A 57,671-nucleotide genomic window follows, 5' to 3' on the forward strand; every position below is an offset into this window, starting at 1 on the left:
TGGTCAAGCAAGCAGTAGCTATTATTCCATAATAGCTACTAGAGAAAGCGTAAATCTGAGCATTTAGTGATAAGGACTGAGCGAATTTTGCCCGGTTTTTCTTAGTCTATATTAAAACTGTTTTCGTTTTTTTAATCTTTTAATTTTTATTTTTATTTTCCTTTAATCCGTTCTCGCTTGATTTTCAGCCTCATTATTTGGCTTTTTACGTTTGACGTGTTTGTCTACGATATGCTTCCAGTTATTTTTCACGTTCCATCTATCCATTCATTGTGGTTCTACTATCAATTGCATCCGTTAACTGTAAGATAAAATTTTCTATTTACTCATTAAATAATATTGTAAATCAATTACCTTTTGTGTATTATGTATATAAAGTATATATACAATATATCTAAAAAGAGGTATTTGCATGCAAATTATAATTTCAAATAATGTAAAAGGACCTATTTATGAGCAGATTTATACGCAAATAAAGAAGCATATTTTGACCAATGAATTGCAAGCCGGGCAGTCTTTACCTTCCATGCGTCAATTAGCTAAGGAATTAGACATAAGTGTCATTACAACTAAACGAGCATACGAAGAACTAGAAAAAAATGGTTTTATCTTTTCGATAGTTGGAAAAGGCTCCTTCGTATCTGAGCAAAATAATGAGATGATTCGAGAACGAAAAATGAAAGTGATAGAAGAGCAATTAATGGACGCCATTCAAAATAGTAAAGAAATAGGTCTAGAGTTAACAGAATTAGAAGAACTGCTTAGAATGCTCTTTAAGGAGGAAGCGTAATGGAAAGTGTAATTGAGCTAAATCAGGTAAATAAGTCGTTTAACGGATTTCAACTAAAAGACTTATCTATATCGGTTAAGAAAGGCTTTATTACTGGTTTTATAGGTGGTAATGGGGTTGGTAAATCCACGACAATCAAGTTGATTATGAATTTATTACAACCCGATAGTGGAACTGTTTCCCTTTTCGGCTTGAATTACAAAACACATGAAAAGGAAATAAAACAACGAATCGGCTTTGTGTTCGATGGTAATATCTTTTATGAAAATAGTACATTGGTCGACATGAAGCAAATGATTAGCCCCGCTTATAATAATTGGGATGATTCCATTTTTGATCAGTATGTAGATATGTTTGAGCTGCCACTAAAGAAAAAAATAAAAACATTTTCAAAAGGGATGATGATGAAGGCTTCTTTAACCTTTGCATTATCACACCATGCTGAGCTAATTATTATGGATGAACCAACATCTGGTTTAGATCCAATTTTTCGCCGAGAGCTGCTGGATATTCTTCATAATCTGATGCAGGATGGTGAAAAGACGATATTCTTTTCAACACATATTACGACAGATTTGGATCGGATAGCGGATTATATCACCTTTATTCATAATGGACAGCATCAATTTACAAAAGCGTATTACAAAATCGAAGAAAACTATGCAATTGTGAAAGGTGAGACAAACCTATTAGATCGGGATACAGAACAGGAATTTCTAGGGATTCGCAAGACAAATTATGGCTTTGAGGCATTGACGTCGAATAGACAACGTACAGAAAATATTTTTGGCGATACGGTTGTTATCGAAAAGCCGACACTTGAAGATATTATGCTATATACAAAGAAGGGAAAAGAAAGTTATGCTAAATCTTATTCGTAAAGATATTTTATTACAGAAAAATGAATTCTTAATTCTATTACCTGCCTTATTTATCTATTTATTTTTTGGTACCTCTATTACCTCTATTACATGGATAAGTATTGTATTTTGTATTGGAATTATTATGGTTGTTTTTTCAAAGGACGAAAAATCGTCAATAAATTTACTGTTGAACGCTTTGCCGTATACACGAAATGAAATAGTTAGTTCGAAATATATTGGTGCCATTATATGGATGGCTTTCGTTCTCCTAACTATTTCTGTTGGAAATTGGATTATGCATAGCGAAATGGTGCAATGGAAGCAATTGCTTTTGATTACAAGTATTGTCGTCATCTTTATTTCATTTGCTTTTCCTTTCTGTTATCTTTTTAAAAGTCGTTATTTAATGAATGCGTCCATTGTTTTGTTTTGTCTTTATCTTGTTATCGTTAATACATTTATCGTAGATTTGAATGATCGAATTAGAAATATCGTGCATACAATCTTGTCATTAGAAAATACGCAGCTGTATTTATTCGTGACCTTATCAGTCGTTCTGCTTTACGTTATCTCATGGATACTTTCTATTCGTATTTATAGAAGAAAAGTATTTTAATGGTGTTGAAAAAGGGGTGTTTAACTTGTTTTCAACAGAACTTTAATCTTCCATACTGTAAGTCAGTTAACGGTGATAATGGAGTAACAAAAGAGTAGTATGTCATTTCAGGTTTTTAATACCCTACGAACAGTGCAAAAAAGGAGTGAATTCAATTTGGGCTCACTCCTTTTTCTAATCAATAGATTTCCATTTCCCTGTTTTATCCCGCATATAACTGACAGTAAGACCCTCACTGATTGAAAGCTTACTTTATTTACTCATAATGAAAACTTGACAAATAGCTTATGATGCATTAGGATAAGAAAAAAATAATGTTAGTTGTTAATAACTATCACGAGAGGAGTAGTTGTTAGTTGAATGAAAAAACTAAAAGTACCGCAGATAGAATCCTATCAGCGACAATCCAATTAATGTCTGAAAAAGGGTATAAAGCCGTAACGATTAAAGAAATTGCAGCAAATGCGGGTATGAGTGAAATGACTGTTTTTCGAACCTTTGGAACAAAAAAAGCAATATTAGAAGCCATAATCGATAACTACCTATACACAGGGCCTATAGAACAACAGATCCAAAAAAATATCACATTTAATTTAGAAGAGGATCTACTAATGATAAGTATGTTGTATCATGAACTATTGGCAAAAAATAGACAAATTTTCTTAATTTCCATTATGGAACGTAAAACAATGCCCGATATTCATGTGAATGTCCACAAGAATGCAGCTAAATTTCTAAAAGTAGTTATCGACTACTTAAAAGTGATGCAGGAAAAGGGCAAGGTAGTTGATGGAGACCCAGAAATTCAAGCGTTAACATTAATGCAATTTAACTATGGGAAGTTTGTTGCTGAAACACTACTGGAGGGCTCGTCCTCTACATTACCACAGGAGGATTATCTTCGAGAGGCGATAACTATAATTGCTAAGGGATTAAAGCCTTAATTTTTTTTACGATTCATTGTTAGTTATCACTATCTAACATTGAAGTGTTTTCGTTTCTCTCCCTCATTACTTAAACTTAATGTTAGTTGCTAATAACTAACTAACAATGTTTAACATAAATTAAATATATATAAGGAGTGTGTTGAATGAAAAGAATGGAAGATAAAGTTATTTCGGAGATTAGTGGGCAGCGCCGTTCATATCCTACTGTCACGCTCATCGTTGTTCTTGCTGGAGTGCTTGTCATAGCAATGTCAATTGCTGGAACAGCAGTAGCAGTTCCACAAATAGGTGTTGATTTGAGCGTATCCGGTGCCCCTTTGCACTGGGTGGTTGCAGCTTACAATCTAACATTTGCTGCTTTTACGCTAGTATTTGGATCGCTGGCGGATTTATTCGGCCGTCGGCGTACATTTATCATTGGATCGGCTCTTTTTGTCATTGGATCGCTTATTAGCGCAATCTCGAATAATATTTTTCTGATGGACGCTGCTCGTGCACTAGCTGGCATCGGTGGTGCAGGAGTGATGGCAAGTGGTGGTGCAATCCTTGCCACTACATTCAATGGTCCAGCTCGTATGAGAGCATTCGCTGCGTTAGGAACGATGGCAGGTGTAGGTATTGCCATTGGTCCATTTTTGTCTGGTTGGTTAGTTGGCGAGTTTGGGTGGCGTTCCATCTTTCTTATTTATTTAGCCATTGGCGTACTGATTCTGATTGGTACTTTGTTCATATCTGAGTCGCGAGGAGCTCAGAGCGTCAAAGTAGATTGGCCAGGGATGCTTACTTTTATCGTAGGGTTCACGCTAATAATGTTTGGCATCATGCAAGGGCCAGAGATTGGGTGGGGAAGCCCGGTAATTCTTACAGTGTTTGTGGTTGGAATAATATTACTTTCAATTTTCGTTTTCGTTGAGCGACGAAGTACACATCCTGTTCTTAACTTAAAGCTGATTAAAAATACAAGATTTATGGCTTGGTGTATTAGTACACTTATAACATCAGTTGGTTTTCTCGGTGTACTGGTCTTCCTTCCAGTCTACTTACAAGGGGTGAATCAGATCTCTGCTGAAGAGGTTGGTGTTATTATGCTGATACTAACGGCACCAGTATTAGTGATTCCCCAGCTTGGTGGCTGGTTAGTAAATCGGGGCGTTTCCACTCCGGCTCTTATTGGGCTAAGCCTTTTGTTAATAGCTGCTGGTAATGCCTGGTTAACGGTGATTCATCCAGGTGTAAGTACAAGTGATTTATTTGGTCCCTTGCTAATGATTGGAGTCGGAATGGGAATTTCATTTGGTATTACCGATGGCCAGGCTATGAGCCTCGTAGACCAAGAGCAAGTTGGAATGGCGGCAGGTTTCCTTAATACTATTCGAGGTGGTTCTGAAGCATTAGTTATTGCTGTGTTTGGTGCAGTATTAGTCACATTGCTTCAGGTACGGGTGAAATCAGCTGAGCTTGCAGAGCAAGTAGCAGCAGGGGTTATTACTAGTTCAGACTCAGGATTTCTCTCTGAACAGTTCACCGAAGCATGGCAAGTTACACTATGGGGCGTAGCTGCAATTTGTGCTACGATGGCAGTTGTCGTTTATGTAATGCTTGTAGTGCCTAAGCGCTATTCATAGGAATAGTAGTTATTCAAGATTTTAGTATACAAACTTGTAAATGATAAATCTAAAGGAATTTAACTATCGAGTCAATAAAATGTCGAAGATCTATAAATGTTACTATTTAATTTCCACTATAGGCGGAGGCTTTTCACATACTGCCTAAAAGCCTCCTTGTCACTTCTTACCTAGTCATGCTCTCCTGCGTATTTGGTTCCCATTTATAGTAACATTACAAAACTAATGTACTTCATTGTATGTTACAGTGATGATATTTGGTTTACTAAGAACGGTGGAATAAATAAATTAGCTACGGTTATACAAAAACTCTAAAAAATGTACGATTTGACTTATACCTATTTTTTAATAGTTTTCATGTACGTCATTCATTTTTCTTTTTTGTAGGCTTTTCATCCAGAATGGACCTTAACTCCTTAATATCATCTTCTGATAAAGAATCTTCCTGGATAAACTGTACTAGCATTGATTTTAATGTTCCACCATAAATTCGCTGAATAAAGGACTTTGCCTCTGCATGTTGACAATCATCCTGGGTGTAAAGCGGAAAAAAGGTGTATACTCTTTGGTTTTTATTTACTCCGACAACCTTTTTATGAGCAAGACGATCCAAAAGTGTGCGTACTGTTTTCGCCTTCCAGTCCTTCTGTTCCTGCAAGGATGAAATGACTTCGTTGGCTGTCTGTGGGGACTTTTCCCAAAGCACATTCATGACTTCCCATTCTGCTTCCGATATACTAGGTACTTTATTTGTCACACTAATCTCCTCCTGCTTAAAATGCGCCCGTTTAATGTACAAAAATTTTTAGTATGTGTATACTAGGCTTTTTCAATTAGCATTAACCTTAAAAGCTAATATATATCCTTATCTCTTAAAATGGATAATGTTATTTCAGCTGCCTTACTTCCGTAGGAGCTTGCTTCATTTTGTATGTTCGTTGCAAAGAAGAAAGTATCCGCTTCGGTCTCGACATATCCTATGAACCAACCACTAATATTTTTGCCATTGACACTACCTGTGCCAGTTTTTCCTGAGAGTATCATACCATCTTTTTCCTCTAATTTAATTGCATCTTTTACCGTTTGGATATTCTTATCTTTAAATCCATATTTGTTTGTATAAAAGTCTTTCAGTGCATTTACTTGTTCGATTGGAGATACTTTCAAGGAAGACTCCAGCCAATAGTTGGATAATCCAGCAGAAATATCTTTATTACCATAGTTTATTGTCTTTAGATAAGCTTGGATGTTGTCTTTAGAAACATGTTGATCCAATCTTTGAAAATACCAAGAAACAGAATTTTTCATTGCTGTAGTTAAATTTTGATCCTGATTCCAAGAATCATATGGATATTGCATCCCATTCCACTTTAACGTGGAATTTTCGTTTGTTATGACATTTGATTCTAGTCCAAATAATGCGCTATAAATCTTATACGTAGAATTAGGAGAAACTCTTAATGTGCTTTTCTCTTCATTATAAATACGATATGTCTCATCTTGTATACTATATAATACAAAGCTTCCTTCATAACCCACAAAATAGTTGCTTAAATCCTCGTAGATTGTTCGTTCATGCTTAAATTTATGATGATTATCTTCAGCTGTCGTAGCAGAAATGATCGGAATTTGACTCGTTACAAATAACCCTACAAGCATAAAGATAGCTAGACTTTTCAGCTTCAACAGCTTTGATTCGGTTGTATACGATGCAATACTTTCAATACGCCTTTTAATCTGCCTTTTTGACCCGTTTAGCTGATTTGTCAAAATAAAATGCTCTCTGCTCTGGGAGTTTTTATCAACAAAATTAATAATTGTATTTCCATAGACCCTATATTTCTGCTTATCTAATAACTTCAATACAGCAATATCGCAGGCAATTTCACGATCTAATCTCATTTCTTTAAAAGCAAACCAAACGAATGGATTAAACCAGTAAACAATTTGATACATGACAACAAGGTAATTTATTGCAATATCTTTATATTTATAATGATTCAGTTCATGTAGCAAAATGTATTTAATTTCCTCCATCGATAGCCATTTTTCAAAATGGCTTGGCAATACAATATAAGTTTTAAATAGACCAAATGTCATAGGGGATTTGACAAGCGGGGATATTCCTATATTTATTTGTTTTGTTACATTTAACCGTTGTTTACATTGTTCAAACAAACTTAGAATTTCATTATTCCCAATGCTATACGTAGCGCGCTTTATTTTTTTAAGTTTTAACCACGAATGGATTGTTAGCGCAGTGAAAAGCAGCATGCCTAGTATCCAAATTACGACTAGTATTTCATTTAGGGCTGTAAGATCCATTCGATTAACAGAGACTGAAAAGTCCTGCATCCAGTTTACCTCCGCTTGAGGTTCTTCAGCCAAAGTTGTAGATGATGGTGTTTGATTTGCTTGCTTACCATCCATCGACAAATAGTTTCCAACATGAAGGTAATGAGTTGGTATGAAAGGAAGCGTCAACGCAAATAGCAATAAAAACCATAAATGATATCTCCATTTGGCGGAGAGTTGGTTTTTAAACAATTTTCTAATTAACGTAATAACTACAACAGTAAAAGAAGACACCATAAAACTTATCATAAAGTGGATAAAATCCATGCTATTCTCTCCAATTCTTGACCATCTTAACTTTCGTAGCAATGATTACTAAAAGATAGAATCACATAATGAATATATAAAAATAGTAGCACTTCATGATTGGTTAAGCAATCTACCAAATTTATGTAAACAGTGCAATTACAAGAAGTAAACGTACAACCTATATAGTAGATCGCCCCTTCTAGATGATTGTCACAACCATATTTCAAGGGATCTTGTTTAATGATCTTTGTCCATTTGACAAAAATAGATTACGACTGTAGTATTAGACTACGGTTGTAATCTGTATGTAGTTACTTAGGTGAGAGATTGTACAAGAAGAATCTAAGCAAGCTAAGTAAAGACAAGAGCTCTTTTGTGTTGATGCTTCGGTACTTCTTCATACTTTTTCCCATAATATTCGCTATACTCAGGAATCAGCCTTCTTACCGAGTTAGCGACTTCAACTAGATAATATCGGAGATACTGATTTCCATTCGTCTTGAGACCCCACAGCGAACGTTTTTTGTGAGCAAAAGGCTCAAGCCATGCCCACGGAAAGCGCCCGTCAGGAATGAAAAGCAATGAAATGGTTTGGGAAGGATATCAGCAAAATGGACACAAAAAATCCTAAATTGCTTTTAGTAATGATGATTAAAGATGTCAAGCAGAGAGGAGGCACGGCTATGTTATCCCAAAATGGAGAAAATCCTTAAATCGCTTCAATAGGTGCCTATTAATAGAGTGATTTTTAAAGGGAGTTTGTTGAAACAATGGAAAAAAGAGATAAAAGAAAACATCCGTTTACCTTACGAGTTAGCATTTTATTTCTTCTTATATTCTTCTTATTTACAATATTAATTTTTCGGCTTGGGGTTGTACAAATTTTAAATGGAGACAGCTTCCAAGCAGAAATAGACCGAACAACTCAAGATACGACGAAAATGCCGGTACCACGTGGGAGAATATATGATCGTTACCATCGCGTTATTGTAGATAATCAACCACTATATGCGATCACTTATATGCCGGCAAAAGGGGTACAAGCACAAGAAAGATTAGAGGTCGCGGAAAAATTATCAACCTTTATTTCGATGTATCATGGCAAAAATAAGCAAGCTCAATTAGATACGCTAACCTTACGAGATAAAAAAGAATACTGGTATTTAAAGCATATAGATGAAGCAAAAAAACGATTAATGGAAAAAGAAGTAGCTAGCATGGACCCATCAGAACAATATAGTACGATTTTGAAGAGAATAAATAAAGAGGAAGTTAACGACATAACAGAAGAACAGTTAAACATTATCCTTATAAAAAAAGAATTAGATAAGGCGATGACCTTAACACCACACATTGTAAAGAATGAGGGGGTAACACCAAGTGAATTTGCCAAGGTTTCGGAACATTTACATGAGTTACCTGGAATTAATGCAACGACAGATTGGAAACGAGCATATCCTTATGGTGATACGATTAAAAAATTGTTAGGGTCCATTACATCTCATAAAGAAGGGATTTTAAAGGATAAAAAAGACTTTTATTTGACACGTGGCTATAGTCCGAATGACAGAGTTGGAAAAAGCGGATTAGAAGAGCAGTATGAGGCTGTTCTAAGAGGAAGAAAGGAGCAGATGAAGTATACGATCAATAAAAGGGGGGAAATAGTTGATTCCAATATTGTGGTTGAAGGTCAGCAAGGGAAGGATTTAGTTTTAACGATCGACATAGCACTCCAGGAAAAAGTTGATCAGATTGTACGTGATGAATTGAAAGCAATTATTAAAAAATATCCATATGAAAATCGTCATATGGAAGACGCGCTAGCCGTTGTTTTAAATCCAAAAACCGGTGAGTTGCTTGCCGTTTCTGGACAGCATTATGATCGCAAGCAAAATGCATTTCGTAATACTGCGTACAAAGCATTGTATGATCAACATATACCAGGTTCTGCTGTGAAAGGGGCAACAGTATTAGCCGGTTATCAATCGGCTGTAATAGCTCCGGGAGATACGTTTTATGATAAACCATTAAAAATTAAAGGAACACCAGAAAAAAGTTCGTATACTGATTCAAGCCTTGGCTTGCTTAATGATCAGGATGCTTTAAAAAGATCATCTAACGTGTATATGTTTTACATCGCCTTACGTATGGGTGGAGAATATCATTATCAGTATAATCAACCTGTTACATTTCAAAAAGAGGCGTTTCAAGAAATGCGGAATTATTTTTCTCAATTTGGACTTGGTGTACAGACTGGAGTTGACTATCCTTATGAGGGTACAGGATATAAAGGTCCTAATCCCGTAGCAGGTAATCTCCTGGACTTTGCTATTGGACAGTATGATACATACACCACTATGCAATTAGCTCAATATGTTTCTACGATTGCAAATGATGGATTACGTGTTCGGCCTCATTTTTTGAAAGAAATTCGGCTCCCTAATCCTTCTGAAAAACAGCTCGGTTCTTTGTTTAAGAGCGTAAATACAGATGTACTGAATCGGGTTGAAATGAGTCAAAGTCAGATTAAACGTGTCCAAGAGGGCTTTCGACGTGTATATCAGGAGCCCGGTGGAACCGCATATCGCGAATTTGGTGATAAATCGTATAATCCTGCAGGAAAAACAGGAACAGCAGAAAATGAGATTAATGGCAATTATACGGAGAATCTCACTCTCATCGGATATGCACCATTTGATCATCCAGAGGTAGCTTTTGCAATTGTCGTACCACACACTGGTAAAGGCGAACATGTAAACAATAAAATAGGCGAACGAATAATGGATGCTTATTTTGAATTGAAAGAAGAACGTCGTGAACCAAAAGATAAAGAACAAACCGAATAAATGTCGATATGCTTTTGCATTAGCTAATAGTTACCCAATTATATATACACGCTTTTGCTACGATAGGTAATACTAAGACCCATATGTTGCATCTAATAATCTTGCCAATCACCTTCATGTCACGCTGTGAACGATGTAGGAGTAATCGACGAGAAGGAGTTATTAGGAATAAAAAACATATAGAAAGAAGGAAGATTTTTCATGAAAGTATGTACGCAGCTTTGCCGATCAAATAAATATAAGTGGACAGGAATTTTATTACTGTTAGCATTTATTGCTTTAGTAGGTTGCTCGAAAAATGAGGTAAGTAATCATAGTAACCAAAAGAAGCAAGAAACTGACATCAAGGCCACTTTTAGCAAACTTGAGAAAGAATTTGATGCCAGACTTGGTGTGTTTGCTCTAGATACTGGAACAAATAAAACGATAGCTTATCGCTCAGAAGAACGTTTTGCATATGCTTCAACGCATAAAGCCTTAGCGGTGGGAGCGCTGTTACAACAAAAATCAATGGAAGATTTAGAACAAAGAATTACCTATACTAAAGATGACCTTGTAAATTATAACCCAATCACAGAAAAGCATGTGGATACAGGGATGACGCTAAAGGAGCTATCCGATGCTTCTATTCGTTTTAGTGATAATACAGCAGCTAATCTTATATTCAATCAAATAGGTGGCCCTAGTGGATTGAAAGATACACTGAGGGGTTTAGGGGATGAGGTTACTAATCCCCAGCGAAAGGAACCAGCATTAAATGAATTTACACCAGGAGAAACAGCTGATACTAGCACACCAAAGGCACTTGTTACTAGCCTCCAAGCTTTCACACTTGGAGATGTACTTCCAGAGGAAAAACGAACGATATTAGTAGATTGGCTTAAGCGAAATACGACGGGAGATAATTTGATTCGTGCAGGTGTTCCAAGTAATTGGGAGGTTGCAGATAAAACGGGAGCTGCTTCATATGGTACGCGAAACGATATTGCTATCATTTGGCCAACAAAAGTTGATCCGATTGTTCTTGCCATACTTTCTGATCGGGATAAAGAGGATGCTGATTATAATGATAAGCTTATTGCACAGGCAACAAAGAAAGTAATAGAACTTCTCTATTTAGATAAAGAGTAGGTTGGAGCAATCTAAATATAACAGTAAATTTCTTTTAGACTAGAATCGGGACGTACTATTCGTATGTCTTCTCGATTCTTTTTTTGTTAGGTATGTTATAGTTTTATATTTCTTTATTTACGTATTAGAGATTTAAGCGTTGCATATAAAGGTAGTGAAAGATCTAATACTTGGTTATATCGCCTTGTGCCTATGAACAAGGGAAACGCTAAATCTTTGATCACGAACTACTTATGATAGGTATCCCATTTACCCCACATATAACTAGCAGTAAGCCCCTGACTTCAAGCAAAAAAGTGAACCCAATATTGGTAAGAGGGGGTTCGACTGCTAGCAAATGTCCGATTGATTCAATGGTCTTTAGGTCATTACTACCAATCAATGGGGATAAACAATCCTCCACGGATGGAAGTTTCACTTTATTATTTAGGTTGATCGAAAGTATGTTTAGCAACCTTAAGAAACTCTTTTACAGCGGGAGATGCATTTGAAATTGAACTGCAAGCTAGTGCAACTTCACGCCAATTAATAATATTTAATTTACCTATTTTAATAGTTTGCTGTGTTTTTAGAAATAGCGCTGGACCGATTGTAACTCCGAGCCCTTCCTGTACCATATTGGCTATTGTATTACAGTCATGTACTTCGAAGCGGATAACAGGTTTAACATTTGCTTGCTTAAACAACGCTTCTACATGTGCTTGGTACATACCTGTTGGCATGATAAAAGGTTCATCTTGTAAATCTTGCATATTTACCGTTTGTTTGTTAAAAAACTTATGTTCTGGATGAAAAGCGATAACCATTTCATCTTTTATTAGAGGTACAAGATCAAAGTCTGAGGTCGATCTATCCTCCACAACAAACCCTATGTCTATAATTCCTGAATTCAGCCATTCGGTAATTTCTTCGTATGTCCCCTCATAAAATCTAAATTCTATTTTAGGATGCTTTTTTTGAAATTTTGCAAGTATTTTTGGTAATAAACAAGAAGAGGCGCTCGAAAAAGTACCAATATGAATCGTGCCTATTTCTAGATTAGTTGCTAGAGCTACTTCCTGGTTTATTTTTTCCATATTATTTAGCACTTCTCTCATATGAGGAAGGATTTTTTGCCCCACTTCTGTAAGTGCTATCCCTTTTCGGCGATCACGAATTAATAAGGTCACACCCCATTCTGATTCCAGACTGGCAATAGCATGACTTACAGCTGATTGGGTCATATTTAACCTTTCCGCGGCTTTGGTAAAACTCCCCACCTCCATCACTTTCGTTATAATTTCAAAGCGAATAAGACTCATGAGTTATTACTCATCTCCTTCATTAAAAATATCAATTTTACTTATGTTATCACAGGGCATAAAATGAGAACAAGTCTTGAAGTGATAAGGAGCTGTAGAAATTGAATAAAAAACTAAATTTAAATATATTTTTACTTGCTTTAGGAGCATTTGTTACAGGTACTGCAGAGTTTGTTGTTTCTGGAATTTTAGAAATTATTTCTGTTGATTTAGATATAACCATTGCATTAGCAGGTCAATTGATAACCGTATATTCTTTGTCTTATGCTATAGGAGCACTCGTCTTGGTTATGTTAACTGCAACATTTGAACGAAAAAAAGTATTATTATATTCCATCTTTACATTTATCTTAGGAAATATAATTGCATGTTTTAGTTATGACTACGCTTTACTTATGATATCACGAGTTATTATGGCTATGAGTGGTGGATTGTATATTGTAGTTGCAACGAATTATGCTGCTCAAATTTCTACGCCTGAAAAAAGAGGTGGTGCCATAGCAACTGTTATCACGGGCTTTACCGTTTCGTTAGTACTTGGAGTTCCAATAGGAACATATTTAGCAGCTTATGTAGATTGGCGGTATATCTTTCTAATTATTGCCTTCATCACGGTCCTTATTTTATATTTCCTTTACAAAAGATTACCTTGGATTAAAGGGAATACGCCACTCCCTTTTAAGCAACAAATACAGATAATCAAGGATAAGCGACTATTTACAGGGTTACTAACTACCGTATTTTGGATTCTCGGATATACAATGGTGTTTGCATATATTTCGCCGTTATTAGGTACAACTGCTGGATTATCTATAGAGATGATTAGTGTCGTATTATTCGTTTTAGGTACGTTTGCTTTTATTGGCTCTCGATTTGGGGGGTATGCAGTAGATAAATGGGGTCCAAATCGAACGATATCAATTAGTTTATTCATTCACGCAATGGCTTTATTTTCTTTAACGTTTACAACGCAGTCAACAATAGGCGTTTTTATTACCGTAATGGTTTGGGGAGCAGCTACTTGGACAACAACACCTGCGAAGCAATTTTACCTTATTACATTGAAGCCGGATTCGTCTGAAACGATACTAAGCTTTAATACAGCATTGATGAATGTTGGGATGACTCTTGGGGCTGCTTTCGGAGGTATAATCATACAGTATATTTCCATTTTATATTTAAGTTGGATTAGTGGTTTATTTGTAGTTCTAGCTTTAATTTTCATTACATGTTCGTTTCACTTAAATAAAATAAAATCAACGAATGTACACATAGACAACTAGCACAGTAATGAAAAAGGGGTAATCGGATTATTGGATGGAAAGAGGTTAAGAGCTGGCTCTATCCTCGCAATTTTCCGAATACCCTAGTTATCAACTGCTACGACTATCATATTCTAATACATAATTTACATATGTCTAACCATGATTGGTTAATGTGCCATCATTTCATGGGCAATATCGTGACCATCCATTTCTGATGGATAGTAGGTTGGCCAGTTGTTGACTTCTTCCAGTAAATCTTCACGGCTGTCACCACAATATAGGTGGTAATGCCCAGCTTCGTTTGGATAGATACTATGATCACTGAATTGAATATACTGAGGAAGCTCTTCAGTTTCTTCAACTAGTTTAAATATGTATCTTACTCCCCTATTTCCCGCGTCATATGTTAGGATTTCGTACCCATCATAGGTATATTCACCTGTATATTTATCGCCATTTTTGAAGAACGTTACCATATCCCCTTGAATTAGGATACGATCAACATCCGTTTGATAGCCTTTATTATAATATTTCTTATACGCTTCAGCTGTCTTATCACCTTCATTTTCAGCCTTATAAACGAATACCTCATCAAGCGTCCCATCTTGTAAATATGGATATACAGATTGCCAGTCACCTTCCCAATCTGAGAGTGAACGATCTTTCACTTGACTGTCTTCAAAATACCCTTCGTAAATTTGTTTTGTTTCTTCATCAAGTGCATGACTGTGGTCGTGATCATGGTCGTGATTATGATCATGCTCATTTGTATTATCAGTTGTTTGCTCTTGCTGTTTAGAAGTGTTGCCGGATGATGATTTTTCATTATCTTCCTTAGATGAGCCTGAATTTTGACACCCTGCTAATACTAGTAACGAACTAATGGTTACTATGCTAAACCATTTTATAAATGAAATACGCATAAATACTCCTCCTCATAAATCGTAATGATTACGATTTAGATTATACATATATGGAGTGCGAACGTCAAGACAAAATGTATCCATCCTTACTGAATGAAAATCTACTTTGCATAGGATAGGTGCCATGTCATCTTCATAGTCTTTCTTTTAGAAAGGGTTTTTGGATATGAGAGGTTAATAGATAACAATCCAAATATAAAAAGGGGAGAGTTAAATGAATACCTTTTAATTTGGGCTGTGACAAAACTAAAGAGGATAAAATAGCTCTTTCAAAAAAGGATAAAAACTCCTATAATATTATCAGACTATGCTCTCCTACTTTTATTGCATACGAAGGTGATTTAATAATGCTATTTTATAATCGTATATTAATAATGATACCGCCCTTCCCCTAGCTGGTCTCTTTGTTTTTAACATAGACCATGCTTGTAGGAGGGCAAAAAATGAAAAAATATACAGCACCATCTTTACTTTTAATGATTGTTCTGGTGGCTTTTCCACAAATTAGCGAAACAATCTATACGCCAGCTTTGCCGGATATTGCTAATGCGATTGGTGCTACAAATAATTCGGTGCAGTTAACCTTAAGTATTTACTTTATTGGTTTCGCCTTCGGGGTTTTCTGTTGGGGATGGGTCTCTGATTTAATCGGCCGGAGACCAGCAATGCTAAGTGGTTTAGTTTTCTATGGAATAGGAAGTGTGATGTGTTTTTATTCTGAAACCGTTACTTTCCTTCTTGTTAGCCGCTTCATTCAGGCTTTTGGGGCAGCTACTGGGTCAGTTATTACGCAAACCATTTTACGAGAAAGTATGTCTGGAAGTACAAGACATGTTATGTTTGCACAAATATCTGCAGTTATCGCTTTCACACCTGCAGTAGGTCCACTTATCGGTGGTTGGGTGGATCAGGAACTTGGGTTTAAGGCTGTCTTTTTAGTGCTTGTTATAATGAGTATTTTGTTGTTTATCTATGCTTTTTTCAGGCTACCGGAGACAACGAATGGTTTAACAAGAAAACGAGTCGCCATTTTGCCTGTTGCTAAACGAATTGTTTTTTCTCCACGTGTCTTTGTCTTTGGATTGCTAATTGGTGGTATAAACGGAATTTTGTTCAGCTATTATGCGGAAGCCCCCTTTATCTTTATGGAACACTTTCATATGTCTCCAGGTATGTTTGGTTTCCTAGGTATAATTGTGGCGTTGGCATCTATTATTGGAGCTATAATCTCAAGAAAATTATTAACCATATATCAGCCAGAGAGAATTATTCACCTTGGATGCTTCGTAATGATTGTAGGCTCTTTGTTATTAACATTGGCCGTTATTTTCACAGCTTCATTTAATCTAGCATTACTGCTAGGTATTTTAGTTGCAGTTTTTATCATGTTAATAGGAGCAGGTATTGCTTTACCAAACTGTTTGAGCCTTGCGCTTGTGGATTTTCAAGATGTTATAGGAACAGCCGGGGCAGTTTTCAGTTTAGGCTATTACATGTTAGTTAGTTTAGTAACGACGGGAATGAGTTTTCTTCATAATGGTTCATTGATTACGATGCCATTATATTTTTTGAGTATAAGTGTTGTTATGTGGGCACTTGGTAAAAAGTATATTTTGAGATAATAAAGAATTGAATTGAATTGAAGAGAAGCGCCTTGTTCCCAAGGTGTTTCTCTCTTTTTCTGTTTTAGTAACAAGTAATTAAACGGGATTAGGTAATTGGCTGCTTTTCAAATAAAAGATTCATAGAACTACTTCGCACTATCTCTTTAATGAACTAATAAATCTAATAATAAGCAATATTCATAAAAAATAGAACAACATCTTTGTTGTGAAAGCGTTTCAACAACGTTAACCTTAATTTGTAACCGTGCAATTGTAGGGAGGTTCCTGTTTTATCCCGCACATAATTGGCAGTAGTGAGGTTAAACAAAACCCCAACTGATTGAAGTTTCACTTTATGGAAATAAACCTACTTGTCCTCCCAATCTAATTTAAGTTATTAAAATAAAGGAGGTAAATGGATCAATGATAAAAAAATGTGCACAGAAAGTATGTACAGTGTTACTAGCATTTATGTTAACTGTTTCTTATCTAAGTATAATTAATCGCTCATCAGCTTATGCAGAAGGTTGGAATCAAGATACTTCTGCTGGAGATGAAACAACTGAAATCACACAGCAAAAGGGGAACAGCAACATGAGATCTGCAGTGGAGGAGAAAATTGGAAAAAAGGATGAAAATTCAAAAGAATCACCAAGCGGGGAGGGATTACAAACTATTGATTCTACTAGTAATCAGACAGAAATTAATGATGAGAACTTGGAAGAAGGGGACTTAGAAATTATTCAAGGTGACGGTACGATAACCTATCACGATGATGGGTCTGCAACATTTGGAATTACATCGAGCGGAAAAAATAAAATAGTCTATAAAAATATGGAAGAAATGAAAAATGGTATTTTTGAAGCAGACATTACATCAGATACAGATTTGAATCGTTTCGGAGTTATTTTTCGAGTACAAGATCCCTCTGCGTATACGTATGTGGGAACGGAGGATCAGAACAATCAGTACTTCCATGAGCTCTTCGGTCCAGTGAACAAATGGACTTCGCTAACGAAAGGGATGGCGATAGAGGCAGACCAAACATACCATTTGCGTGTACGATTTATTAATGATTCAGCAACGCTCTTCATTAATGATGAAAAAATAGGATCATGGACGCAGTCTGGTGGTGTAGATAAAGCGGGATTAATTGGCTTAGAGAAGAGCCGCGGAGCTGCTAATATTACGATTTCGAATGTGCATATGAAGGAGTACATGCCTCCAGATCCACCAGATCTAGAGCCAATAGAGCAGACAATAAGCTCAGATTATATGAATGTAACAATTGATGAAGTGTTTCCTAGAGTAATCAAATACTCTGTTGGTAACAGTGTAATGAATGGGCAGCTATCACCAGTTTATGGATTAAAAATAAATAATATGCTTTACTATCCTGAAGTAAGCTTTGAAAAGGTTAGTGATCAGGAAGTGATTTATACGCTAGCTGTTCAGGATGAGTTTGAGGACCTTGATGCTACGTTTACCCTTTCACTAAAAGTGAATGGCAATAAGGTTGTTTATAGCTTTGAGGAAATAAATAATAACGGGAATACCACCATTGAAACAATCGAATTTGCAGATATGAATTTTATCTCAGTAAATGCTTCGCAAGCTGATGCAAATGCTAAATTAACCAATCTCAGTAGTGATGTTACCAAGCCCGGTGATACGACTGTGAATGTAGACTCATCAATGGAGGAAATAGGAAGTTCAAAGGGGTACTATGCTGCCTTCCTGTCAACAAACGAACTAAGTGCAGGGGTATGGTCCAGTTCAGAAGTAGATGGCTACCATAACTTGATTGCCAACCGGTACGTAAATGGTAATGGTAATAAAGCGCTAGGTATTGCATCCAACGCTCTTTATTACCATAGGGAGTTTATGTCAGAACCATCCTCTAATAAGCCGACCATAAAAATTGCCATTGCAGAGGATTTAAACGCAGATAACAACGTAGATTGGCAGGACGGAGCAATTGCATACCGTGATATTATGCAGACGATTAAGGGATCGGAAAACGTAAACAATAATGTAGGCATGCGCATTGCCATGAATTTTGGCTCACAGACCCAGCAGCCATTTCTGAAAACGCTAGACAATGTTAAAAAGGTAGCACTTGCAACAGATGGATTAGGACAGGCTGTTCTGCTTAAAGGTTATGGAAATGAAGGACATGACAGTGCTCACCCAGATTACGGTGATATTGGCGAGCGTATGGGTGGTTCAATAGATTTAAACAAACTTATTGAAGAGGGTCATCAGTACAATGCGGAATTTGGTGTTCACATTAATGCCCAAGAAACGTATCCAGAAGCAGATGCTTTTAGTGACGATTTGATTAACGGTCCTAATGCCAAAGGGTGGGGGTGGTTAGACCAGTCATACACTATTGATAAATTGAAAGATTTGTACTCGGGTGCACGTGCTCAAAGATTGGATGAATTAAAAGCAGCCGCACCTGAACTTGATTTTATATACCTAGATGTTTGGTATCAGGATCAATGGGAGTCCGATCGGATTGCTGAGCAAATTGTGGACAGAGGGTGGAGGATGACAACAGAATTTGGTACAGCTGTTCCAAATTATTCCACATGGCAGCATTGGGCAACGGACAAAAATTATGGTGGCTCAGCAAGCAAGGGTATTAACTCTGAAGTGCTTCGTTTTATTAGTAATCATCAAAAAGATTCCTGGGTACTAAATTGGCCAGAAGTGGGAGGTACAGCGGATCATCCATTACTTGGTGGATTTGAGTTAGCTGGTTTTGAAGGATGGCAATCGGATAAGAACTTCGATCACTTCATTCGCATGACATTTGATACGAATTTACCGACGAAGTTTTTACAAAAATATTATGTAATGAATTGGGAAACAACAGAAGGTGACCCAACGAAAACCAATTTAGAAAAAGCAATCAAGTTAAAGGATCCAAGCAATGGAGATCAAGTTGAAGTGAGACGAAAAAATGATTCGAGAGAACGAATCATTCGTCTTAATGACAATGTCATACTTGACGGTCATACGTATTTGCTGCCATGGATCGAGCAGGATTTCGAGAAACCAACACCTGATTCTAATAAACTATATCACTGGAATTTGGAAGGTGGAGAGACTACATGGACACTTCCGAATGAATACGAGGATGCTGCGAGTCTAAAAGTTTATAAGCTAACAGATCAAGGTAGAACGGATATGCATGAGGTAGAGGTAGTTGATAATCAAATTACACTGAACGCGGAAGCAGCAACTCCTTATATTATTGTTGCTGGCGACGATCAACAAATAAAGGTTGAGGAATGGAGTACTGGTAACCATATTCATGATTCTGGGTTTAATACAGGGACAATTAAAGATAAGTTTACAAAGGTTAAAGGTGATAAGAAAGCTGTCAGTGTAAATAGAACAGACCAAGCAGAGGATGCTCGAAATTTAAGCAGTGGCGACTATTATTTGAATATGGACAGTCCGAAAAAAGAGACAATTGTAACTCGAACGATAACCGATTTAGAACCTGGAGCGGAATATGTAGCAGAAGTATATGTGGAGAACAATAGTGATGGGCAGGCTTCAATTTCTGTTATGGTGGCGTAGAGGAGGTTAGCAATTATACATTGCGTAGCTTACAAAAGAACTACGTAAAAGCTGATTCACATGCCACAAATGATGGATACAACAGTAATATGCAGCGGATGCAAGTAAGTTTTATCGCTGAAAGTGATACAGCTATATTATCGCTTGGCCGTGAAGCCGGGGAAGGGAATACAAGATTTGATGACATCCGAATTGTGCAAAGTTCATTGAATAATTACAGCTCACCAGGTGTATTTGAACAGGATTTTGAAACAGTTGTCCAGGGAATTTATCCTTTTGTTGTAGGTAATACAGAGGGTGCAGAAGATAACCGCATTCACTTGGCAGAGCTTCATACACCATATACACAAAAAGGTTGGGCAGGCAAAAAAATAGTTGATGATGTACTTGAGGGGAATTGGTCTCTGAAGGTGAATACCGGAAACAGTGGATTAGTATACCGAACTATTCCACAACACTTTCATTTTAAACCAGGTGTAACGTATAAAGTGAGCTTTGACTATCAAACAACTGCTGATTCGTATCGCTTCATCGTTGGTGACCAAGCGATTGATGTTCGAAATATCGACAAGGCAAATGGATTAACAACGAATGAATTACTCCCAGCATCTATAAAAACAAACACAGCAGAGTTTACCATTACTGGCTCAGAAAATGGTCAAACCTATATCGGTCTCTTTAATGATGGCACATCCGTAAATATGGACACTGGGGAAGGTACATTTATATTGGATAATCTTCGCATCGAGCAGGCAGTACCAGTATCAACAATAGCCGATTTACGTGCATTAGTTGACTATTATGATGAAATTGGTGCTTTTAAAAAGAAAAGCACTGTGCATGCTTTGAACATACATCTGACCGTGGTGGAACGATTTGAACAGAAAAAAGAAGAAGAAAAGATTGTGAAACACTTGAAAGGGTTTAAGCGGTTACTTGATCGACAAAAAGACAGAGGTTATATCACAAATGAAGCTTATGGTGGCCTTATTTCTGGTACCAACAGTTTAATTGGAAAATGGCAATAGAAGACGGATTTTTACATGAGCAATTTGTATAATTTGCTTAGGATTCATTTCTTATAAATTGGCTTTGCATGCTTATTTTTATTTATATTAATTAAGGGGCTGGCATAAATGGCTTATAAGGAAAGCTTTTACTTGTGGAACACCAATTGAAGCTTTGGCAATACAATATTATTTATCTACAGAAACGGTTAAAAAAATAGTCTATTCTAGATGAATGAAAGGCACTGACAAATCACTTGTTAGTGCCTTTCATGATGTCAAAAACGTTTCATCATTGTTTTAGGCATAGCTATTTATAAAACGATCTATTTAAATAGAAGATAAGTTGATATGGTTAAGTAAAAATTATCAAAGAAGGGGTTATAAACATGATCAAAGGAAGTTATGTATACATAAGACCTATCTGTGATAGTGATATGGAAAGTATATTTAAGGGATGCCAAGAGGATGAAGGGTTATACATGACTGGCACACGTAACGTATTTACAATGGAGGAGGTGGTTAATGCTTATAAAAGCTTTAGCCAAGATGAGACGCGTCATGATTTAGCTATTTGTTTATTAGAAAATGGCCAAATTATAGGTGATTTATCGATTCAAGAAATTGATGAACATAATAAAAAGGCAATGTTTAGAATAGCGCTTCATAGTAAGGACAACTATGGAAAAGGGTATGGGACAGAAGCTACACGGCTTGCACAAAAATTTACATTTGAGGAATTAAACTTAAATCGCTTAGAGCTGCAAGTCTTCTCACATAATATTCGTGGCATAAAGTCTTATGAAAAAGCTGGCTTTCAAAAAGAAGGCATTTTAAGACAATCCTTATATTTGAAGAATACATATTCGGATGAAATTATTATGAGCATGCTTTACGAAGATTATGTAGCTAACTTGAGGTTCTACGAAGAGGGAGAAAAAAATAAATAATTGACTAAAGCAAGTATTTTGTTTAAAATTATGAAATAATTATGTATTTAATAAATTATTAGACTTTGGAAGAGGTGTGCAATATGAATAATGAACAAAATGAATGTGGTTTTGAGTTACGGAAATTCAACCGGTTTTACACAGAAATTCTAGGCTTTTTAAATGAACATATCTACGATAGTCCTTTTTCTTTAACGGAAACTCGTATTTTATTTGAGATTTATAACACTAGAAATTGTACAGCTAAACATATTCAAGAAAAATTAGATTTAGATGGTGGTTATGTAAGTAGAATTATTAAAAAATTCGAAATGGAAAAAATGATTTATAAGCAAAAATGTAAAGATGATGGTCGTAATTATCATCTATATGTCACGAATCATGGAGAATTAATATACAAAGAGCTGGAGAAGAAGGCTAATCAGCAAGTGGGATATATTCTTGAAGGTTTGGAAGATGGTCAAAAACGAAAGCTGATTTCTTCAATGAATACGATACAAGAAATTCTTTCTCATTCATTTCAAGATAAAGAAGAAGCCGTTACTATCCGGAGCTATTATACTTCGGAAGATATAAAAAACATGATTGAACAGCAATGGTTATTTTATAGCCAAGTATACAAATGGGATAAAAGTTTTTTAGCATATCTTCATGAGACCTTTGACTCTGAAATAGAAAGGATCTGGATAGCGGAAAGTTGTGGACAGTTTGCAGGCTGTATTGGTTTAGTAAATGATGGAAGCGAGACCGGACAGTTAAGGTGGTTCCTAGTAAATCCAGCATTTCAAAAAAAGGGAGTGGGCACTCAACTTATTAAATCTTTAGTTCAATATTGCAAAGAACATAATTTTGAACGAATTTTTCTTTGGACGGTTAGTGATATGGTAACTGCCAGACCATTATATAAAAAATTTGGATTTGAAATAACAGCAGAAAAAGAAGAAAAATCATTGTGGGGATCTACTTTAATAGAAGAACGTTGGGATTTAGATCTAAGGACCAAATAATTATTTTTTTAGGAGAAGATATGAAGATAAAATTTCATTATGGTTGGATTATCGTTTTTGTGACATTTTTAACTTTTTTAGCTGTTCAAGGTGTACGCCTTTCATTTGGTGCTTTTGTAGAACCATGGGAATCTGAATTTTCAATGGATAGAGGAACAATTTCCCTTATTTCAACTTTAAGCTTTATTGTTTATGGACTTTCCCAACCAATCATTGGCAGGCTAGTTGATAAATTAGGTGCTCGTATTATTTTATCCTTCAGCACTTTTCTAGTAGGAATAAGTATTTTACTTACTTCTTTTGTACATCACCCTTGGCAGTTATTTTTTCTTTATGGAATTATGGTTTCTCTTGGTGTAGGAGGAGCCTCTAATGTAGCTGCAACAGTGGTTGTAACTAATTGGTTTAATGAAAAGCGTGGCCTTGCATTTGGGATTATGGAAGCAGGTTTTGGTGCTGGTCAAATGTTTCTTGTTCCAGGTTCTCTCATGTTAATCCATTGGTTTAATTGGAAAATGACTGTTATTATTTTAGGTGCTTTTTTAATTTTCGTTGTCTTTCCAATTGTCCTTTTAATTTTACGAAATCATCCTAAAGAAAAGGGGTTATCCCCTATTGGCGGGGAAGTTATTGAAGAAGACATAGACGCAAAGAAAGCTTTAAATACAAACCTTTCGATATGGCAAGTATTTCTAAAAAGAGAATTTTGGTTCTTAATTTTACCTTTTGCTATTTGTGGTTTTACTACCACAGGATTAATGGATACACACCTAATTCCATTTTCACATGATCATGGTTTTTCAACAAGTGTCACTAGTGCAGCTATAAGTATACTTGCTGGATTTAATATTTTAGGAATCTTAATATCTGGTGTAGTAGCTGATCGTTGGAGCAGTCGGAAAATGTTATTCTTTCTATATGTAGTTAGAGCAATATCAATTTGTATTCTATTATATAGTCATAATTCTGGTTTACTAATTGTTTTTGCAGTGCTATTTGGATTAGTTGATTTTGCAACTGTAGCTCCTACTCAATTATTGGCTACTCAATATTTTAAAGAATATTCCATTGGATTTATCTTAGGATGGTTATTTCTAAGTCATCAAATAGGATCAGCATTAGGTGCTTATTTACCAGGGCTGTTTTATAGTGAGACAGGTAGTTATAACATTTCCTTTTACTTATCAATTGTTATTTTAGTAGGAGCAGCTATATTAAACCTTTTATTACCTGAACCTATGAAGTATGCTAACAAAACTAAAACCTTAGTGTAGGTCAATAAGTTGAAATTAAATAGGTGTTGTATTTTTGGTTAACTGACGATGTCTAGTCATCTTTGTTATATTCCCAAGTATAGCTTCAAGAATTTTTCTTAGTTCATTCAAGAATAGCTACGTAACCAAAAAATAATTCAGCCTTTTTATAAAACGATTAAATATAGTTAAATGAAATAAATAAGATTACTGTTGTCAGTACTTGATTTCGCTTTTTTGTTGATAGTGGGCCACCTCTTTCAATTTTGAGTGTTTTTATTCATTCTAGTTCGTGTTTTTTTCACAATGACCCCATGTTTCGTATAATAGTAGCGTTTTGGGAAAAGGTGAAACTTAATTAATTAAAGGACGTAATACAAAATAAAGGGAGGTATATTCAATGGATTGGATAATAAGAATTGTTATACTCATTGCTTTTGTGCCTTTTATAATGTATTTTGTTGCTTTAGGAAAAAATGTTCGGAAAACAGAAAAGGATTACAATCGAGATATGACATATGAGTTAAATCCCTTTACTGGTACGAAAATGCCTGTAAATGACCATGACATAAAAAATAACGGTGACTGAAGAAAAAGAAGTACAGATTTGGATATACTACTATATAAAAATTTCTTTAAAGAAACGGCAGGAATAGCTGTTAAGCTTTAATCAAAACAAAAGCCAGTATTATTTGTAGAGTAGTTTAAAAAGATGGTGTGAAAACTATATATTCATCCCATCTTTTATTCTAGTCTAGGAAATTATAAAAGTGCCCATGTGGATATGGGCGTGTTGGGCGGCGTCCAGCACAGCACCCAGAAACTAGAGGACTTCACGAATCGTCCTAATCTAAATCATCATCGGCTCGCAAGCACACCGTGATTAATTATCTCCGTTGACTCGCTCCAGTCGCTACGTTTCTAATCGGGCACTTGCGCTTTTGTTTATCCCGCATATAACTAGCAGTAAGCCCCCCGTTAATTGAAGTTTCACTTTATGAAAGAACACTTCTTTGGTAATGATTGAAATTTATGGATGTATATAGCATTAAAAAGAAGTTTATTAATAACTAATTCAAATCTCTTATATACCACGCATTCATGGCGGAATGGTCAGAACCAGACAGTGGTTCATCCAAAAGAGAGAATCCAAATTTTTTATATAATATACATGCAGCTGTTAATTCATGTTGTGTTTCTAAGTAGCACTTTGAATAATGTTTAGATGCAAATGATAGAGCTGTTTCCATCAGGTTCCTTGCAAATCCTAAACCTTGCGTTTTTGGACTTACGTAGAGCTTTTGCAATTCGCAAACATGGTCATGTTCGTTAAACGGTGCTATACCAATTCCGCCAACAACTTCTCCTTCCATTTCTACCACCCAATAGTTCGCATGTTTTAACTCCGTATAATATTGGTGAAGATCGTTAAGTTGAGGGTCAAAATAAGCTGTACCAGGAATCGCTAAACCAAGTGATTTTAGTGAATCCTGTATGATCTTTTTTATTTGTGCATTGTCTTCTTGTTTAATTTCTCGAATAATCATATAATACCCCCTCCAAATAGTTCTCATTAAAGATTACGAAAGATTGTTAAACTGTTCTCCCCTTAAAAAGTTGACTAAGTCAACATTTCAAGGGTATAGTTATAGTATTATTAAAAGTGGACAAAGTCAACTAAAGGAGAACGTATGGATAAAGAAATTATTTATGATATCAGGCAATTCAATCGATTTTATACAAAGGTACTTGGTTTATTTAATAACCACATTCTAGATACAGATTATTCATTAACCGAGGCACGCATATTATTCGAAATTAGCGAAGAAACTGAATGTATTGCGAATAATCTCGTTCAAAAACTTAATATGGATAAAAGCTATATGAGCAGGATTTTGCGTAAATTAGAGAAGGAAGCATTAATAGAGAAAAAAAGCTCAGCAAGAGACAATAGAAAAAACTTTCTCTTTTTAACAAAAAAAGGAGAGGAACAGCTAGCTAAAATTAATATTCAGTCAGATCAACAAATAAATCAATTGTTTAGCGGACTATCTGAAAGTGAGATACATGAAATTCATACTTCGATGATGGTTATAAAAGAAAAATTAAATAAATATAATTTTTGAGGCTATGGAAACTGAATGGAAGTGGATAAGGAGTGTATATTTATTAGTCCTCCATTTATTCATGCAGTTCTAGATGAAATGAAAAGGATATTTGCGATGAATGTAGAAATAAATAAGGAGATGATAACAGATACGGAGGTAATAGAATGATTAATAAAGTAGGGCAGCTCATGCTGTATGTAAATAATCAAGATGAAGCAGTGCGTTTTTGGAGAGAAAAGGTAGGTTTTCAGGTCATTACTGATGAAAATAATGGTCAGGGAATGAGATGGATTGAGATTGCTCCAACAATGGAAGCCGAAACAAGGATAGTACTTCATGATAAAAGCGTTATTGCAAAAATGGAGCCTGAATTAAATCTCGATACACCTTCCTTGATGTTTTTTACTGACAATCTAGAAAAGCTATATAAGGATTTATCTAGCAAAGGCGTCACAGTTGGTGAAATGGTAAATATGCCTTCGGGAAAAGTCTTTAACTTTGCAGATAGTGAAGAAAATTATTTTGCAGTAATGGAAAAAAACGAATAACTGTTGCTATGAAATTAGGCATTGAACAGGACAATTTGATCCATGAGTAAGTACAGCTGTTCAAGATGCGAGCAATTCCTTCGGAGTACAACATCAAATCTTGTACCTTGTCTATGACTTCATCAGGAAAATACTATATTTCTATTCTTACAGAGTACGAGAAGGAGATAAAAAGGAAGGAAATTGAAAAAGTTGTTGGCTTAGATTTTTCAATGGATGGGGAATGTTCACTTCTTTCTTACAGTACAAACTAAAAGAACAAGGGAAACAACTCGAACAAGTTTGATAAATGGTTCCCATCTACCAAACTTGTTCGAGTTGCGGAAATACCCAACCAATGCCTATAGAAATTAGAACTTACGCTTGTTCGTGTGGGCTAAATCCCGAAAGAGATTATAATTCAGCTCTCCATATCAAAAAAGAAGGCATTCGCTTATTAGCAAGTGCCTAATGAAAATATAAACTCTTGTAACAAGAGGGTTAGCTTGGTCCATTTCGTCAGCTACCAAAAGTGGCGATTACCCAAGAAGCCCCCACTTCAAGCAACCCGTAAGGGTGGTAAGTGGTGGGAGTAGTTCACTATACTGATTTCGTTATGTTCCATCCTCATTAGGTTTAGTCGCGTAGGCTTTAGAAGTCTAAAATTCATGTTTCGTTACGGCTAATTGAATAATCACTCCAAAGGGATCTCTTACAATACCATATCCAGAACTAAATGCATTTTTTTCAAAGGGTATTAAAATGTGGACGTCTTCATGCTTTAGAAGATTTGCATAGATAGTATAAATCGCGTTATAGTCCTTTGCTTGAACACATAAAGACGAGCTGTTATTTAACTGCCAGGAGCGGGTTTGATCCATTGCTTCCTCGGCAATCATCAGCTTGTTCGATCCAATTTGTAAGACAGAATGTGTAATATAGTCCTCTTGCCCTTTTGCGTACGTAAACTTTGGGTCCATGTCCTTCATTTCTTTATAAGTTTTTTTGAATAGAACCGTAGCCTCTAAATATTGCTCATAAAATGCAATTGCTCTTGCTCCTTGTCCGTTTAAAGATAGGAAAGGAATAACCTCAACATTCATTGAAATGCCTCCTTCGTTTGTTATACTGATGAGTATATAGAATAAAGGTGACAACTATTGGCACTATTAAGGGGGATTTTATGAAAAAAAGTGAGCGCTTAAATCAAATGCTTCGTTTCGTTAATCAACGGCAACGTTTTACACTAAAAGATGTCATCAATGAATTTCAAATTTCGAAACGGACTGCACTTCGAGATATAGCTTCACTTGAGGAGATGGGCGTACCTTTATACGCCGAATATGGGAGATACGGCGGATACCGTTTAGTAAAACCAATTACTTTGCCGCCGATTTCATTTTCAAGTCAAGAAGTGTTCGCGCTTTATTTTGCCATGCAGGCACTACAGAGCTTTACGAGTACGCCATTTGAAATATCCTATCGTTCCGTTCATGAAAAGTTTTTAGAAGGACTCACGACAAAACAGCGAAAGCAAATAGATAGCTTGCAAAAACGAGTCGCATTCTTTCATGCAGAGCAGCTACATGAATGTGCTTATTTAGAAGAGCTTCTATTAGCTTCGACTAATAATCAAATTTTGTCGATAGTCTATACCACAGAAAAGCAGACGACAATTCGCCGTATTCAACCTATTTCTATCTATGCTATGAAGGGCTATTGGTATTGCCAATCTCTTGATTTGAATAAAAAAGCGTATCGTGTCTTTCGCTGTGATCGGATAAAGTCAATAGAGGTAGTGGAGGATGTGGATATGATAGACGTAGAAGGTATCACTATAGAAAATGCACATGTTTTCTGGAAGCCTACAGATCAAGCTATTCCGTTTAAATGTGAGATAACAAAAACAGGCATCGAGCAATTCATACAGAGCCAGTTCCCCTCTATGAAAATAAAAGAAGAACATAATGATTATTATTTGGTCGGAACTTATGAGCCTACTGAAGTAGACTTTATCATTCGTTACCTAGCTAGCTTTGGAAAAACCATACGAATTGTTGAGCCTGTTTCGTTAAAAGAGCAACTAAAGGCGTATTATTTAGATTTAATTAATTATATATAAAGTAGGAGATTTTTTGGATGTAACAAGGGTGTTCCTGCTTAAAAAGTACCTGATACAATTTCTCCTTTAAACATCGTTGCTGCTCGCTGTGATCTTCTAGCTACTGCTTCAGCAGAACAGCTTGCGTCCACAAAAACCATATTCGCATCATCTCCAAGGCAAGGCCATATTTGCTTACCTTCAAGATTTAACGGTGTTTTGCCATCCGTAATATAGGAAAGTGTTTGTGCGAGTGCGGGTTCATCTATCCACGTAAAGATTTCTGCTAATCGTCCCGCTCGTTCTAATATATCGCCATTTCCAAATGGTGACCAAACATCAAAAATATTATCACAGCCAACTGCAACCGGCACATCTTTACTGTGTAATAAGTCAACAGGTGGAACTCTTCGATTAATGGGAACACTTGTAATAATGGTTATTCCTGCTTCAGCCAATTGCTCTGCTACTTCCATTGCCTCCGAAGGAGAGATTTCACCGAGACCAAATGCATGGCTAATAGCAACCTTACCTTGTAAACCGGCCTCCTTGGTTAGCTCTGCTAATCTTTTCATAGTGAAGATACCTAAATGGTCTGGATCATGTAAATGTAAATCGATACCTGCGTTACCTTCGACAGCAAGCTCGACCATGGCTTGTAAAGATGCTTCAATATCACCATCCACTGTCGCAGGATCAACTCCTCCTACAAACTGAGCACCTTGCTTTAAAGCTTCTCTAACTAAATGTTGTACACCTGAACGTAATAATCCATGTTGTGGAAATGCAACAATCTCAGACGTTAATTTTCCTGCAAAAGCTTGTAATATCTTCTGAACTTCTTCAAAGTGCTTTAGGCCAATTTCTGGATAAATATCTACATGGGTACGTACATGTGTAACACCATACATTAAATAGCGATTCAATAATTTTTCTGCTCTTTCTTGAATGGTCGTATCTAAAGTTTGTCGTGTTTCTTTTTCTAGTTTAAGTCGATCAAAAATAGTAGGCGCGGGGGTTGCTGAATGCCATTGGTCACCTAGTAAGGTCTTATCTAAATGACAATGTTGTTCAACAAAAGATGGTAGCATTAACAAGTGATTTACATCTTTTTTGGGAAGATGCTCAGGCAGTGATTCATTAGCAGATATAATTTTAGCGATTCTTCCGTCACAAATCTTGAGGTGAAATGCTTCCGTTTTGGTACCTGTAATTGAATTATTAGTAACCTGATAGCCAGTTTCCAATCTAGCATTGGTTAGCCAAAAAGTAGAACTCATATTTTTTCTATCCTTTCTCTTTAACGATTACATTGCTCCTGCAACAATCTTACCTTTATATAAAACTGCTATTCGTTGCGCTCTCCTAGCAACGGCTTCGGCAGAACAGCTTGCATCTACAAAGACAAAGTTAGCATCGTCCCCAGCTTTTGGCCAAATCATCTCTCCATTTTGATTTAATGGCGTGATTCCTCCAGTAATAAAGCCTAGCGCCTGCCCAAGTGATTGCTCGTCTTTGAGATGAAAGCGTTCGGCAAGTGTTCCTACCTTTTCTAGGCTGTCTCCTTTTCCAAAGGGAGACCAGTGATCGATGATACTATCGTCACCAAGTGATACCGCTACTCCTTTTTCTTGTAAAAGCGGGATTGGGATGGTTCTTCCAAGGGGTACAGAAGAGGTGATTGAAATACCATGGTGTGCTAATAAAGCTGCGACCTCACTTACCTCTTCAGTTGCTATGTCTGCAAGAGCTAAGGCATGGCTAATAGTGACTCTTCCCTGCCAACCAGCTTCCTCCGTTACTGCTGCCAATCGCCTACATGTAAAAATACCAAGGTGACCAGGATCATGCAAATGTATGTCTATATCTGCATTAGCCTCAATTGCAAGGTCGAACACAGTTTGTAACGATTTCTCAATATGATTATCAATCGAGGCAGGATCGATACCACCTACGAGTGAAGCTCCAGTTTTTAACGCTTCTCTCATGAGAGATACGGCATCGCTACGTAATAGCCCGTGCTGTGGGAAAGCAACGATCTCCACAGAAGCTTTATCTTTGAACGTTTCTAGTGCTCTTAGCGTCGCTTCTAAATTATTAAGACCAATAATTGGATCGACATTACAATGTGTACGAATATGAGTGGATCCTGACTGCAGTAAGAGGTTGATTAATATTCCTGCTCTTTCTTCGACCACAGGTAGTAATTGGCGAAGTAATGTTTCCTCTTCTTCAAGTCTTGTCCATATCCCTTTGGTTGCCAGTGTTGGTGCTCTCCAATTACCCCCATAGTAAGTTTTGTCGATATGAATATGCATATCTCTGAATGCTGGTAGCATTAAATAATGCTTTGCATCGTGCCTTGGGACGTTCGTATCCAAAGGAATATTTGCTGGGATTATTTTATTAACCTTTCCATCTACAATACGGATATGAAAATGTTCTGTCTCCGTACCGATAATCATGCTATTTCCATAGCGGTAGCCCGTTTCTAATCGGACATTTGTTAACCAATAATCATTTTTCACTTCTTAATTCCTCCTCTCTTGATATTAATTAGCTGACTTTGCATTGCTTAGAATAGCTACTATATCTTGATATCCGTTATTCTGTGCATGTTGTAGAGCGGTAATTCCCTCTCTATCTCCCATATCAATGTCGGCACCATGATCAACTAATAGTTTTACAATATCTTGATGATCCTCTCCACCGTCACCTAGTATTACCGCCTCTAACAAGGCTGTCCAATGTAGATTATTAATATGGTTAACATCGGTATCCGAATGAGTCAGCAGTTCTTTAACGATATTGACATGGCCGCGTTCTGCTGCTGGGATCAGTGCTGTTCCACCAAATCGGTTTGTGAGATTGGTATCTGCTCCTGCTTCGATGGAGAGTTTTACAATTTCCAATAATCCTTCTGCTCCAGCATATAGAAGCACATTATTTAGGCTATCATCACGAATATCAATATCAGCACCTTGATTAATTAGGAGCTTTACTGTTTCTACTCTATTATGATAGGTGGCTGCAAGCACAGGTGTAGTTCCGCTTCTGTTTGTTGCATCGATGTTAGCGCCAGCTTTAAGCAGTTTTAGAACCTCGTTCGTATTTCCTTTCTCAGCTGCATCAAATAATTGTCGATTCAATGTGTTCACCTTCTTTTCTGTGGAGTGATGGTTGGAGGAACTTGGAAATTCATGGCATCCAATTAGCAGAAAGAAACATAATATTAGGATAAATCGATACATGAATATAACTCCTTTTTCCTTTTATCCCGACATATAACTGGTAGTAAGCTCCTCACTTGGGGGATAAACAAAACCCCCACTGAAGTAAGTTTCACTTTATACTTTTTATGCTACCATGGTGTTAGTTATATGAAAAATATTTAAAAAATTAATTTTACTTAACTTTTTCATATAATAAAAGTGGAGGTGTTAAAATGGATATTAGACAGTTGCGATATTTTATAGCGATTGTAGAGGAAAAAAAGATCTCTGCCGCTGCTGAAAGACTTCATATTTCCCAGCCACCATTAAGCCAGCATTTAAAAGCGATGGAAGAGGAGTTGGGTTCAAAATTAGTAGAAAGAAGTGGCAAGTTTTTTGAGGTAACCGAGGCAGGAAAAGCACTCTATAAATATGCCTTACGAATGAACCAATTAATGGAAGAGGCAAAAATGGAAGTGAAGGATGTAGGACGTGGATTATATGGAACGTTGACGATCGGTATCAATACCTTTTCTTTTGCCGGTCTCGCGGACATTCTTCGTCAATTTAAAAGACAATATCCGAATGTTACTTATAAAATTCAACAAAATGAATCGTTGCATCTTTGTAAATTAGTTAGGGATCGTAAGGTAGAACTAGCGATTATTCGTTTACCGCTTGATATGGATGATTTCTCTGTTGTTCATCTTCATGCAGAACCGTTTTATTTTATCACATCGAATAAGCATAATGTATTCACACATGAAGTATCGTTTGATGAACTTGAACATTATCCTTTACTACTACCAAGTACAGAAGGGTTAGGTGTGCATTATTTAATTATAGAGGCTTTTTCTCGATGTCAACTACAGCCAAATATGGTTGGTGAATGCTCGGATATTACCTTGTTAATGGATTTAATTTCATCTGATTTTGCTACATCTATTGTACCAGAGACCTTACTTAAACAGCATAGCGGATACCCGATACATGCTTATAATCTCTGATGCAGTTGGTTTATCTGGATCGGTAGGTTTAATATGGTTAAAGAATCATGAATTGTCGAAGACTGCGCAAAATTTTGTCCAAATGATAGAACAACAAAACACGAATCGTGCAAAGGAATAAGGAGGTTTATATATATGAGATGCTGTTGTGAAAATGGGAAAATAGATCATTTGAAAATGGAAGGTGATGAGGGTGCAGATCCGTTCTGGTGCAAAAAATGCGGCTGCAATCTTGATATAGAGGATATACCCATATCAGGAGAATTAACGAAAGAATTAACGCTTTGGATAGCAGCATATGGGAATTGGATAGATTGGGAAAACGATAAGTTGCGAATAGACGCAATTGAACTTGAGAAAAGATTTAATCAAACAGGTGTAAGATTAATGGAATGTGTAAAGAAGGAGCTTGGAAGCTCTTATACCATCGAATTTATTCCATCAACAACCGTAGTGATGTATTCATAGACGTTTTAAGCAGAGGGGAAGAAGAGATTCAACGCGTTATCCATTCTTTGTTTAGTTAGTTTGCGATAAATATAAATATATAAATACTTTCCTTAACGATTCAGTTGCATTCCGAATTAGGGATGCTTTTTCTTTTTGATATCCGAGTATTATCTGTGTTTCTTGAGGAATATCTTCACAAGAATTGGAGAAACTAACCACGAATATTGCTGAAAGGAGTTTATGCCATGAATCAATTAACGCAGACGGAATTAGAGAACCTTCGAAAAATGATCGGCGAGCATGGAATGATAGCCAATAAGTTAGAGACCTACGCTCAATCAGCGACCGATCAAGAATTAAAGTCCATGTTACTTCAAGACGCTCAAGCAGCTAGACAAGCACAGCAACAACTTTTACCATTTTTACAATAGGAGGAAAAAGATGTTACAGGATAAGGATATTGTGAATGACTATTTAAACGGATTAAATGCGAGCCTGAAAAGTTATGCAGGCTACATTAGTGAGGCTAATAATGCACAGCTTAGACAAACGCTAATAAATTTAAGAAACGGGGATGAATCTCGCCAACGAAAAGTATATAGTTACTCGATACAAAATGGTTTCTATAAACCAGCACAAGCAGCATCCCAACAAGAAATTCAACAGGTACAATCGGAATTGAGTGCTGGGCAATAAGCATGAAAGAGTATCAATAGTCCATCGACTATCCGGTACTCTTTCGTATACATAGATGTAAAGTTATATAGATTCAACTTAAAAACCATCCTGTGCTATGATGGAAGCAGGAGGGTAAATGGATGATTTACATAGGATTAACAGGGTGGGGGGACCACTATTCTCTGTATCCGCCACAGATAAAGCCGAAAGATAAATTACCTGAATATAGTAGCCATTTTTTAGTAGTAGAGGTTGATGCCTCTTTTTATGCAGTACAGCCTGTTCGTAATGCTCAAAAATGGGTGAGGGAAACACCAGATAATTTTCGTTTTGTTGTAAAAGCTTATCAAGGTATGACCGGGCATCAGCGCGGTGAAGAAAATCCCTTTGAATCGAAAACAGAAATGTTTCAAGCATTTATAGATTCCTTAAAGCCGTATCAGGATGCCAATAAATTAGCAATGGTTCTATTTCAGTTCCCGCCATGGTTTGAGTGTAATAAGGACAATGTGAATTATTTGCGTTTTTGTAAGAAAATGCTGGGAGAGATTCCAGTCGCACTTGAATTTAGAAACCAATCATGGTTTAGTGACCAGTATCGTAACAGTACCTTATCCTTTATGAAAGAGGAAGGATGGATTCATTCTATAGTGGATGAGCCGCAAGCAGGTGATAGCTCAATACCAACCGTCCCTGAAGTAACGCATGAAGACCTGACACTCATACGAATGCATGGTAGGAACGTTCACGGCTGGAATAAACCAAGCAGTGCGGAAACGAATTGGCGGGATGTTCGTTATCTTTATAAATACAATAAAGCAGAACTTTCAGAATGGAAAAACAGAATTTCTGAACTACACAGGCATAGTAAGGACATCATGGTTCTATTTAATAATAATTCGGGTGGCGATGCAGCCGGTAATGCAAAGGAGCTTCAAGAAATGCTGGGAATACGCTATGACGGACTCTCACCAAAGCAATTAGGTCTATTTTAATGGTCAGTGTGATACGATGTATTCTGAAAAGATTGCGTAAACGAAAGGACATAGCCTATTAATCTAAACAAACAGGCTATGTCCTTTACTGTTCATATTCATATAAAAAGATTGTGTTGGACTAGTCTACACTAGTTAATAAAAGATTTGGCACCAATATAATGATTTTGCCAGTAGTCGATGCTAATATCTGCTACACGCACACCGTCATTTCCTGCGTGAATCATTTGATTGTTACCAATGTAAACCCCACTGTGCGATGCTCCTTCAGTATCATAAGTTCCCTCAAAGAATACTACATCTCCAACGTTAGGAGCGCCTACATGGACACCGTCATTCTCCCACATCTCACTATGGGTTCGAGAAACATCCATACCGACTTGCTTAAATACATAATTAATAAAACCACTGCTGTCCATGCCTTTCGTAGTAGTTCCACCCCACACATAAGGCGTGCCTATGACACTTTCTGCAGTAGCAACAATATCAGATTGAATGTTTGTTGAATTAGAATTTCCAGCTTCTGTAATAGTTAAATCACCAGATGGATTGCTTGCAGGTAATGCTAAAGCTTCAGATGTATTCGGCCCTACTAGTCCGTCAACTTGTAGTTTTTTGTCTGCTTGAAAATCTCTTACTGCTTTTTCAGTAATAGGACCAAATATACCGTCAACTGTATATGTATAGTAGCCCTTGTCATGAAGCGTTGCTTGTAAATCCTCTACTGCTTGGCCTGTATCTCCAAGCTGAATAAGTGAGAATTCATCTACGGTGGTTTTCCGGACATTAGGAATATTGCTCTCATTAATGGTAATATCCCCTTCTGAAGAGCCTACACCTGCATTGGCAAATACACTTCCACTAAAAATAGGAGTAAAAGCTAAGGAAGTTACTAATGCTGCAGAAATTGCATATTTTCTTGTTGTATGATTGGACTGTGCCACTGTTTTTCCTCCTCTATATAGGTTTATCTCGTTCAATAGTAAAACTGGCGAAACAGGGTCTGATATATTTCGACAATTTAACTATCCTAAATGTAACAAACGAAAATATCAGTGAGTTAACATAGAATTTAAGGGGAAATAACAAATTATGATAATAAATTACATTTATGTCAGTAACATTACGCTAATTCTCCTCCATTTAGTCAATGCTACACCGATAATAAATAGAGTAATAGAGATACTACAAGCCGCGAGTGTCCATTGAAAAACGGCTCTGTTGTCCTTGTACAAAAATAGCAATAACAGTCCAAAGAAATACAAATGGATATATGATATCTTCCTTCCCGATGAAAATGGTAATGGCTACGATGCTGACTGCAATTAACGTAATTTCTGTTCATCCCAATTCTCCTAAACTAAAAAAGGAAGTGAAATCATTTCTGGTGAGGTAAGTAAATACATTAACTTATACTAGCTAAAGAAACCCATCCCGAATAGATAGAAAAGGGAGTGCGATCAAAGAGACTGCTGGCAGAATTAGTATTAACACGATAATAAATCGAAATAATAGATAAAAGTAATAGGAAAATGATAACAGTTTAGAGTAAAATTTTTTCCTGAGTAAATGCTAAAATCCAAGCCCCATTTAGAATAAAGTTTATGAAAAAGGGATTAAAAAACTATGTGATTACCACTTGTTTTTTCCTTGGATTTGGTGTAGCATATATGAAAATTAAACGTTATGAAAAGGCAATGAAGAGGACATGAGTTACTTTAGACGGTTTCCAGAGAAGGAAGAAATGCTGAAAACTTCCTAACCTATAATGTAAGTTACCACCTCTGAGGCTGTATTGGGGAAATAAAGTATCCAGTACCGTGAAGCTACGTTACAGCGCCATAAGCCAATGAACGCCTATTGTTTATTGGGAAGTTGGGTGGAACCACGAATTAACACATTCGTCCCTATGTTAGGGATGGATGTGTTTTTTGTAGTCTCTAGGAAAATATAAAAAATTGGCCCATGTGGATAAATAGGGGCGTGTTGGGAAGCGCCCAGAAACGATTGGACTTCACGAATCGCTTTACGATAAGTTATCATCGGTTCGCAAGCTCACCGTGATTCCTTTATCTCCGTTGACTCGCTCCAGTCCCTACGTTTCTAATCGGGCGCTTGCGCTTTCGCTCTAAGCAAGTTAATTGTATGCGATCGAATGGCGATGAAGAGGACATGAATTATTTTTTGCCGTTACCAGAGAGGGAAGGAAAGCTGCGATCTTCCTAACGAAGGAAAATGATTTACCACCTTGGAAGCCGTATTGGGGAAATAAAGTATCCAGTACCGTAAAGCTACGTTACAGCACCATAAGCCAATGAACGTAAATGGTTCATTGGGAAAATGGGTGGAACCACGGGTAAGACACTCGTCCCTGTACTAGGGATGGGTGTTTTTTATTGTAGCCAAAATGAAAAGATAATGAATATTATTAAGGAGGATCTAAAATGAAAAATTCAATTCATATTCAATTTCCGGATGGAAAAGCAAAAAAATATCCGAAGGGGATTAGACTTACAGATGTAGCATCATCCATTAGTCAAAGCTTATCCAAACATGCAATTATAGGAAAGGTTGATGGTAGATTAGTCGATTTAAGCTACCGATTAGAAGCGGATGCATCTGTTGCTATATTAACAATGGATTCAGCTGAGGGTATTAAAGTTATGCGACATTCGACTGCCCATGTATTAGCCCAAGCGGTAAAAAGGTTGTTCGGAGGCGTGAAGCTAGGAATTGGTCCAGTCATTGACAATGGCTTTTATTATGATTTTCAACTTGACCATAGCTTGAGCTTGGATGATTTTCAGCTTATCGAAAAAGAAATGAAGAACATTATTCAGGAAAAGCTAGAAGTGAATCGAAAGGTAGTATCCTATGAAGAGGCTGTCCAGGTATTTAAGGAGAAAAAAGAGCCATTTAAACTAGATTTACTAAACAATCTACCGAAGGATGAAGAAATAGCACTGTATCAGCAGGGAGAATTTATTGATTTATGCCTTGGTCCCCATGTGCCGCATACTGGCTTTATTAGAGCATTTAAGCTATCGCATATCTCAGGAGCCTATTGGCGAGGTGATAGTGAAAACGAGGTTTTACAACGTATCTATGGCTTTGCCTTTAAGAAGCAGGCAGATTTAGCCAATCATCTTCATTTCTTAGCAGAAGCCAAAAAGCGAGATCATCGGAAATTAGGAAAGCAATTAGAGCTTTTTATGTTTTCCGAAGAAGCACCAGGAATGCCGTTTTACTTACCAAATGGTCAAATTATTCGTAACGAATTAGAGAATTTTTCTCGAGAAGTACAAAATAAAGCAAACTATCTAGAAGTACGTACACCATTAATGATGAATCAACGTCTGTGGGAACAATCAGGACATTGGGATCATTACCATGAGAATATGTATTTTACAGAAGTTGATGATACGGATTTTGCACTGAAGCCAATGAACTGCCCTGGACATATGTTGATGTTTAAAAATAATCTTTACTCGTACCGAGACTTACCAGTTCGAATGGCGGAGTTTGGTCAGGTTCATCGCCATGAATTTAGTGGTGCTTTAAATGGAATGCTACGTGTACGTACATTTTGTCAGGATGATGCCCATATCTTTGTAAGGGAAGATCAAATAGAAGAAGAGATTAAGCAAGTGTTTCATCTGATTGATCATGTTTATCGTACATTTGGTTTTTCTTATTCGGTGGAACTCTCCACACGTCCAGCCAATTCTTTAGGGGATGACCAGCTATGGGCAGTTTCAGAAGGGGCATTATCAAATGTGCTTCATGATCTAAATATTGATTATCAGCTCAATGCTGGAGACGGGGCTTTCTATGGTCCGAAAATCGATTTTCATATTAAAGATGCCTTAAATCGAAGTCATCAGTGCGCAACAATTCAGCTCGACTTTCAAATGCCAGATAAATTTGATCTATCTTATATAAGTGAAAACAATGAAAAGGTTCGACCTGTAGTCATTCACCGAGCAATCTTCGGTTCTCTTGACCGATTCTTTGGTATTCTTATTGAACACTTTGCTGGTGCATTTCCAATTTGGCTAGCACCAATACAGACACAAATCATTCCTGTATCAAAGGTCCATGCTGATTATTGCTTTCATGTTCAAGCGAAACTTAAGGAGCTAGGGATAAGAGTAAAAATAGACGATCGAAATGAGAAGCTGGGATATAAAATTAGAGAGGCGCAGTTGAAGAAGATTCCTTATATGCTAGTTCTTGGAGATAAGGAAATAGAAAATAAAACAGTAAATGTTCGTGCTTATGGTAAGCAGCAATCCGAAAGTATGGATGTAGATAAATTTATCGAAAAAATGATTCATCAAATAAAACAAAGAGCGCTATAGTAGATAGGATAAAATTTGACGTAATAAAAAGAATGACCTCAATCTGTTTTGGGGTCATTTCTAGATTTCTCGGGGAATGCTCTAAAATTTCTACTACTTCGTTAGTGGAAAATTCATGATATCACTCCTCTTATATATATGTAATTCGTTACATAAATAGTTAGAAAATAAAGCTTATTGATTATTTTAAAAAGGAGAGGGTTACCTTATACTGAGAATAATCAAAAGGATATAACGGAATGGGGAATGATACATGTTAAAGAGCGCAATTGTTATAGGTGGAAGTGTTGCTGGAAAACTATCTGCAAAGGCCTTATCAAGATATTGTCAGAAAGTAATCATCTTAGAGGCAGGGCCAAATTGGGAGGAAAAAACACCAAGAAAGCGAGTACCGCAAACCTATCATCCGCATGTTCTACTAAAAGGTGGAGAAGAGGCCATCGAAGAATTGTTCCCGTGTTTTCTTGATAACTTAATTGCGGATGGGGGAATTATCAATAACTTTACTCGAGATTTAAAATGGCATCATTTTGGGTTTTGGAAACAGCGATTTACTGGGGAACTAGTGATGGTACAACAGAGTAGGCCATTGTTGGAATGGCATTTACTGCAGCGGATTAATCAGGTGGAAAATATAGAGGTCAAATATGAAACACGTGTTGAACAACTATTGGCCAATGAACGCTATAGCAAAGTTACAGGGGTTAAAGTAAAGTATCTGCAAACACAAGAGGAAGAATCCATTGCTGCTGACTTAGTAGTTGATGCTAGTGGATTTGGCTCTAGGAATATGGAGTGGTTAAAGCCGTTTCGTATACATGTGAAAGAGGAGAAGGTCGCGATTAAGCTTTTTTATGCTACCCAATATTTTCGTTTGCAGCAGGAGGAAGAAATGGATTGGTGTAATCTATTGATCTCACCTAGCTTTCCTGAAAATCCCTATGGAGCTTTTATTCAATCTGTAGAAGGTGGACGATTTTCTATAACCTTTAGTGGTTATGCTAATGAACAGCCTCCAAAAACGGAAAAAGCATTTCATGCGTATGCCAAAAAAATACCAGTACCTGATGTTGCGCAATTTCTCGAAAAAACGCAGCCGATTTCCGAGATCAACATACATAAGATACCCTATCAAGTATGGCGAAGATTTGATTTAGCCAATGTACCAGCTGGTCTCTTGATTGTAGGTGATGCCCATTGTCGTTTTGACCCAGTTTTTGGACAAGGAATATCCGTTGCTGCCATGGAGGCATTAGCACTCCAATCATGTTTAGCTGATCAGGAAAATATGGATCATAAATTTAATAAGGCATTTCATAGAAGAATAGCTAAGCTCATATCTACTCCGTGGGATATGGCAACCACGGAAGTGTTGAGACATCCTGATATTAAGGGGGAGAGGTCTATTATTTTACCATTTAAGCAGTGGTACACGAGAAAGATTTATGATTTATCCGCTATAGATCCTGATATTTATCTTCGATTAGTAAAGGTCATGAATTTGCTACAGCCTCCAACGCATCTTTTTCATCCAACAGTAGGAAATGCCATTTTGAAAAACAAGATAGCGCATAAGAATAAATAAAAAAACTAGCAATGCTATGCAACCCTAAAAAGTTTATCCCGCATTTAACTGGCAGTAAGCCTTCAATTTATTTTCGATTTTTTCCAATAATTTTATTGCGGTTGATATAAATCGATGATATCCTTTTCAAAGGAGGAGATCGTTATGAGATATATGATCATGAGAACGCTATAATCCATTTGCTTTTTTTCGGAGGTACATAATTATTTCCGAAAATATCAGTTATCTCAAGAAAAAAAGCAACTATGGAGGCGTAGACTATGAAACAATTAATAACCAATAAACTGACGGAAGTGCAAGAGAAGATTAATTATTCAGGGACAGTGCTTGTGAAAAACGAAAGGCAAGTCTTAGCAAAAATACAAGCAGGCTACAGAAATCGGGCAGAGCAACTGCCAAATGAAATGGATACTAAATTTGGTATTGCTTCTGGGTGTAAATTGTTTACAGCGATTGCTATTTGTCAGTTAGTGCAAGCTGGAAAGCTATCTTTTCATGATCATCTAAAGGATTGCATCGGGATGGAGCTACCACTTTGGGACGATACCATTACGATACATCAGTTACTTACACATACTGCTGGGGTACCAGACTATTTTGATGAAGAAGTGATGGATGATTTTGAAGAATTATGGAAAGAGCAGCCCATGTATCATCTAAGACAATTACATGATTTTCTTCCTCTTTTTCATAATCAACCGATGAAATTGAAGCCGGGGGAGCGGTTCCACTATAATAACACGGGCTATATATTGCTTGGTTTGGTAATTGAACATATAAGTGGACAGGAGTTTACTGCCTATATAAACGACCATATTTTTCAAAGAGCGAACATGCATGATTCGGGATATTTTTCATTCGACCAGTTGCCTGGACAGACAGCTTTAGGGTATATAGATGAAGCAAATGGAAGCTGGCGAACGAATCACTATTCTTTACCTGTTCGTGGCGGGGCAGATGGAGGAGCTTTTATAACCGTAGAGGATATGGCAAAGCTTTGGAGTTCCCTGCTCAACCATCAATTATTGAATCGAGATCTTACGAAGCTGTTATTTACTCCTCATGTACATGAGGAAGGAAATACGTATTATGGGTACGGGGTCTGGCTTGACAAACAGGATGACTCTATCTTCAAGTACCATGTAATGGGCTATGATCCAGGAGTTAATTTTAACGCTTGTTATTATCCGAAAAATGATATTATATTTGTTGCATGCTCTAATACTTCGACAGGATCATTTCATGTGATGAAGGAATTAGAAAATAATTTATAAAAAATTGGCAGTTCCGTCTGGGGCTGCCAATTTTTTATAGTATACATATTTCACTTCCCACTTGTTAAGCAGCGATAACATAACTGCCCCTTGTAGTGAGGGTATAAGGGTGTCTTTAGAAATGCATAATGACGTGGTTTCTGACATAGCTGTATTTAGTCATATACACTTAGTAACTTCTCCACGCTTTCTCATATTTTTCAATGAGACTAGGGCGAATAAGTGTGTTTACGTCAAGTGCTACTTCATTCCCTTTATCGTCCGTTATTTCCTGATCTATATCCTTCCCGAATGTTGTAAGACCTTGTAACACCTCATTCGTAAGGAATTTGGTATCTACAGAGATGTCAGCATTATCTAGCTGGACCTCTTCCCGTTTTGCCAACACAAACCCCCAATCTCCAAAGCTTGGGATATCGACATGGAGGTTATCTGTATACAGATTAGCAGCCTGAACAGTCTTATCTATTGACCAATATACCTCTGTTGCAAAGGTCGGACTTGTTGCTTGAATCATAATGGAACCACTAGGCCTTAGATGATTCCTGAGCAGCTGATAAAACTCAAGCGTATATAGCTTGTTTAAAGACTCATTATTAGGATCTGGCAAATCTACAAGAATGACATCATATAAGGTTTGGTCCTTTTTTAAAAACTGAAAGGCATCCGTATTGATAATTTCAACCCGGTCATCTTGAAAAGCATCTTTATTCAAGCTAGTCAATTCATGATTTGTTTTTCCTATTTCCGTTACTCTTGGGTCTAGATCAACCAATGTCATCGATTCTACTTCATCGTATTTTTGTAATTCCCGCAGTGCCAGTCCATCTCCACCGCCAAGAACGAGTACCTTGTTCTTGGATGATGATGTAGCCATAGGCGTGTGTACTAATACTTCGTGGTAGCGATATTCATCTTCGGAACTGAATTGTAGCTGTCCATCAAGAAATAATCGTAAATCCCCTTGTTCTTTTGTTAAAATGACTTGCTGATAGTCGGTTTGTTCATTGTATATGATTGGATCTTTGTATAGTTTTTGTTCAAACATAAATGCGGTTTTTTCACCAAATAAAACTCCTAGCACCAGAACAAATAAAATTATTATTCCAGCTATCAAATGACGCTTAAAGGTAATTATTTCTTTTTTAAAATAGATTAATATCCAAAGTGCTATTACAACATTTATAATTGCTACAATAAATGCGGTTTTAACTAATCCGAATTGTGGGCGAAACAGATAGACAAATAATAATCCACCAATTAAACCACCAGCATAATCGGAGAAAAGTACTCTTGCTGTACTCTTTTGTACAGTTACTCCAATTTCATTTGCCTTGCGAATTAAAATAGGTAGCTCGACACCTGTTAACCCCCCAACTACTAAGGTAATGAAATAAAGGAAAAATGCATCCATTCCAGAGCTTAAAAATGCAGTAACACCGAATAATACAAAGGTAGAGAACCCTGCAAGCATTCCAATGGAATATTCAATCCAAACAAAGGATAGGATTAAATTTTTTGTTACTTTTTCACTTACGGAAGCACCAATTCCCATACCGGTTAGGAAAAGGGAGATCGTAAGCGTATATTGTTTCACGCCATCTCCTAGCAGATAAGATCCAGCTGCACCGAATAATACTTCAAAGATAATCCCGCAAATGGATACAATACCAGAAGCCCAGTAGATGGCCTTGCTTTTTTTCATATTTAAATCAGTCACAAGTAGGTCCCCTTGTATAAAAGATCTTTTTGTTGTTGTGTAAAGTTTACCCTGCATACAACTGGCAGTAATACCCCGACTTCACGCAACAGTGAAACTATTATAGGAAAGAGGGGGGTAACAACTGCCAGTAAATGTCCGATTGGTTCAAGGGCCTTTAGGTCATACCCTTGTGGTACTAGCCATCCTTGGGGGTTAAACAAAACCCCCAAGGAATGAGGCTTCACTATCTTGCTAGTTTAACTTCAAATATGAGACAAAGTCCAAACAATAGACCCACAAGTCTATTATGCTATCATGCGTATTTACGTGTTCCTTTTATTCTCCCAAACTCGGTTCTGTTTAGAACGTGAATAGCACATATTCATGTTTATAAATGGAGATGAGAGATAACTAAACCGAGCGTATATCTTAATAATGGGATGATTTCCACGGGTACGGCCTAAGCAAACTCGGCTAAGCAAAATTCGCTTAGCCGAGTGGAGCTTTAAACTCATGCTGTTACCGCAGGATATGGAAGGCTCCAGCAGCGATACATCGCACGCAGATAAAGCGTTCTTCTATTTTCAAGGAGTCACCCATATTTTACCTGCATAATGAACGGACTATTGTTTCCATTCTTTTGGTAGCGATCATCACCATTTGAACGATAAAACGCTGAACTACTATCTGGATATAACGTCGTATACTCGGATTATAGCTTCGGTTTCCTTTATTTTCACACATGATTATTTCATGTATAAAACGTTATGTTATGGAAGCACCGATCACGAATCCTAGTCCGATAGAGACACACATGCTAATGATGCCAACAGAAATGTTTCCTTTTAATAGCTGCTCTTCCACAGAGAATTTACGTGTGAATAATTCAAATAATAAGTATGCAAGCATCTGCAGTACAATCCCAACCGCACCCCAGATAATCGTATCTACGATACTAGCACTATGATAAATGGAGAATGCTAAAATAATACAAATACCAACAATTTTTCCTCCGATAGATAATGAGACTGCATGATTACCTTTAAGTACTTCATCCCAATCCTTATATTTCCTTGTCATTGCTTCAAAAATAGCTAATCCGATTAAAACAATCGCGATAGCAATGAGGAAGTATACAACTGTTAAAATAAATGGCTCCATGTTATTCATCCTTTCTCTTGTTACTAATCAACTTTCTTACGTTTTTCAAACTACTTTCCAGCCCCTGGACCGCCTCCGCGAACAGAAGATGATCTAACCGATTTAGAGGAGTCACCTGAATTCTTGTAGAAACCTCCTGAGGAAATGTAGCCTCCGTAACAGTCATTTGTATTCTTACATTTATTTTTCCTTTTCTTAGCCCAATCGTCAACATCTAGTACTTCGTCCAACACCCAAAGTGCAAATAACCCGTTAAAAAAGTTTGGATTATAATTATCACGTACGAATTGTTGAGAGGCTATTTCAACGGTAGAGTTATCTGGATCATTCTCATCCTCTGTAATAATAATAAATAAATCATCATAGACGAGTGCTTGCTTTTGATCGGTCTTCTCACTTACCTTGTTGGGCTCTTGATACTCCTGTAACTCAGTAACTACCTCATCAATGCTTTTATTCTCTGCTATGTAAATCTCAGAAACATCAGAGGAACTTTCTTGACTAGTAACAACATCCTGAAATGTATAATTTGTATCGATAAATTCAGCAATCCCATCTTTAAAAAATGATCCGGTCGTTGTTCCAGCTTGACTATTACCACATGCAGATAGCAGGAGCATAACAGATACCAAGATAAAGAAAAGTGATCGTTTCATAAGTTTCACCTTCTTTTTTGGAAATCTATCTATTAGAGACACTCAGGAGGATATTCCTTCTGAGTGTCTAGAATATACTTGTTAAACGCTGTACGTGTTTGTATTATTCTTTACCTAATTTTTTTTTGAGAGCAGCAAGCTCATCATCGACATCGCTTTTCTCTAACGCTTCAAATTCATCATCTAAGCTACGGTTTGAACTGCGTAAATCTTCACTGGTTTCAGCCTCTGCTTCAAATTTTAATACTTTCTCTTCCATACGTTCGAAGCCTTGTTTTGATTCATCGCTACCAATCCCAGATAGGGTACGATTCATTTTAGTTCTAGTTTTTGCCGATTCAGCTCTTGCTTTTAATGAATCTTTTTTGAGCTTCATTTCTTGGTACTCTGCTTTCATTTCATCAAGCTTATTGCGTAATGAAGCGGAGTCTTGTTTAGCGCGTTCATACGATTCTTTTAATGACTCAGCAGTTTGTTGATGCATCTTTTTGTCTTCTAGTGCGCGTTTAGCTAGATCGTCGTTACCTGCTTCGATTGCCTTAATCGCCTGTTCGTCTCGTTTTGTTACCATTTTTTGAGCATCTTCGTATTTCTTCTGCATCATTTTTTCATTGGCGATTTGTTTGGCAACAGCAGATTCTGCTTCACGAATATCCTCTTCCATGTCACGCATGAATTGATCAAGCATTTTCACTGGATCTTCTGCCTTATCTAAAACAGAATTTAATTCGGACTCAACAACGGTTTTCATTCGCTTAAAAAATTTAAACATGTTCATTCCTCCAAAATAGTATTTTATGTTACTTGCTAGCTATAATTTTCAACTCAAACTCTTCAATTTCGTAGCCTGTGCTAACTTCAATTTCATTGCCCCATTTTTCGATGGATAAGAATTTCTCTTCATCATCGTCGTAGTAATCAAAATAGTGACAAGTCATCCCTGATAGATTTTGACTACGGCCAACCCCTATTACTCTAGCGGTCCCTGATTCATCTAAGTAGTACGTTGTACCATCATATTCTAATTGTTTGGGGATCGGTTCTTGAAGCGGTAATTTTATCTTTTCATACATTCCGAGGTTGAGCTCATCATCCATTTCAACACTCAACCATATAGTTTTATGTGTACCCTCGAGCTGATATGCATGCCATTTAAAACCGTGATCATCGTAACTGATTTTTCCGACTACTTTATAGTCTTCTAGGTCAAAGGTTACAATGTCATTCATCTCAAGATTAAACATATTTCTCTCTTGTATTGGCTTATTGGTATCATTCTTTTTGCCAAATAAACGTCCCAATATACTCATCTATTCACCTCAACTTATCTTAGCATACTTTCATTATACTAGTACGAATGACAAATGTATAAGTTTCAGATTTTATCAAAATGTTGAGGACTTTTGTATGGGACAGCATTTCGTTAAGTGGATACGACAGAACTAATTTTGGCTTAGCTGGCCCTTCTAATATTTTGTGATTTGTGAGCCTTTAACTCTTCTTCTCCAAAAAATCGACAATTACTTTGCCAATCTTTGATCGGTTTAGAATCAACTTTATATATTCGGCCACATCATTAAGCGTAATTTGGCTATTGTTATAAAAATTTAAAATCTCCATTTATATTTCTTTCCAAACGCTATATTTTCTCATAAAAAATCTCCCCAGTAGGCAAACAGATTTATTTTTTCATCTGTCTATCTATCGGGGAGCATATTAGTTTTATTTAAAATATGACTTAGGGTACTTTTTTCTGTCTCTCATTCAGTTAGGTCTCGCCATGTTTACAAGATTTCTTTTATCTATTTTTTTGATCAAGTTTAGTTTTCCCTTTCAAACCGTAATATACTATCCAAAATACAATTGGAACAAATAGTGAATAAACTTTATTTTCTTCTGGTAATAAAAACAATAAAGCTACAAATATAATAATTGCTGGCACCAACAGTATAAAATACTTTCGTTTATCCATATAGAATCTCCTTATAAGTAAATATTTCCCTTGTTTTTTATTAACTTTAGTGGTTATTTTAGTCGTAATTCCACCGCGTTTTTTAGTTGAACTTTTGGGCATAGATGTTTTTATAGATGACGCCTTTCCATACCACTCTTTAACAGATATCATACCACTTTGAATCGCAACATGAACTTTTTTTCCTTTTTTAGTTAATTTTAAAATTTGCTTTGCTCTTTTTTGAGACTCTAAAGTAGAAGCAACTCCCACTGCTGAAATATAAGGACCTATTCCAGGGATAAAAGAGGCTCCAGCCCATGCAATTGTAGATTTATAACTAATATTCAACTTAGCAGCATATGCATTTGCATCAGCTTTAGTCATAAACATATCTATACCTTTACTGGTAGATTTATGACCTCCTACCTGATAAGTAGTTGTTGCAGCAACATAACCTCTTTTAGGTTTTTTTGCTGCTTCTACTTCGTGACTAAATGAATCACTAAAAGAAACAAAAGTTAAATAAAAGCTATTAGTAAGATTACAAAAAACTTCCCTAATTTCATAACCATCCCCCTAATTTCCATATTTATCTTTTTGCACATAAAATATTATAATATAAAAATGAAAATTTAGGGATATTTAAATGTTAAAATATTCCACATATTTTAACATTTAAATAGTCTGTTGGAACGCGAGAACAACCTATATATGAATCGTGTTTTTGGTAGTATGAGGAATGGATCCTTGTTTTTTTAAATTTTAAATGAAATATTCCATTTAAAATGTGCTATTGGTATGATGTAAGAAAATAATGAATAGGAGGAGTACAAATGAAAAAAATTGTACCCCATTTACGAATTAAGAATTGCAAGGATGAAATAGCATTTTATCAAAAAGTATTCGGTGGCGAGATCAGAAATACACAGATGTCAGATGGTATTGAGATGTTTCAGGGCCATGAAGGTAAGTATATTCATGCAGAATTGCATATAAATGAAGACTGTATTTTATATATGGCAGATGTATTTGATGAGGAGATTATTCAAGGTAGTGATGTCCTATTAGGTCTAGATCTAGAAAGTGAAGAGGAAATCACCAACATTTATGAAGCGTTAGCTAAAGATGGTGAGGTGAAAATGAAGTTACAAGATACCTTTTGGGGTGCAAAGCATGCAATGGTTACCGATAGAAACGGCATTTCATGGGAGTTAAATTATACGAAAAAAATTCAAAACGATGCTTGAGCGTAAGATATGGGAGGGTAAGCTAATGAAGCGAAAAGTAAGAACGATTCAACAGCCGCTATTACCAGAAGGTTTAAGTCAGATATCTTTATCGGATATTTCCAATGAAACACTAGTGGAAATCGGAAAGGTTACATATGTTGATGGTCCGATAGAAGCAGAGCATGTGCGGTTTGAGGAAGTTCATTTTAGAAATGTAAATCTAACGGGGTCAAAGCTGCCATTTTCTTCTTGGTCCAACAGTATCCTTGAAGATTGCGATCTGTCACATGTGGATTTTAGCAGGACCCGTTTTCATCGCGTATTATTCAAAAACTGTAAATTAGCTGGAACGGATTTTGATCAGACGGAACTTCGTGATGTTTATTGGCAAGAGTGTCAAGCTCCATATGCCTTATTTAATCAAATGGATATGCGTGATGTTTGTTTTACGAATTGTTTATTAAAGGGTGCGAATTTTTTAGATTCGAAATGGGACTATGTTCAATTCGGACATTCAACGATTGATGATGTCCAATTTACAGGTACGTCCTTAAAGAATGTTGATTTAAGCAATTGTCAATTTACAACGATTCATACGAATGCCGAAGAAATAAAGGGAGCAATCATTTCAGCTGAGCAAGCCGTTTCTTTTATCGAATTGTTTGGTGTGAAGGTAAAAGATTAGGGTACTGCATGAAGGAGAAGGTAAAGATGATACAGGTATTCGGTAAGGTCGTTGATTCTGAAACACGATGTATCCACTATCATTCCGAAAGAGATGTTATCGCCATTAAATGTAAAATGTGTCAAACGTATTATCCATGTTATTACTGTCACGAGGAAGCAGAAAAGCATACGTTTACTAGATGGAAGGAAGAGGAATTTTCTAATAAAGCCATCCTTTGTGGAGTGTGCAAAACGGAATTAACGATTAATCAGTATTTGCAAATGAGTAAATGTATGCACTGTGGATCTGTGTTTAACGAGGGATGTAGGCTACATCATCATTTGTACTTTGATTAAAGATAAAGAGAAATGTCTCCTAAAAATGTTAGATGAAGCAACTGGAATATGCGAAACTTCTGTGGTAATCGTAACGGTTGTGATGACCTCGTCATTATATCTCTACTCACGAGGAGGTTAAACTATTGCACGGATATTCCAGTTGTGTGAAAAGAGAGCTAAGTTTTGGGATGTAGTATTTGTGTTCTTTTTTAGAAAAACCCCCGCTGTAAAGCTATAACGTGCTATGAAAAGTAAAAATGCTATAAAAATAACTACTGAAAAATATCTGATTTCTCTCTAGTTAAGGGACTCCTCGTCTAAAATTGTCCTTTATACCAGCTAAAACACCCCAACTTAATAGAAATCATAATAATAATGAAAAAAAGGAGAAGCATACCCACCAAAAAAGTCCAATCCTGCCATTTAACCGTAAATGTTCTATAAAAGGTGCGTTGCCTCTCGCCGCTGAATCCTTTAGACTCCATAGCTACTGCTGTTCGTTCTGCTTTGCGAATTGCTCCGGCAAGTAAAGGGATTGCATAGCGTTTATATTGTTGTATGGATTCTTTTATTCCGTTAGCTCTTCGTACCCCTCTTATTTGATGTGCGGCACGGATTTGGTTAAGCTCATCTTTCATTAAAGGTAAAAAGCGATACCCAGCTAATACCCCATAAGCTAATTTTGGAGATAGCTTGCATTGCTGCATGAGACTTAGAATGAAATGCACCATATTTGTCGTGAAGATAAACATAAATGATAAGGATGCGAAGGCAAGCATCCGCAATGTTAATGCTAACGCTACCGTAACATCTTCCTTTGGTATATCCCAAAATAGAATCTCCATGGTATCATGTGGTCGATTTGGTTCATCAGCAAAGGCAAGCGTTGTCCAAAGCATACCAACGGATAATAGGATGATAATTAAGAAATAAAGCATGTATCGTTTCCAAGCAATTTTTCCACATACGAAAGTAAGGAGGATGGTGAATAAGCAATAAACTAGTGGTGTAAATGGATCAAACACAAAGGTCAATAGACACACTAATAGAATAACGGTAAAAGCTTTAATGCTTGGATTAAGTTGATTTAATAGCGAAGTCATGCTGATTCACCTCCAAATGTTGTTGCAGTTGAATTCGGGTTGGGTAGTCTAAGTGCCATCTTCGTAAGTCCGAATCCTTCCATAATTGGTCTGGTGATTGATCTCTTATAATTTCTCCGTTTTCTAAAACAAGGACACGGTCCGCATATTTGTCGACGATATCCATGTCATGTGTAACCATGATAATGGATGTGCCTTTGGCATGCCGTTCTTTTAACATTTGCATAAGCTTTAAGGTAGAAGCGGCATCCTGCCCGAAGGTAGGCTCATCTAGAAAGAGTATTTTTTGTTCATCGACAATCATTGTGGCTACACTGAGTCTCCTTTTTTGTCCCTGACTTAGCGAATAAGGATGGCGATGCTCGAATCCTTGTAATTGGCAATTGACTAGGGTGTAATGTACTTTCTCTTCTATATATGATTCTGAATATGGATGCAGACGTAAGCTGTAGGCAATTTCATCAAATACAGTGTCTGTAATAAATTGGTGCTCCGGATTTTGAAACACGTATCCAATCTCTTTTCGCAATAATTTTTCCTTCCAATTACGGATAGGATGCTGACGTAGGAGAATGTCTCCGTGTGTAGGAGCTTCAATACCACTAAGTACTTTTGTTAACGATGTTTTGCCGCTTCCATTAGCTCCAATGATTGCTACAAATGAGCTCTCATACAGATCGAAATCAATTTGATGAAGTACCCTTTTTTGTTTTTTATTTTGAGTAACACGCGAAGCAGATAGTATAATGTCTGCTTGGTGAGCTGCTGGTATTGTCTTTTCTAAAAAGCTATTGTCCATATATGTAACTAATGATGGGGTATCCTTGATTGTTAACGGTGGACTGATATAAGCAGCTTTGTTTTGTTCGGCTGCTGTAAGTACAAGTTTTGTTATTTTTGGCAGGCAAATCCCCTCTTCTAGCACGCTTTCTTTATTATCCGAAATGATCCGTGCTAGTGGGCCATCATACATACATTTTCCGTCCTTAGATAATATGAAAGAACGGTCGATAAAAGATACCCAGCCTTCCAATTGATGTTCGATAACGATTATTCCCATTGATTTTTTCTGTTTAATGGTTTGAATAGTCTTGATAAATTCTTGAGTCGCTTGTGGATCTAAATTGGCGGTCGGTTCATCCAAGATAAGTATCTCTGGTTCTAGTGCTAGCACACAGGCTAATGCTAATTTTTGTTTTTGTCCTCCAGAAAGGGATGAAATGACAGAGTGCTTGTCATCTATTAAGTCAACCATTTGTAATACTTCGTCTATTTTTCTAGCTATTTCAAGCGGCGGTGTACAAATATTCTCTAGGCCAAAGGCAATTTCATCTTCTACCGTTAACATACAAAATTGGCTTTCTGGATCTTGGAATACGACGCCAACTTGTTTGCTAATTGTACCGGGATGTGCATCGTGTATAGATTGACCGAATATGGTAACATCACCTGTCATTTTACCGTCTAATTCACGCGGGTATATACCATTTAAACAGTGTGTTAACGTACTTTTTCCGCTACCACTTGGTCCAAGTAGTAGCATGGTTTCCCCTCTGTCTAACTGAAAGCTCAGATTAGAGATGATTGGTTTATCATTATCTTCATGAAACCAGAGTGAAAGATTAGATACGTTGATCATGATGCGGAACGTTCCTTTCTGATTTGTTTACCAAGCGCAAAACTAGATAGTACGCCTGTTTTCGCGAGTGAATCACTAATTGCTTTTCCGAGCAAACCTGAAATGATTGCCCCACTAATCATTCTTATACATAACATACCTAATATGTATGGAGTACTTAAGGCAGTATAGCCTGATCTAAAATATCCCCAAACAAAACTAAATATAGCTGCTCCAACACCGGCTAACATTAATACCCAAAGTGAATAGCGTTTCCATTTTGTTAGCGCAAAGGCAGCTTCTGCGCCAAGACCCTGTATAATACCCGTAATAATAATGATTGGTCCCATAGCATTACCGAGGAGCATTTCTACCGTTGCAGCAATTGTTTCTGACAAAAATGCAGCTCCGGGTTTACGAATGATATAAGCCGCAATAATGGATACAATAAACCAAATACCAAATATAAAGTCATATCCTATGGGTCCCATGAACGACACGAGAATTTTTCCAATAGGTAAAAATGCTAAATAAACGATACCGAAGACTACGGAAAGAACAGACATAACAATTATTTCCTTTAGCTTCCAATTATTCAAAGTATCTCCCCCTTTTTAGATGGGCTATTTGCAGATATGGTGGTTGTCATAACTAGATGTGATGAATAACTACTTTCTAAATTTGTAAAAACACGTTCAAGTCCATCGAATATAAGTTTTCCATCCCCGTCTAGCCTTGTAGCATAGTGGATAGAGCTAACCTTAACCCCATGGAGCTTCATTTCCTCAATTTGGTTATAAATGATGTTCATATAATTTCCTCCACCCAACGGATAAAGGGAAAATTTGCCGGCAACTTCTTGCTGAAGGTTATTTGTATTTAAATTTAATCGATGGTCGTCCGTTGATAGATATACATCCCCATCGGAGTCTCCCGGACAGCCGATGGAGTAGGTGGCACTAAACACGACATGGTGTCCTGTGCTAGCCGCATGCAAAAAAAGTGCCTTGGTTACATCAAAAACATGTGTGATCTTGCCACGTACACAGGTTTCTACATCTGTTGTTTTAATCCAAACCTTAGATGTATCTACGTTTTTCAGTGAAGTTGTAATTACATCTACAAATTGATCTGTCATTGGATAGATGGCAAAAGAGCAACCAGCAATCCGACTATTAATACAGTTCAATGCTTGTTCGTTCATATCATTTTCCTCCTAATAAATAGTCATGTCAGTGAAGTTATACATAAATAAAAAAGACTGCATTCTTTGGGAATGCAGTCTTCAAAAATATATGTAGGCTATGCCTATAAAACGATATATGAACGACTGCACTTCCCCACGCTAGTATTATCTAGATCGGGTTATAAGGGTCAGAGTAGTCTCTTCTCAGCCATGTACATAGCTCCCCTAGTGCAATTTAAAATAGATATGCAGTTTTTATGTATTTATATATTCTACTAATAGAATAGTTCAATTAGTGCTTTTTGTAAATACGATAAGTGATATACTGTGAAATAAAGCAACTTATAGAACTGCTAGACTTTTTGACTTGATACCTCACATTGCAATGAAGTACATGAACAATGTAATCAAAAGAGTAATAAGCTAAAATGTTGGGTGTATAAGAGAATAGTGAGCAGTTATCATTCTCTAGAATTATACTTATTCTGTATCCGATGTACCTCGTCCATTAACTCGTTGCCAATAATCGTAGTCATCTGATCGTATACAGCTTTCCATGCATTCTTCCATTGCTCTCTTTCTCTTGTTGTAAGAAAGTGAATAGTAACAACATCTTTTTTTCTTAATTCACGTGTATAATGATCATTCATCTCAATCGCGTGACGTTTCCCCCAATCCGTTGCTTCACTTAAGGCAGCTTGAATGGCTGATTGATTATATTCAGATAATGATTCCCAAAAAGGCTTATTAATAAAAACACCGTATCCGAGATAACCGTGATTGCTCATAGTTACAAACGGTTGATGCTCATAGAATTTTTTAGAGTAAATATTAGAAATCGTATTTTCCTGTCCATCAATAAAATGTACTTCCAAGTTTTGATAAGTTTTATTAAATGGTAAGCTACTTGTGCTAGCATGTACTTGATTAAATTGTTCCTTAATAACAGGACTAGGCATAATACGGAAATGGAGTCGGTTTACATCATCTGGTAGTTTGATAACGTGTACTTGATTCGTAAGCTGTTTATAACCGTTATACCAAAAAGTCAAGCCCTTCACGTTTGTATTATGAAGGTTTGCAAGCAATGTTTTCCCTATTTTACCCTCATATGCTTCCGTTACTGCCTCGTGTGTAGGGAATGCATAGGGGAGATCAAGGATACCCCATTTGGGAAATAGCTCACTTACCTTAGCTGTTGCCGGGGCAATCATTTCAACATTCCCATTTTGGATGGCTTCCCACTCATTGGTGTCATTATATAGAGACCCATTTGCATAAATGTGGACTTTGATTCTTCCATTTGTTTTTGCTTCTACAAGTTGAGCAAACTTCCGGGCTGTTTGTCCCTTTGGTGTGTCAGTCGCAACAACATGACTAAACCGAATGATGATTTGTTCACGTAATCCCTCTTGTTCATCATCATAATCATCTGTTCCACGAATTGTCTCGAAGTCAATTCCAATTACGACAGCGGAAACAAGTCCTGTTATAATAAATGTTAGAATTATAAAAAAGTTTCGCAAATAATTACCTCCATGAACTAAATAGAGAAAGTTCAGTGTGTGGTCATTCATCCCGCATATAACCGCAGTAAGCTCCCGCTTCAAGTAATAAAGAGAAACCAATATGGGCGATGGATCGACTGCCGGTAAATGTCCGATTGGTTCGGGCCTCCATGGAAGTAGGTCACAAAGGCGTTGCCACAGGAAGTGGCGAATGAAGCCTTTGTACGTATTTGTTTTAGTAAAAACGGACGGAAGTTTTACTTTATCCCGCATATAACTGGCAGTAAGATACCCACTTCAAGCAATAAAGAGAAACCAAAATGGGAAGTGTGGAACAACTGCCAGTAAATGTCCGATTGGTTCACCTAACCATCCGTGGGGATAAACAAAACCCCCCCACGGATGGAAGTTTCACTTTATTTTATCATAATATTCTATCAATCATTAAACTTAAGGAGAAGTGGGGAATGGTAAGTCTTCGTAAAATGCCAATTAGACTAAAGATTATGATTCTATCTTTTGGGATTGTTCTATTTACGCTCTTAATTGGTGGCATTATGCTTATCGGCAATCTTTTTCAAGGAAAAGAAGAAGGGCTTGGTGAGCGTGGACTTATGACAGGGAGGATCGTGGCGAACTTACCAGAAATAAAGGATTCAATTGTAAAAGCACGAGGCTGGAAAACAATCAATCCAATTGTTGAGCGAATACGTACGATTAATCAAGTTGATTACATTGTTGTTTTAAATATGAACCGTATCAGATTCTCCCATCCAATCGAAAAACAGCTCGGAACGGTATCGTCAGGGAAGGATGAAGGGGCTGCTTTTGCTGAGCATAGTTATGTTTCAAAAGCGAAGGGGGAACAAGGAACTGCTATCCGTTCTTTTGTTCCAATTGTTAATGATAGTTTTGAACAAATAGGAGTAGTGCTTGTCGGAAATATGCTCCCATCATTTTGGAACATACTTTTATCTATACGAGTAGAAATAATGATCATTGCTTTACTGACAATAGCCTTTGGAATCATTGGTTCTTATTTATTGGCAAGACATGTTAAAGAACAGACGTTTTGGATGGAGCCATATGAGATAGCGAGGGTGCTAAAAGAGAGAACAACAGTTTTTCAAGCAATGCATGAAGGCGTTATTGCTGTAGATCGTGATGAGCGGTTAGTTGTTTTTAATGAAAAGGCAAAAGAGATTTTACATATTGAAATGGATGTTAATGATGCTCTCATGAGTACGGTCTTGAAAGACAAAGTAATGGTACAGCAATTAAGAGGGCAGACGGCAGCTTATAATGAAACATTGAGAGTTCATGAGAAGCTAATTATGTTAAATCGGATTCCAATAGAAATAGAAAACGAACGGATAGGCTGTGTGGTGGTTTTTCAAGATCGGACAGAAGTTACAAAGATGGCAGAGGAGTTAACAGGTGTAAAAGCTTTTGTCGATGCATTACGTGTTCAAAATCATGAACATATGAATAAGCTTCATACAATTGCAGGATTAATTCAGTTAGAAGAAAATGAGCGAGCGTTGGAATATGTTTTCCAAACGACACAGAAGCAGGCGTCCTTAACAAGGTTCATGATGCAACGAATTAAAAGTTATAGTATTGCAGGTTTGCTTATTAGCAAGATACGTAGAGGTGAAGAGCTAGGAATTGATGTTAGAGTGGATGGTCAAACGTCAATAAAAGCATTTCCAACTGTGTTTAACAATCATGATATGGTGCTCATACTAGGGAATTTAATTGAAAACGCAATTGACGCATGTGCTATATCAGAGATAAAGCAAAAAAGGATTAATATCACAATTTATCAAAATGAAACGGATTGTATGATAAAAATCATTGATAATGGAATTGGTATCGTTGATACGGATCGAATTTTTGAAAAGGGCTATACGACCAAAGGGAAA

At 36.7% G+C, this 57,671-nt stretch carries 50 protein-coding genes, 4 pseudogenes and 1 riboswitch (1 of these 55 running past the window's edge); of the genes and pseudogenes, 32 read left to right on the forward strand and 22 right to left on the reverse strand.

The window, feature by feature from the left end; translation table 11 throughout:
- Positions 1–412 precede the first annotated feature (412 nt).
- The 5 genes from Q1A47_RS03510 to Q1A47_RS03530 all read left to right on the forward strand — a co-directional run bounded on the left by Q1A47_RS03510 (position 413) and on the right by Q1A47_RS03530 (position 4,841).
- Positions 413–790, forward strand: a complete 378-nt coding sequence (locus tag Q1A47_RS03510; RefSeq protein WP_166529869.1) for a GntR family transcriptional regulator — start codon at positions 413–415, stop codon at positions 788–790.
- On the forward strand, positions 790–1,671 hold the full coding sequence (locus Q1A47_RS03515) for an ABC transporter ATP-binding protein (protein ID WP_166529868.1): 882 nt from the start codon (positions 790–792) through the stop codon (positions 1,669–1,671). The genes Q1A47_RS03510 and Q1A47_RS03515 overlap by 1 nt, the downstream gene beginning before the upstream one ends.
- Positions 1,652–2,269 (forward strand): ABC-2 transporter permease, encoded by a 618-nt coding sequence (locus tag Q1A47_RS03520; RefSeq protein WP_166529867.1) that lies wholly within the window; start codon positions 1,652–1,654, stop codon positions 2,267–2,269. The genes Q1A47_RS03515 and Q1A47_RS03520 overlap by 20 nt, the downstream gene beginning before the upstream one ends.
- 356 nt (positions 2,270–2,625) lie before the next feature.
- Complete coding sequence (locus tag Q1A47_RS03525) at positions 2,626–3,213, forward strand: TetR/AcrR family transcriptional regulator (protein WP_166529866.1); 588 nt, start codon at positions 2,626–2,628, stop codon at positions 3,211–3,213.
- Between the two features lie 146 nt (positions 3,214–3,359).
- Positions 3,360–4,841, forward strand: coding sequence for an MFS transporter (locus tag Q1A47_RS03530; protein ID WP_200862564.1), 1,482 nt, complete (start codon positions 3,360–3,362; stop codon positions 4,839–4,841).
- Between the two features lie 364 nt (positions 4,842–5,205).
- Here the strand turns inward: Q1A47_RS03530 and blaI are convergent, their stop codons facing one another.
- From blaI to Q1A47_RS03545, 3 genes and pseudogenes are all read right to left on the reverse strand, one after another.
- On the reverse strand, positions 5,206–5,598 hold the full coding sequence (gene blaI, locus Q1A47_RS03535; protein ID WP_026682098.1) for a penicillinase repressor BlaI: 393 nt from the start codon (positions 5,596–5,598) through the stop codon (positions 5,206–5,208).
- 95 nt (positions 5,599–5,693) lie between these two features.
- Positions 5,694–7,463 (reverse strand): BlaR1 family beta-lactam sensor/signal transducer, encoded by a 1,770-nt coding sequence (locus tag Q1A47_RS03540; protein WP_026682099.1) that lies wholly within the window; start codon positions 7,461–7,463, stop codon positions 5,694–5,696.
- Between the two features lie 336 nt (positions 7,464–7,799).
- Positions 7,800–7,940, reverse strand: a pseudogene (locus Q1A47_RS03545) (IS110 family transposase); the annotation flags it as partial.
- Between the two features lie 86 nt (positions 7,941–8,026).
- Between Q1A47_RS03545 and Q1A47_RS03550 the strand changes: the two are divergent.
- The 3 genes from Q1A47_RS03550 to bla all read left to right on the forward strand — a co-directional run bounded on the left by Q1A47_RS03550 (position 8,027) and on the right by bla (position 11,422).
- Positions 8,027–8,158 (forward strand): hypothetical protein, encoded by a 132-nt coding sequence (locus tag Q1A47_RS03550; protein WP_255637589.1) that lies wholly within the window; start codon positions 8,027–8,029, stop codon positions 8,156–8,158.
- Positions 8,159–8,215: 57 nt separating this feature from the next.
- Positions 8,216–10,291: a penicillin-binding protein 2 gene (locus Q1A47_RS03555; RefSeq protein ID WP_026682101.1), complete on the forward strand. Its 2,076-nt coding sequence runs from the start codon at positions 8,216–8,218 to the stop codon at positions 10,289–10,291.
- Between the two features lie 201 nt (positions 10,292–10,492).
- The gene (gene bla / locus Q1A47_RS03560) at positions 10,493–11,422 is read left to right on the forward strand and encodes a class A beta-lactamase (protein WP_166529865.1); all 930 of its coding nucleotides are present in this window, start codon (positions 10,493–10,495) and stop codon (positions 11,420–11,422) included.
- A 422-nt stretch (positions 11,423–11,844) separates the two neighbouring features.
- Here the strand turns inward: bla and Q1A47_RS03565 are convergent, their stop codons facing one another.
- Positions 11,845–12,723 (reverse strand): LysR family transcriptional regulator, encoded by an 879-nt coding sequence (locus tag Q1A47_RS03565; RefSeq protein WP_026682103.1) that lies wholly within the window; start codon positions 12,721–12,723, stop codon positions 11,845–11,847.
- A gap of 101 nt (positions 12,724–12,824) precedes the next feature.
- On the opposite strand from Q1A47_RS03565, the gene Q1A47_RS03570 reads away from it, so the two are divergent.
- Positions 12,825–14,006: an MFS transporter gene (locus tag Q1A47_RS03570; protein ID WP_026682104.1), complete on the forward strand. Its 1,182-nt coding sequence runs from the start codon at positions 12,825–12,827 to the stop codon at positions 14,004–14,006.
- 149 nt (positions 14,007–14,155) lie between these two features.
- On the opposite strand, the gene Q1A47_RS03575 is transcribed toward Q1A47_RS03570, so the two are convergent.
- Entirely contained in the window at positions 14,156–14,911 is a 756-nt protein-coding gene (locus tag Q1A47_RS03575) for a metal-binding protein ZinT (RefSeq protein WP_166529864.1), read from the reverse strand.
- A gap of 443 nt (positions 14,912–15,354) precedes the next feature.
- Here Q1A47_RS03575 and Q1A47_RS03580 point away from each other — a divergent pair, with 443 nt between their 5' ends.
- From Q1A47_RS03580 to Q1A47_RS03605, 6 genes and pseudogenes are all read left to right on the forward strand, one after another.
- Positions 15,355–16,533, forward strand: coding sequence for a multidrug effflux MFS transporter (locus Q1A47_RS03580; protein WP_026682106.1), 1,179 nt, complete (start codon positions 15,355–15,357; stop codon positions 16,531–16,533).
- Between the two features lie 681 nt (positions 16,534–17,214).
- A pseudogene (locus Q1A47_RS03585) lies at positions 17,215–21,137 on the forward strand (endo-alpha-N-acetylgalactosaminidase family protein); the annotation flags it as partial.
- Positions 21,138–21,505: 368 nt separating this feature from the next.
- On the forward strand, positions 21,506–22,066 hold the full coding sequence (locus Q1A47_RS03590) for a GNAT family N-acetyltransferase (protein WP_166529863.1): 561 nt from the start codon (positions 21,506–21,508) through the stop codon (positions 22,064–22,066).
- Positions 22,067–22,149: 83 nt separating this feature from the next.
- A complete protein-coding gene (locus Q1A47_RS03595) occupies positions 22,150–23,073 on the forward strand; it encodes a helix-turn-helix domain-containing GNAT family N-acetyltransferase (protein WP_166529862.1) in 924 nt (307 codons plus the stop codon).
- A gap of 20 nt (positions 23,074–23,093) precedes the next feature.
- Positions 23,094–24,347 (forward strand): MFS transporter, encoded by a 1,254-nt coding sequence (locus Q1A47_RS03600; protein ID WP_166529861.1) that lies wholly within the window; start codon positions 23,094–23,096, stop codon positions 24,345–24,347.
- Positions 24,348–24,726: 379 nt separating this feature from the next.
- On the forward strand, positions 24,727–24,915 hold the full coding sequence (locus Q1A47_RS03605) for a hypothetical protein (RefSeq protein WP_026682110.1): 189 nt from the start codon (positions 24,727–24,729) through the stop codon (positions 24,913–24,915).
- 481 nt (positions 24,916–25,396) lie between these two features.
- Here Q1A47_RS03605 and Q1A47_RS03610 read toward each other — a convergent pair whose 3' ends face one another.
- On the reverse strand, positions 25,397–25,873 hold the full coding sequence (locus tag Q1A47_RS03610; protein ID WP_026682111.1) for a GNAT family N-acetyltransferase: 477 nt from the start codon (positions 25,871–25,873) through the stop codon (positions 25,397–25,399).
- Between the two features lie 144 nt (positions 25,874–26,017).
- On the opposite strand from Q1A47_RS03610, the gene Q1A47_RS03615 reads away from it, so the two are divergent.
- The 4 genes and pseudogenes from Q1A47_RS03615 to Q1A47_RS03630 all read left to right on the forward strand — a co-directional run.
- Positions 26,018–26,452: a MarR family winged helix-turn-helix transcriptional regulator gene (locus Q1A47_RS03615; RefSeq protein WP_026682112.1), complete on the forward strand. Its 435-nt coding sequence runs from the start codon at positions 26,018–26,020 to the stop codon at positions 26,450–26,452.
- Positions 26,453–26,473: 21 nt separating this feature from the next.
- Positions 26,474–26,602 carry a hypothetical protein gene (locus Q1A47_RS03620; protein WP_299630628.1) on the forward strand — a complete coding sequence of 43 codons (129 nt, stop codon included), beginning with the start codon at positions 26,474–26,476 and terminating at the stop codon, positions 26,600–26,602.
- Positions 26,599–26,982 carry a VOC family protein gene (locus tag Q1A47_RS03625; RefSeq protein ID WP_166529860.1) on the forward strand — a complete coding sequence of 128 codons (384 nt, stop codon included), beginning with the start codon at positions 26,599–26,601 and terminating at the stop codon, positions 26,980–26,982. Before Q1A47_RS03620 ends, Q1A47_RS03625 begins: the two co-directional genes overlap by 4 nt.
- A gap of 44 nt (positions 26,983–27,026) precedes the next feature.
- Positions 27,027–27,433 (forward strand): annotated as a pseudogene (locus Q1A47_RS03630) (zinc ribbon domain-containing protein); the annotation flags it as partial.
- A 187-nt stretch (positions 27,434–27,620) separates the two neighbouring features.
- On the opposite strand, the gene Q1A47_RS03635 reads toward Q1A47_RS03630, so the two are convergent.
- Complete coding sequence (locus tag Q1A47_RS03635; protein ID WP_166529859.1) at positions 27,621–28,064, reverse strand: VOC family protein; 444 nt, start codon at positions 28,062–28,064, stop codon at positions 27,621–27,623.
- A gap of 80 nt (positions 28,065–28,144) precedes the next feature.
- Here Q1A47_RS03635 and Q1A47_RS03640 point away from each other — a divergent pair, with 80 nt between their 5' ends.
- A complete protein-coding gene (locus Q1A47_RS03640) occupies positions 28,145–29,083 on the forward strand; it encodes a YafY family protein (protein WP_026682115.1) in 939 nt (312 codons plus the stop codon).
- Between the two features lie 38 nt (positions 29,084–29,121).
- Here the strand turns inward: Q1A47_RS03640 and Q1A47_RS03645 are convergent, their stop codons facing one another.
- The 3 genes from Q1A47_RS03645 to Q1A47_RS03655 are packed head-to-tail and all read right to left on the reverse strand — an operon-like array spanning position 29,122 to position 32,211.
- Positions 29,122–30,342: an amidohydrolase gene (locus tag Q1A47_RS03645; protein WP_026682116.1), complete on the reverse strand. Its 1,221-nt coding sequence runs from the start codon at positions 30,340–30,342 to the stop codon at positions 29,122–29,124.
- A gap of 27 nt (positions 30,343–30,369) precedes the next feature.
- On the reverse strand, positions 30,370–31,590 hold the full coding sequence (locus Q1A47_RS03650; protein ID WP_166529858.1) for an amidohydrolase family protein: 1,221 nt from the start codon (positions 31,588–31,590) through the stop codon (positions 30,370–30,372).
- 24 nt (positions 31,591–31,614) lie between these two features.
- Positions 31,615–32,211, reverse strand: coding sequence for an ankyrin repeat domain-containing protein (locus Q1A47_RS03655; RefSeq protein WP_026682118.1), 597 nt, complete (start codon positions 32,209–32,211; stop codon positions 31,615–31,617).
- Positions 32,212–32,507: 296 nt separating this feature from the next.
- Here Q1A47_RS03655 and Q1A47_RS03660 point away from each other — a divergent pair.
- The 5 genes and pseudogenes from Q1A47_RS03660 (at position 32,508) to Q1A47_RS03680 (ending at position 35,404) form a co-directional block, all read left to right on the forward strand.
- Positions 32,508–33,402 (forward strand): annotated as a pseudogene (locus Q1A47_RS03660) (LysR family transcriptional regulator).
- Positions 33,403–33,416: 14 nt separating this feature from the next.
- The gene (locus Q1A47_RS03665) at positions 33,417–33,749 is read left to right on the forward strand and encodes a hypothetical protein (RefSeq protein WP_026682120.1); all 333 of its coding nucleotides are present in this window, start codon (positions 33,417–33,419) and stop codon (positions 33,747–33,749) included.
- 227 nt (positions 33,750–33,976) lie between these two features.
- A complete protein-coding gene (locus Q1A47_RS03670) occupies positions 33,977–34,162 on the forward strand; it encodes a hypothetical protein (protein WP_026682121.1) in 186 nt (61 codons plus the stop codon).
- 10 nt (positions 34,163–34,172) lie between these two features.
- Positions 34,173–34,427, forward strand: coding sequence for a spore coat protein (locus Q1A47_RS03675; protein ID WP_026682122.1), 255 nt, complete (start codon positions 34,173–34,175; stop codon positions 34,425–34,427).
- A gap of 122 nt (positions 34,428–34,549) precedes the next feature.
- Positions 34,550–35,404 (forward strand): DUF72 domain-containing protein, encoded by an 855-nt coding sequence (locus tag Q1A47_RS03680; protein WP_026682123.1) that lies wholly within the window; start codon positions 34,550–34,552, stop codon positions 35,402–35,404.
- 131 nt (positions 35,405–35,535) lie between these two features.
- Here the strand turns inward: Q1A47_RS03680 and Q1A47_RS03685 are convergent, their stop codons facing one another.
- Positions 35,536–36,348, reverse strand: a complete 813-nt coding sequence (locus Q1A47_RS03685; protein WP_166529857.1) for a C40 family peptidase — start codon at positions 36,346–36,348, stop codon at positions 35,536–35,538.
- A gap of 1,500 nt (positions 36,349–37,848) precedes the next feature.
- Here Q1A47_RS03685 and thrS point away from each other — a divergent pair.
- From thrS to Q1A47_RS03700, 3 genes are all read left to right on the forward strand, one after another.
- Positions 37,849–39,765 (forward strand): threonine--tRNA ligase, encoded by a 1,917-nt coding sequence (gene thrS, locus Q1A47_RS03690; RefSeq protein ID WP_166529856.1) that lies wholly within the window; start codon positions 37,849–37,851, stop codon positions 39,763–39,765.
- A 253-nt stretch (positions 39,766–40,018) separates the two neighbouring features.
- A complete protein-coding gene (locus Q1A47_RS03695) occupies positions 40,019–41,350 on the forward strand; it encodes an NAD(P)/FAD-dependent oxidoreductase (protein ID WP_166529855.1) in 1,332 nt (443 codons plus the stop codon).
- 260 nt (positions 41,351–41,610) lie between these two features.
- Positions 41,611–42,624, forward strand: coding sequence for a serine hydrolase (locus Q1A47_RS03700; RefSeq protein ID WP_166529854.1), 1,014 nt, complete (start codon positions 41,611–41,613; stop codon positions 42,622–42,624).
- 169 nt (positions 42,625–42,793) lie between these two features.
- Here the strand turns inward: Q1A47_RS03700 and Q1A47_RS03705 are convergent, their stop codons facing one another.
- The 6 genes from Q1A47_RS03705 to Q1A47_RS03730 form a co-directional block, all read right to left on the reverse strand.
- Complete coding sequence (locus Q1A47_RS03705) at positions 42,794–44,401, reverse strand: polyamine aminopropyltransferase (protein ID WP_166529853.1); 1,608 nt, start codon at positions 44,399–44,401, stop codon at positions 42,794–42,796.
- 690 nt (positions 44,402–45,091) lie between these two features.
- Entirely contained in the window at positions 45,092–45,487 is a 396-nt protein-coding gene (locus tag Q1A47_RS03710) for a DUF350 domain-containing protein (protein WP_026682130.1), read from the reverse strand.
- 50 nt (positions 45,488–45,537) lie between these two features.
- Positions 45,538–46,143, reverse strand: coding sequence for a DUF4247 domain-containing protein (locus Q1A47_RS03715; RefSeq protein WP_051388372.1), 606 nt, complete (start codon positions 46,141–46,143; stop codon positions 45,538–45,540).
- Positions 46,144–46,246: 103 nt separating this feature from the next.
- Positions 46,247–46,915 (reverse strand): PspA/IM30 family protein, encoded by a 669-nt coding sequence (locus Q1A47_RS03720; RefSeq protein WP_026682132.1) that lies wholly within the window; start codon positions 46,913–46,915, stop codon positions 46,247–46,249.
- Between the two features lie 28 nt (positions 46,916–46,943).
- Entirely contained in the window at positions 46,944–47,453 is a 510-nt protein-coding gene (locus Q1A47_RS03725; protein WP_026682133.1) for a DUF4178 domain-containing protein, read from the reverse strand.
- 488 nt (positions 47,454–47,941) lie between these two features.
- Positions 47,942–48,481, reverse strand: coding sequence for a hypothetical protein (locus Q1A47_RS03730; RefSeq protein ID WP_166529831.1), 540 nt, complete (start codon positions 48,479–48,481; stop codon positions 47,942–47,944).
- A gap of 449 nt (positions 48,482–48,930) precedes the next feature.
- Here Q1A47_RS03730 and Q1A47_RS03735 point away from each other — a divergent pair, with 449 nt between their 5' ends.
- Genes Q1A47_RS03735 through Q1A47_RS03745 form a run of 3 tightly spaced genes read left to right on the forward strand, consistent with a single transcriptional unit; the run spans position 48,931 to position 50,349 of the window.
- The gene (locus tag Q1A47_RS03735; RefSeq protein WP_026682135.1) at positions 48,931–49,344 is read left to right on the forward strand and encodes a glyoxalase/bleomycin resistance/extradiol dioxygenase family protein; all 414 of its coding nucleotides are present in this window, start codon (positions 48,931–48,933) and stop codon (positions 49,342–49,344) included.
- A gap of 25 nt (positions 49,345–49,369) precedes the next feature.
- Positions 49,370–50,011, forward strand: coding sequence for a pentapeptide repeat-containing protein (locus Q1A47_RS03740; protein WP_166529852.1), 642 nt, complete (start codon positions 49,370–49,372; stop codon positions 50,009–50,011).
- 26 nt (positions 50,012–50,037) lie between these two features.
- Positions 50,038–50,349 carry a CHY zinc finger protein gene (locus tag Q1A47_RS03745; RefSeq protein ID WP_026682137.1) on the forward strand — a complete coding sequence of 104 codons (312 nt, stop codon included), beginning with the start codon at positions 50,038–50,040 and terminating at the stop codon, positions 50,347–50,349.
- 299 nt (positions 50,350–50,648) lie between these two features.
- Here the strand turns inward: Q1A47_RS03745 and Q1A47_RS03750 are convergent, their stop codons facing one another.
- From Q1A47_RS03750 to Q1A47_RS03770, 5 genes are all read right to left on the reverse strand, one after another.
- On the reverse strand, positions 50,649–51,434 hold the full coding sequence (locus tag Q1A47_RS03750; RefSeq protein WP_166529851.1) for an energy-coupling factor transporter transmembrane protein EcfT: 786 nt from the start codon (positions 51,432–51,434) through the stop codon (positions 50,649–50,651).
- Positions 51,409–53,073: an ABC transporter ATP-binding protein gene (locus Q1A47_RS03755; protein ID WP_166529850.1), complete on the reverse strand. Its 1,665-nt coding sequence runs from the start codon at positions 53,071–53,073 to the stop codon at positions 51,409–51,411. Before Q1A47_RS03755 ends, Q1A47_RS03750 begins: the two co-directional genes overlap by 26 nt.
- Positions 53,070–53,651: an ECF transporter S component gene (locus tag Q1A47_RS03760; protein WP_166529849.1), complete on the reverse strand. Its 582-nt coding sequence runs from the start codon at positions 53,649–53,651 to the stop codon at positions 53,070–53,072. The genes Q1A47_RS03755 and Q1A47_RS03760 overlap by 4 nt, the downstream gene beginning before the upstream one ends.
- On the reverse strand, positions 53,648–54,256 hold the full coding sequence (locus tag Q1A47_RS03765) for a YkoF family thiamine/hydroxymethylpyrimidine-binding protein (protein ID WP_026682141.1): 609 nt from the start codon (positions 54,254–54,256) through the stop codon (positions 53,648–53,650). Before Q1A47_RS03765 ends, Q1A47_RS03760 begins: the two co-directional genes overlap by 4 nt.
- A 116-nt stretch (positions 54,257–54,372) precedes the next feature.
- Positions 54,373–54,475, reverse strand: a riboswitch (TPP riboswitch).
- Between the two features lie 224 nt (positions 54,476–54,699).
- Positions 54,700–55,764 (reverse strand): DctP family TRAP transporter solute-binding subunit, encoded by a 1,065-nt coding sequence (locus tag Q1A47_RS03770; protein ID WP_026682142.1) that lies wholly within the window; start codon positions 55,762–55,764, stop codon positions 54,700–54,702.
- A gap of 302 nt (positions 55,765–56,066) precedes the next feature.
- On the opposite strand from Q1A47_RS03770, the gene Q1A47_RS03775 reads away from it, so the two are divergent.
- Positions 56,067–57,671: the 5' portion of a sensor histidine kinase gene (locus Q1A47_RS03775; protein WP_308036015.1), read on the forward strand. Its footprint extends 177 nt past the window's final position; 1,605 of the gene's 1,782 nt are visible here — the first part of the coding sequence; its start codon is at positions 56,067–56,069; its stop codon lies off the right edge, out of view.

Origin of the sequence: uncultured Virgibacillus sp., from assembly GCF_947495635.1 — a bacterium.
Lineage (GTDB): Bacteria > Bacillota > Bacilli > Bacillales > Amphibacillaceae > Virgibacillus > Virgibacillus salarius.

Bases quoted from the DNA above. Each gene is read 5' to 3' on its own strand.
- Q1A47_RS03510 (WP_166529869.1), top strand. From the start codon at position 413: ATGCAAATTATAATTTCAAATAATGTAAAAGGACCTATTTATGAGCAG.
- Q1A47_RS03515 (WP_166529868.1), top strand. From the start codon at position 790: ATGGAAAGTGTAATTGAGCTAAATCAGGTAAATAAGTCGTTTAACGGA.
- Q1A47_RS03520 (WP_166529867.1), top strand. From the start codon at position 1,652: ATGCTAAATCTTATTCGTAAAGATATTTTATTACAGAAAAATGAATTC.
- Q1A47_RS03530 (WP_200862564.1), top strand. From the start codon at position 3,360: ATGAAAAGAATGGAAGATAAAGTTATTTCGGAGATTAGTGGGCAGCGC.
- Q1A47_RS03540 (WP_026682099.1), bottom strand. From the start codon at position 7,463: ATGGATTTTATCCACTTTATGATAAGTTTTATGGTGTCTTCTTTTACT.
- Q1A47_RS03550 (WP_255637589.1), top strand. From the start codon at position 8,027: ATGAAATGGTTTGGGAAGGATATCAGCAAAATGGACACAAAAAATCCT.
- Q1A47_RS03555 (WP_026682101.1), top strand. From the start codon at position 8,216: ATGGAAAAAAGAGATAAAAGAAAACATCCGTTTACCTTACGAGTTAGC.
- bla (WP_166529865.1), top strand. From the start codon at position 10,493: ATGAAAGTATGTACGCAGCTTTGCCGATCAAATAAATATAAGTGGACA.
- Q1A47_RS03565 (WP_026682103.1), bottom strand. From the start codon at position 12,723: ATGAGTCTTATTCGCTTTGAAATTATAACGAAAGTGATGGAGGTGGGG.
- Q1A47_RS03575 (WP_166529864.1), bottom strand. From the start codon at position 14,911: ATGCGTATTTCATTTATAAAATGGTTTAGCATAGTAACCATTAGTTCG.
- Q1A47_RS03580 (WP_026682106.1), top strand. From the start codon at position 15,355: ATGAAAAAATATACAGCACCATCTTTACTTTTAATGATTGTTCTGGTG.
- Q1A47_RS03590 (WP_166529863.1), top strand. From the start codon at position 21,506: ATGATCAAAGGAAGTTATGTATACATAAGACCTATCTGTGATAGTGAT.
- Q1A47_RS03595 (WP_166529862.1), top strand. From the start codon at position 22,150: ATGAATAATGAACAAAATGAATGTGGTTTTGAGTTACGGAAATTCAAC.
- Q1A47_RS03600 (WP_166529861.1), top strand. From the start codon at position 23,094: ATGAAGATAAAATTTCATTATGGTTGGATTATCGTTTTTGTGACATTT.
- Q1A47_RS03605 (WP_026682110.1), top strand. From the start codon at position 24,727: ATGGATTGGATAATAAGAATTGTTATACTCATTGCTTTTGTGCCTTTT.
- Q1A47_RS03610 (WP_026682111.1), bottom strand. From the start codon at position 25,873: ATGATTATTCGAGAAATTAAACAAGAAGACAATGCACAAATAAAAAAG.
- Q1A47_RS03615 (WP_026682112.1), top strand. From the start codon at position 26,018: ATGGATAAAGAAATTATTTATGATATCAGGCAATTCAATCGATTTTAT.
- Q1A47_RS03625 (WP_166529860.1), top strand. From the start codon at position 26,599: ATGATTAATAAAGTAGGGCAGCTCATGCTGTATGTAAATAATCAAGAT.
- Q1A47_RS03635 (WP_166529859.1), bottom strand. From the start codon at position 28,064: ATGAATGTTGAGGTTATTCCTTTCCTATCTTTAAACGGACAAGGAGCA.
- Q1A47_RS03640 (WP_026682115.1), top strand. From the start codon at position 28,145: ATGAAAAAAAGTGAGCGCTTAAATCAAATGCTTCGTTTCGTTAATCAA.
- Q1A47_RS03645 (WP_026682116.1), bottom strand. From the start codon at position 30,342: ATGAGTTCTACTTTTTGGCTAACCAATGCTAGATTGGAAACTGGCTAT.
- Q1A47_RS03665 (WP_026682120.1), top strand. From the start codon at position 33,417: ATGAGATGCTGTTGTGAAAATGGGAAAATAGATCATTTGAAAATGGAA.
- Q1A47_RS03670 (WP_026682121.1), top strand. From the start codon at position 33,977: ATGAATCAATTAACGCAGACGGAATTAGAGAACCTTCGAAAAATGATC.
- Q1A47_RS03675 (WP_026682122.1), top strand. From the start codon at position 34,173: ATGTTACAGGATAAGGATATTGTGAATGACTATTTAAACGGATTAAAT.
- Q1A47_RS03680 (WP_026682123.1), top strand. From the start codon at position 34,550: ATGATTTACATAGGATTAACAGGGTGGGGGGACCACTATTCTCTGTAT.
- thrS (WP_166529856.1), top strand. From the start codon at position 37,849: ATGAAAAATTCAATTCATATTCAATTTCCGGATGGAAAAGCAAAAAAA.
- Q1A47_RS03695 (WP_166529855.1), top strand. From the start codon at position 40,019: ATGTTAAAGAGCGCAATTGTTATAGGTGGAAGTGTTGCTGGAAAACTA.
- Q1A47_RS03700 (WP_166529854.1), top strand. From the start codon at position 41,611: ATGAAACAATTAATAACCAATAAACTGACGGAAGTGCAAGAGAAGATT.
- Q1A47_RS03705 (WP_166529853.1), bottom strand. From the start codon at position 44,401: ATGCAGGGTAAACTTTACACAACAACAAAAAGATCTTTTATACAAGGG.
- Q1A47_RS03710 (WP_026682130.1), bottom strand. From the start codon at position 45,487: ATGGAGCCATTTATTTTAACAGTTGTATACTTCCTCATTGCTATCGCG.
- Q1A47_RS03715 (WP_051388372.1), bottom strand. From the start codon at position 46,143: ATGAAACGATCACTTTTCTTTATCTTGGTATCTGTTATGCTCCTGCTA.
- Q1A47_RS03720 (WP_026682132.1), bottom strand. From the start codon at position 46,915: ATGTTTAAATTTTTTAAGCGAATGAAAACCGTTGTTGAGTCCGAATTA.
- Q1A47_RS03725 (WP_026682133.1), bottom strand. From the start codon at position 47,453: ATGAGTATATTGGGACGTTTATTTGGCAAAAAGAATGATACCAATAAG.
- Q1A47_RS03730 (WP_166529831.1), bottom strand. From the start codon at position 48,481: ATGACTAAAGCTGATGCAAATGCATATGCTGCTAAGTTGAATATTAGT.
- Q1A47_RS03735 (WP_026682135.1), top strand. From the start codon at position 48,931: ATGAAAAAAATTGTACCCCATTTACGAATTAAGAATTGCAAGGATGAA.
- Q1A47_RS03740 (WP_166529852.1), top strand. From the start codon at position 49,370: ATGAAGCGAAAAGTAAGAACGATTCAACAGCCGCTATTACCAGAAGGT.
- Q1A47_RS03745 (WP_026682137.1), top strand. From the start codon at position 50,038: ATGATACAGGTATTCGGTAAGGTCGTTGATTCTGAAACACGATGTATC.
- Q1A47_RS03750 (WP_166529851.1), bottom strand. From the start codon at position 51,434: ATGACTTCGCTATTAAATCAACTTAATCCAAGCATTAAAGCTTTTACC.
- Q1A47_RS03755 (WP_166529850.1), bottom strand. From the start codon at position 53,073: ATGATCAACGTATCTAATCTTTCACTCTGGTTTCATGAAGATAATGAT.
- Q1A47_RS03765 (WP_026682141.1), bottom strand. From the start codon at position 54,256: ATGAACGAACAAGCATTGAACTGTATTAATAGTCGGATTGCTGGTTGC.